This window comes from Paenarthrobacter ureafaciens (assembly GCF_004028095.1).
GTDB classification, from domain to species: domain Bacteria; phylum Actinomycetota; class Actinomycetes; order Actinomycetales; family Micrococcaceae; genus Arthrobacter; species Arthrobacter ureafaciens.
The window spans coordinates 57,672-113,362 of the sequence record NZ_SBHM01000007.1 but is presented as its reverse complement, the minus strand read 5'-3'; the positions used below and the strand labels follow the sequence as shown (position 1 = coordinate 113,362).

Below are 55,691 nucleotides of genomic sequence, written 5' to 3'. Positions count from 1 at the left end.
CTTCCCGTGACTGGGAATGCTACTGCGGCAAGTACAAGCGCGTCCGCTTCAAGGGCATCATCTGTGAGCGTTGTGGCGTTGAAGTCACCCGCGCCAAGGTGCGCCGTGAGCGCATGGGCCACATCGAGCTCGCCGCTCCCGTCACCCACATCTGGTACTTCAAGGGCGTTCCGTCGCGCCTTGGCTACCTTCTGGACCTGGCTCCGAAGGACCTCGAGAAGGTCATCTACTTCGCTGCCTACATGATCACCAGCGTTGACGAGGAAAACCGCCACGCTGAACTGCCGAACCTCCAGGTCGAGCACGACCTCGAGAAGAAGCAGCTGATCGACAACCGCGACAGCGACATCGCCCAGATCGCCCGCGACCTTGAAGACGAGCTTGCCCGTCTTGAGGGCGAGGGTGCCAAGGGTGCGGACAAGAAGAAGGCCCGCGACTCCGCGGACCGCCAGATGGCGAACGTCCGCAAGCGCGCCGACGCCGACATCGAGCGCCTTGAGCAGGTCTGGGACCGCTTCAAGAACCTCAAGGTCGCCGACCTCGAAGGTGACGAGGGCCTGTACCGCGAACTGCGTGACCGTTACGGCATGTACTTCGAGGGCTCCATGGGTGCCGAAGCCATCAAGAAGCGTCTTGAGACCTTCGACATGCAGGCTGAGGCTGAGTCCTTGCGCGATATCATCCAGAACGGCAAGGGCCAGCGCAAGACCCGCGCCCTGAAGCGCCTCAAGGTTGTCAACGCGTTCCTCACCACGAACAACAGCCCGCTCGGCATGGTTCTCGACGCCGTCCCGGTGATCCCACCGGAACTGCGCCCGATGGTCCAGCTGGACGGTGGCCGCTTCGCGACCTCCGACCTCAACGACCTCTACCGCCGTGTGATCAACCGAAACAACCGCCTCAAGCGCCTGCTTGACCTCGGTGCTCCGGAGATCATCGTCAACAACGAGAAGCGCATGCTTCAGGAAGCTGTTGACAGCCTCTTCGACAACGGCCGTCGTGGCCGTCCCGTCACTGGCCCGGGCAACCGTCCGCTGAAGTCCCTGAGCGACATGCTCAAGGGCAAGCAGGGCCGTTTCCGCCAGAACCTGCTCGGTAAGCGTGTTGACTACTCCGGCCGTTCGGTCATCGTCGTCGGCCCGCAGCTGAAGCTGCACCAGTGCGGCCTGCCGAAGCAGATGGCCCTGGAGCTCTTCAAGCCGTTCGTGATGAAGCGCCTGGTTGACCTCAACCACGCACAGAACATCAAGTCGGCAAAGCGCATGGTTGAGCGTTACCGTCCGCAGGTCTGGGACGTGCTGGAAGAGATCATCACCGAACACCCGGTGCTGCTCAACCGTGCACCTACCCTGCACCGCCTTGGTATCCAGGCCTTCGAACCGCAGCTTGTTGAAGGTAAGGCAATCCAGCTTCACCCGCTGGTTTGTGGCGCCTTCAACGCTGACTTCGACGGCGACCAGATGGCAGTCCACCTGCCGCTGAGCCCGGAAGCCCAGGCCGAAGCCCGCATCCTGATGCTGTCCTCGAACAACATCCTGAAGCCGTCCGATGGCCGCCCGGTCACCCTGCCTTCGCAGGATATGATTATCGGCCTGTACCACCTGACCACCAAGCGCGTCGGCTCTGCCGGCGAGGGCCGCGTGTTCTCCTCGGTGTCGGAAGCCATCATGGCCTACGATGCCCGTGAACTGCACCTGAACTCCCAGGTGAAGATCCGTCTGGAGAACTTCGTTCCCTACGCAGGTTGGGAAGCTCCGGAAGGTTGGGAGCCCGGTCAGCCGGCTCTCGTTGAAACCTCCCTCGGCCAGGTCATCTTCAACCAGACCCTGCCTGAGGACTACCCCTGGGTTGAGGCTGTTGCGGACAAGGGCGAACTGTCCCGGATCGTCAACGACCTCGCAGAGCGCTACCCGAAGGTTGTTACTGCGGCAACGCTGGACAACCTGAAGGACGCCGGTTTCTACTGGGCTACCCGCTCGGGCGTCACCGTGGCCATCTCCGACATCGAAGTTCCGGACACCAAGCCGGGCATCCTTGCCGGTTACGAGAACATGGCTGCCAAGATCCAGGGCCAGTACGACAAGGGCCTGATCGACGACGACGAGCGTCGCCAGGAACTGATCGAGATCTGGAACAAGGCAACCAACGAGATCGCCCAGGCGATGCGTGACAGCCTGTCCCCGATGAACACCATCAACCGCATGGTGTCCTCCGGTGCACGTGGTAACTGGATGCAGGTCCGCCAGATCGCGGGTATCCGTGGTCTTGTGGCCAACCCGAAGGGTGAAATCATCCCGCGTCCGATCAAGTCCTCCTACCGTGAGGGCCTGTCGGTGCTGGAATACTTCATCGCCACGCACGGTGCCCGTAAGGGTCTGGCCGATACCGCTCTCCGTACCGCCAACTCGGGTTACCTGACCCGTCGTCTGGTGGACGTCTCGCAGGACGTCATCGTCCGCGAAGAGGACTGTGGAACCGAGCGCGGCCTGGTCACGCCGATCGCAGTTCCGGACTCCAACGGCGAGTTGGTCCTGGACGAGAACGTCGAGAACAGCGCCTACGCACGGACGCTGGCTGTCGACGTCGTCGATGCCCAGGGCAACGTCCTGGCACCGGCCGGCACCGACTGCGGCGACGTCGTGATCGGCCAGCTGCTCGCAGCCGGCATCACCGAGGTCAAGGTCCGTTCCGTTCTCACCTGTGAGTCCAAGGTCGGCACTTGTGCCCTGTGCTACGGCCGTTCGCTGGCAACCGGCAAGACCGTGGACATCGGAGAGGCCGTCGGCATCATCGCCGCACAGTCGATTGGTGAGCCCGGTACCCAGCTGACCATGCGTACGTTCCACACCGGTGGTGCTGTATCCGCAGGTGGTGGCGACGACATCACCCAGGGTCTGCCCCGTATCCAGGAACTGTTCGAAGCCCGTACTCCGAAGGGTGTGGCACCGATTGCGGAAGCAGCCGGACGCATCACCATCGAAGAGTCCGAGCGCCAGATGCGCCTGGTGATCACTCCGGACGACGGTTCCGAAGAGATCGCCTACCCGGTACTGCGCCGGTCCCGCCTCCTCATCGAAGACGGCGACCACGTGAGTGTCGGCCAGAAGCTGATCAACGGTCCGGTGGACCCGAAGCAGGTTCTGCGCATCATGGGTCCGCGTGCAGCACAGAAGTTCCTTGTGGACGAAGTGCAGGGCGTGTACCGCAGCCAGGGTATTGGTATCCACGACAAGCACGTCGAGGTTATCGTCCGCCAGATGCTGCGCCGCGTTACGGTCATCGAGTCCGGCGACTCCGACCTCCTGCCGGGTGAACTGGCAGAGCGCACGCGCTTCGAGGAAGAGAACCGCCGCGTCGTGTCCGAGGGCAAGGCACCGGCTTCCGGCCGTCCGGAGCTCATGGGTATCACCAAGGCTTCCTTGGCCACCGAGTCCTGGCTGTCCGCAGCTTCCTTCCAGGAGACCACCCGCGTCCTGACGCAGGCGGCCATGGAAGGCAAGAGCGATCCGCTGCTCGGCCTCAAGGAAAACGTCATCATCGGTAAGCTCATCCCGGCTGGTACGGGTCTGCCGCGCTACACGCAGGTCACTGTGGAGCCGACGGAAGAAGCAAAGGCAAGCCTGTTCACGGGCCCCAGCGCTTTCACCGACTTCTCCTATGACGCCCTGGGTGGGGACGGTGCCCCCGAGTTCCACGCCATCCCGCTGGATGACTACGACCTCGGCAACGACTTCCGCTGATTGCAGCGTTAGTCATTGACTGAACGCCGGGCCCCGCATTCTTCGGAGTGCGGGGCCCGGCGCGTTAACGGCCACTCCGCCGCAGCCCGGGGGAGCGGAGGACGACGGCGGCACCCGGCTGCCGCCGTCGTCCTCCATACACCCGATTAAGGCGGGAGATCAAGCCGTGCTAGACTTTATGTAATTGTTCTGTGTGGCAGTGGATGAAGGCCGCCGCAGCATCATTTTGGTTTTGTTCTCATGGTGTTGGGTGTGGAGTCTGTTTCCGGGTTGCGGGCAACTTGCGCAACGAATGCCGCACTTTTGCACGCCTACCGGAAGTTCCGGCCGGCCGCATGAGCAACGCCAAAGTTCCCACATGTGCACCGGCTGGCGCCTGTGCGTGGGGGCAGAGATCAAACAACGGAGAACACGAAAGTGCCTACGATTAACCAGCTGGTCCGCAAGGGCCGCACGCCGAAGGTCTCCAAGACCAAGGCTCCCGCGCTGAAGGGCAGCCCGATGCGCCGCGGCGTTTGCACCCGCGTCTACACCACCACTCCGAAGAAGCCGAACTCGGCCCTTCGTAAGGTCGCACGTGTGCGCCTCAACGGTGGCGTGGAAGTTACCGCCTACATCCCCGGTGTTGGCCACAACCTGCAGGAGCACTCCATCGTGCTCGTCCGTGGTGGTCGTGTGAAGGACCTCCCGGGTGTCCGCTACAAGATCGTCCGCGGCGCCCTCGACACCCAGGGTGTCAAGAACCGCAAGCAGGCCCGCAGCCGCTACGGCGCAAAGATGGAGAAGAAGTAATATGCCTCGCAAGGGTCCGGCCCCGAAGCGGCCGCTCGTTTCAGATCCCGTCTACGGCTCCCCGTTGGTCACCCAGCTGATCAACAAGGTCCTGATTGACGGCAAGAAGTCCACCGCCGAGCGCATCGTTTACGGTGCACTCGAAGGTGCCCGCGCCAAGACGGGCGGCGACCCCGTCGCAGCCCTGAAGAAGGCCATGGACAACGTCAAGCCTTCCCTGGAAGTGCGTTCCCGCCGTGTTGGTGGCGCCACCTACCAGGTTCCGGTTGAGGTCAAGCCGGGTCGCTCCACCGCCCTCGCACTGCGTTGGCTCGTGGGCTACTCCAAGGCCCGCCGCGAAAAGACGATGACCGAGCGCCTCCAGAACGAAATCCTGGATGCCTCGAACGGTCTCGGTGCCGCTGTCAAGCGTCGCGAAGACACCCACAAGATGGCCGAGTCCAACAAGGCCTTCGCACACTACCGCTGGTAAAACTTCCCGGACGCCGCCGGCTCCACCGAGCCGGCGGCGGACGTGCAGTCCATCCGAAAGGGAGACCCCGTGGCACAGGACGTGCTTACCGACCTTAACAAGGTCCGCAATATCGGCATCATGGCCCACATCGATGCCGGCAAGACCACCACTACCGAGCGCATCCTGTTCTACACGGGTGTGAACCACAAGATCGGCGAAACGCACGACGGCGCTTCGACGACCGACTGGATGGAACAGGAAAAGGAACGCGGCATCACCATCACGTCCGCGGCCGTGACCTGTTTCTGGAACAAGAACCAGATCAACATCATCGACACCCCGGGCCACGTGGACTTCACGGTTGAGGTTGAGCGCTCCCTGCGCGTCCTCGACGGTGCAGTTGCAGTGTTCGACGGCAAGGAAGGCGTGGAGCCGCAGTCCGAGACTGTTTGGCGCCAGGCTGACAAGTACAACGTTCCGCGTATCTGCTTCGTCAACAAGATGGACAAGCTGGGCGCTGACTTCTACTTCACCGTAGACACCATCATCTCCCGCCTCGGTGCCAAGCCGCTGGTCATGCAGCTGCCGATCGGCTCCGAGAACGACTTCGTTGGCGTCGTCGACCTCCTTGAAATGCGCGCACTGGTTTGGCCGGGCGACGCCAAGGGCGACGTGACCATGGGTGCTTCCTACGAGGTTCAGGAAATTCCTGCCGACCTCAAGGAAAAGGCCGAGGAATACCGCGCACAGCTCGTTGAGACTGTTGCCGAGGCTTCCGAGGAACTCATGGAGAAGTACCTCGAAGGCGAAGAACTCACCCTCGAAGAGCTCAAGGCCGGCATCCGCAAGATGACCATCAACTCCGAGCTCTACCCGGTCTTCTGTGGTTCTGCCTTCAAGAACCGCGGTGTCCAGCCGATGCTCGACGCCGTCGTGGACTTCCTGCCGAACCCGCTCGACGTTCCGGCGATGATCGGTCACGATCCCCGCGACGAAGAGAAGGAACTGACCCGTAAGCCTTCCGCTGACGAGCCGTTCTCCGCTCTTGCGTTCAAGATTGCTGCCCACCCGTTCTTCGGTCAGCTCACCTTCATCCGCGTGTACTCCGGTCACGTTGATTCCGGTGCGCAGGTGGTCAACTCCACCAAGGGCAAGAAGGAACGTATCGGCAAGCTCTTCCAGATGCACGCCAACAAGGAAATGCCTGTTGAGGGCGCTACCGCCGGCCACATCTACGCTGCGATCGGCCTGAAGGACACCACCACCGGTGACACCCTCTGCGATCCCGCAAACCAGATCGTCCTCGAGTCCATGAGCTTCCCGGAGCCCGTGATCTCTGTTGCGATCGAGCCGAACACCAAGGGTGACCAGGAGAAGCTCTCCACGGCTATCCAGAAGCTCTCCGCTGAGGACCCGACCTTCCAGGTCTCCCTCAACGAAGAAACCGGCCAGACTGTTATCGCGGGTATGGGTGAACTCCACCTCGACATCCTCGTTGACCGTATGCGCCGCGAATTTAAGGTTGAGGCCAACGTCGGCAAGCCGCAGGTTGCTTACCGCGAAACCATCAAGCGCGCTGTGGAGAAGGTTGACTTCACCCACAAGAAGCAGACTGGTGGTTCGGGTCAGTTCGCAAAGGTCCAGGTCTCCTTCGAGCCCCTGGAAACCACGGACGGTACCTTCTACGAGTTCGAAAACAAGGTCACCGGTGGCCGTATTCCGCGTGAATACATCCCCTCCGTTGACGCTGGTATCCAGGACGCCATGCAGTTCGGTATCCTGGCCGGCTACCCGATGGTGGGCGTCAAGGCGATCCTGCTCGACGGTGCTTACCACGATGTCGACTCCTCTGAAATGGCGTTCAAGATCGCCGGCTCCCAGGTGTTCAAGGAGGGTGCCCGCAAGGCCAACCCTGTCTTGCTCGAACCCCTGATGGCCGTCGAGGTCCGTACCCCTGAGGAATACATGGGTGACGTGATCGGCGACCTCAACTCCCGCCGTGGCATGATCCAGTCCATGGAAGATGCTGCAGGCGTGAAGGTTGTTCGTGCGAACGTTCCGCTGTCCGAAATGTTCGGCTACATCGGCGACCTGCGGTCCAAGACCCAGGGCCGTGCTGTGTACTCGATGACGTTCGACAGCTACGCGGAGGTCCCGAAGGCAGTAGCCGACGAGATCATCCAGAAGACCCGCGGCGAGTAATCACCCGGTAGCGGATGCAATTCCGGTAACCGGGAAGGCATCTCAGCGCGAGTGGCGGGGCCACGGCGAAGGTCGTGGCCCGGCCCCCTGCGCGAACAGACTCCAGGAACTAGTATTGGTTCCTGAATCTGAAATTTCACCAAAACCAAGCCCCCAAGTAGACTTGCTAGAGTTTCTGCCGCGAAAAGCGCGGCCGAGGAGCACGTCACTTGAAATCGTTCTAGGAGGAACCTGTGGCAAAGGCAAAGTTCGAGCGGACTAAGCCGCACGTCAACATCGGCACCATTGGTCACGTTGACCACGGTAAGACGACGCTGACTGCCGCCATTTCCAAGGTGCTGTACGACCAGTACCCGGATCTCAACGAGCAGCGCGACTTCGCGTCCATCGACTCTGCTCCGGAAGAGCGCCAGCGCGGTATTACCATCAACATCTCCCACGTGGAGTACCAGACCGAGAAGCGTCACTACGCACACGTTGACGCCCCGGGTCACGCTGACTACATCAAGAACATGATCACCGGTGCTGCCCAGATGGACGGCGCAATCCTCGTGGTTGCTGCAACCGATGGTCCGATGGCTCAGACCCGTGAGCACGTTCTGCTCGCCCGCCAGGTTGGTGTTCCCTACCTGCTGGTCGCACTGAACAAGTCCGACATGGTCGAGGACGAGGAACTCCTCGACCTCGTTGAAATGGAAGTTCGTGAGCTCCTGAGCTCGCAGGGCTTCGACGGTGACGACGCTCCTGTCGTTCGCGTTTCCGGTCTGAAGGCTCTGGAAGGCGACCCGGTTTGGGTCAAGTCCGTCCAGGACCTGATGGCAGCTGTCGACGAGTCCGTTCCGGACCCCGTACGTGACCGCGACAAGCCGTTCCTGATGCCGATTGAGGACGTCTTCACCATCACCGGCCGTGGCACCGTTGTTACGGGCCGCGCCGAGCGTGGCACCCTCGCCATCAACTCCGAGGTCGAGATCGTTGGCATCCGCCCGATCCAGAAGACCACGGTTACCGGTATCGAGATGTTCCACAAGCAGCTCGACGAAGCATGGGCCGGCGAGAACTGTGGCCTGCTGCTCCGTGGCCTCAAGCGCGACGATGTCGAGCGTGGCCAGGTTGTCGTCAAGCCGGGTTCCATCACCCCGCACACCGACTTCGAGGCAAACGTCTACATCCTTTCCAAGGACGAAGGCGGACGTCACAACCCGTTCTACTCGAACTACCGCCCGCAGTTCTACTTCCGTACGACGGACGTTACCGGCGTTATCACCCTGCCTGAGGGCACGGAAATGGTTATGCCCGGCGACAACACTGAGATGACCGTTGAGCTCATCCAGCCGATCGCTATGGAAGAGGGCCTCGGCTTCGCTATCCGTGAAGGCGGCCGCACCGTTGGTTCGGGACGTGTTACCAAGATCATCAAGTAGTTTCTGCTTGTCGATCGGGCGAGTCTCCGGCTGACGGAGGTTACCCACAGAAGAACCCCATCGCTTCGGCGGTGGGGTTCTTCTTTGTTATGATTTCTCTATCGAATGGATAAACCGGGCGGTCTGCCCGGACTCACCTGTGGAGTTGCCGTGCTGGGGTTCCTGACCGTCGTCGTCTTGCTGTTCCTTGCCGGCCTTAGCGCCGGGGCCTACGCCCTCGGTGTGGCCCGGGGCCGCCGTGTTGCAGGCTCACGGAGCGGTGCGGCGAGGGACGACGATGATGCTTACCGTGCGGCATACCTCGCGGGGCATCTGGCTGGCTGGCAAGACGCCGTAGCCAAGACGGCGCAAGCGAAGCAGGGCGAGGCAGCCCTTCCGCAGACTGTCCAGCAGACAACGGCTGCTGCGCCATCGGTCGTGACGCAAGCTGCCCCTGTGCGTCCGGCCCCCGAGCGTCCTGCCCCTGAGCGTCCTGCGGCACCGCGCCCGGTTCACGGATCCCCGGTGCAGGGCTACTCGGTCTACGAGCCGCTGCGTCCGGCTGCAGGGTTCGCTCCGCCCCAGGGTGCCGCGCCGCAACGCGTAGTTCTTCCAGCCCCCATACCCAAAGCTCCCGGAGGTCCCGGGCAGATGCAGCCGCCACCGCAAGCTGCGCCGCCCTGGCAGGGTGAGACTCCCCAAGAGGCTGCTCAGCGCAAAGAGAAGCGCGACCGGCAAAACATCAACATCACCCTCTATGTGGCGAGCCTCCTCTTGGTGGCGGCCGGGGCACTTTTTGTGGGTACGAGCCTGCCTGAGTCCCTTCGTTTTGTTGCCATTTGGCTTATCACGGTGCTCTTCTATGCCGCAGGACTCGTGCTTCACCCACGCGTTCCGCGTCTCCGCCCCGCGGCAATGGCCTTCACCGGAACAGGCTTGGCACTGGTCCCTGTTACCGGCCTGGCCATGTACAGCTTCGCTTTGCACAACGGGCCCCTCGCGTGGCTGGTGACGTCTGTCCTCGGTACGATTGCCTACGTCTATGCGGCGATCCGCTTGGATAACAAGGTCCTGGCAGCCCTCTCGCTCAGCTTTGTGGTTTCCACGGCGTGGTCAGGTGTTTCGGTGCTGGGTGGGGCCCTCGTGTGGTACTTCACGGCCCTGATTGGCGTCGCCGTTTTGTTGACCCTGGCAGCCATCTTGCGCCCGCGGTGGATTCCGCCGCTCTACATACGTCCACTGATGGCGCTGCATCCGTTTGTGGTTCCTGCGGTGGGTGTAGCCGCCACGTTGACTCCCAACCTCATGGCCAAGGGGGAGTACTCCCTTGTGATGGCGATGTGCGGCGCCTATTTCGCTGTCATGCTGTGGGTTCCTGACCTGAAGTTCCGAACGTTGTACTTCTACGCCGCCAGGGCAGCGTTCTCCCTCGCCATCATCGCCGTGGTGTGGGATGTCACGGGAGAGGTCAGCCAGGCTTTGCTGGCAGCGGTCCTATGCCTCGGGATTCAGGCTCTTATTCTGGCTTTCGCCGGGCAGCGGATATCTCCAAAGACGTGGTGGACGGACGCTGTCTCATGCCTGGGCCTGCAGCTCGTGGTGGCCCTTGTCCTCGCGATCGTGCTCGCATTCAGTACCTCGGAACTACCCGCGTACACGGCCTTCTACGTCGTCTTGGCAACCTCAATGCCCCTGGGGTGGAAGCTACGCGGGGGAGTGGCTTTTGCCCCGGCAGCCGTCGTTGCCGCCGCCTCGGCCCTGGCCCCCATGCTGGGCGCGTGGCCACTCTTCGCGATGTTCGCTTCCTCGGGCCTGTTTTGGTTCGGCCTGGCGCTGCGAGCCCAGGGTGTGTACCGCAAGACGCTTGTGCTTTCCGGGCGGATTGCCCTTAGCCTCGCAGTTCCCTTCCTCATCACCGCGCTTTACCCGGAACGTCCGGACGCTGCCGCCCTAACAGCTCTTGCATTGGTTGTAGTGTGCGCGGCCCAGCAAGTACTTGGCGCTGCGTTCGAGCGCTGGGGGGTTGGTCTACTGGCCCCGCAAATCAGCGCCTTGGCGTTTGGCGGTGTGGGCATCACCGCTCTGGCGGTCCTTACCGTCCTGGACAAAGCGCCCGGTCATCCGGTCGTGGCGGCAGGAGTGTTCGCGGTCCTGGCGGGCGGTCTTGTGGCCGGCATGCTCGCGTTTCCCCCTGTATCTCCGGCGGGCAGGGCGAGCCGGGCGTGCAGCGGGGCGCCGGAGTCATGGCGCCCGAACGGGATGGAGTTCCTGGCACCTGCCGCTGGCATGGTCTCCGCGGTAGTCGGTGCTGCGGTGGTTTCCCGGGGGATCGGGAACTTTGCGCTGCTGGCCCTTGCTATGTACTTCGTTGTCACTGCCTTGCGCCTTCCCGGATCCATGCATCGCCAGTGCTACTGGTGGCTCGCGCGGGCTACCGCCACAGTGCTGGCTGCTTCGGCCTACGTGGATCTCTCCAGTGCGGGCTACGCACTTTCCGTGGGCGGCGAGGAGGCAACGCCCGCAACGGTCATCGTCTGGGTGCTCGGCGCGCAATTGGTGGCGGTATTGGCGGTAGGCCGCAAGGCGATGTCCTTGAGCCTGCTGATGGTTGATGCTGGCGTGTTGTTGGCCTTGATGTCGATCGCCACCGCCGCCCTGAGTTTCCCCGTGGTGCTGCATTCTTCACCGCACGACGGGTGGCAGCCCGGAGCCGCAGCCATCATCACCGCAGCGGGGGCTCTCGTCGCCGCCGTCATGCTGCGCAAGCACCGTGTGGCATGGCTATTGGCTCCTGCCGCCATGCACCTTTTGGTTGTTCGCGGGCACAATGTCCGCGATGTTGAAATCCTGCTGGGGCTCTTTACCGCCTACGCAGGCTTCATGGTTGGGCTGACGCGCGAAGCACGATTGCGCGGAGCCTATCTCCTGGCAGGCCGGGTGCTTTTCACGGCCTTTGCGACGATTGTGGTCGCTGACGCCGCCGAATCCGCAGCAGCTGCTTCATTGGCACTGGCCGGTCTCGTCTTCATCCAGATCGCACTGCATCCCATCGTCCGGCGGCGTTTCGACGGCTCGCCGCTGCTGAAGGAAGCCTTGTGGGCGGGGCTCGTTGTCCAGCTGCTGCTTCCGTGCTGGTACCTTTGGGCCCGGGATTTCGACGGCGGTGGACGCTGGGTGGTTCTGTGCGAACTGACCCTGGCCATCGTTGCAGCAGCACTCGTGTGGCGGGACCAGCGCCATGCAGCGGCGTTGTATGCCGGAGTGGTTGCCGTGGCCGGGGTGGTTGTAGGCGCCGGTCCCGCGTTGACCTTTCCCTCGGGTACTTGGCTGCACCAGGCCGTCCTCAGTGAACTCCACGTGCCGGCCGTACTCTTGGGCCTGGCTGCTGGCCTCACTGCGCTAAGGGTCTTCCTCGGCCGCTTGAGTACATGCCCCGCCCGCCCGCAGCTGAAGTGGTCCTGGTTCGCCAGCGCGTTGTTCTTCGCATCGGTGGCCGGCATCTTCTCGGTCGATGCCAGCCGCATCCTTACGGGTCTGGCCGTCCTGACCGGGGCCCTCGTCTTCTATGCAGGTTCGCATCTGGAGGACCGTCCCCGTTTCTACGCCGCGGCCGCGTCCACAACACTGGTGGGGGCGGTAACGGGCGTCGAGGGTTGGCTGAACGAATCCGGAGCTACTACGGCATTTACCGGCGCGTGGCCTGACCTCTTGCCTTGGCTCGTCGGAGGAGTTGGGACGGGCTTGATCCTCTACGTATGGCGGCTGCTGGGAGGGCCGGCCATCACGGCCGAGCCGTGGAGGCGCTACTCGCTCTCAGCGACAACCGGGGCCGGGCTTCTGGCCACGGCCATCCTTGGGCTGGTGCATGACGAAACCGCCTTCACCGGTGCATTCCTGACGGCGGCGGCCGCTGTCCTCCTGGTGGTGGAAATTCCCGTTGGGAAGCACCTGGCCGCCGAGGTGGGAACCGTGGTGGTTGTTGTGGCCTTCCAGCGGGCGGTGATCTTTGTGGACAGCACCAGGCCGGATTGGTTCTGGGCTGCCCAGTGGTTCGTTGTGGCCGGCGCAGTTTTAGCAGGCCTGCGCTACAACCAGAAGCAGCGCGCGGCCGGGCGGTCGAGGTTGGGGATGGCTTCCGGTGTCCTGTCCCTCAGTTCTTTCGCAACCATCTTCGCTGGGACACCGTCGCAACAGATCTACGTTCTGGCGGCGCACGCGGTCCTCCTCGGGGCCGGGCTGTTGCTGTCCGAGCGGCTATTCGTCGGCTGGGGTGCCGTGGGCGTGGCAGCGAGCGTGATGTGGGCCCTGCGTTCGTATGCTTTTGCGATGCTGGCACTTGTTGCCATAGTGCTGATCGTCCTGGCTGTCTGGCGTCTGAACCGTCGGCCCCAAGAGCCGGGCGTGGTTGGCCCGAAGGGCGGGGAGCACACGCACGACCGAGTCGGATAGTGTTGCTCCCAAAGAGAGGATCACCATGGAATTCCTGATTTTTCTGGTCGTTATCGCAGCCATCGCCGGCTCTGTTGTGTGGGGCCGGAAGTACTTCCGGCACGAAATCGACCGGGCGAAGCGGATCAACCGGGCCAACAAGAACAAATAGCACTCCGAGGGGCAAGCGTTTTACGCTCCCGGGCACATGTTTTAACCCGCTTGGACTACAGCTGTTGTTCGCGGCGGCGCGCCCGTTCCAAGGACCGCAGCCAGTAGAACGACTCTTTGGGCGTTCGTTCCAAGGTGTCGAAGTCCACGTGAACCAAGCCGAAACGCTGCGAATAACCCGCGGCCCACTCAAAGTTGTCCATCAACGTCCACACGTAGTAGCCGCGGAGGTCGATTCCCTCCGCGTCCCCGCCCGGGCCGGTTGCCGTTAGCGCGTGGCCCAGATGCTCTGCCAGGTACGTAATCCTGTTGGTGTCCTGGAGCGGGCTGGTCACGTGGTCGGGCTCGGGGAAGCTTGCACCGCCTTCCGTGATGTAAACGGGTGGAAGTGCCTCCCCGTACCTTTGCTGCATTTCCTGCAGAAGGGTGGTCAACTGATCCGGCGCCTCGGGCCATCCAAATCCGGTGGTCTCATATTCGTCGTATACCGCAAGATGGAACGGCACGTTCACCATCTCTTGTGCTGCACCAGTCGGGATTTCAGCAGGACCGGAGCCGGACGCAACCTTGAGCGGGTAGTAGTAGTTGAGGCCGTAGAAGTCCAACGGCTGGCTAATGGTCTTCAAGTCGTCATCCTGCACCGGGCCCAAGGAACGGAACAGTGGCGAAAGGGCCAGCGGCGGCTTCGGGTATTCGCCCAGGAGGATGGCGTCGGCATAGATGCGGTTGAGGATCATGTCGAGGGCATCGGACATGAGTCGGTCGGAAAGCTTGTTGCTGGCCGGCCGAACGGGCGAATGCATGTTGGAAATGCCGATCTGGCCGGAAACGCCAGCAGCCCGCAGTGCCTGGACCGCCAGCCCGTGGCCAAGCAACTGGTGATGGGCTGCCGGGAGGCAATCAAACAGAAGCTGGTTGCCGGGGGAGTGGGCGCCCAGAGCGTAGCCCTGCAAGGTCACCGAGACAGGCTCATTCACGGTTACCCAAGAATCCACCCGATCGCCGTACCGCTCGGCAACGATCGCGCTGTACTCGGCAAAACGATGGGCGGTCTCACGGTTCAGCCAGCCGCCGGCATGTTCCAAGGGAAGCGGCGTGTCCCAGTGGTAGACGGTCACCATGGGAGAGATCCCGGCGGCCAGCAGCTTGTCGATCAGCCGGTCGTAGAACTCAAGGCCACGGGGATTGACGGCGCCCTTCCCCTCCGGCTGGATCCGCGGCCACGACAAGGAGAACCGGTAGGAATCGACGCCGAGCTCCTGCATCAGGGCGATGTCTTCGTCCGCACGGTTGTAATGGTCGCAGGCGATCGCGGGAGAGCCGCCGTCGACGATTGTTCCCGGCTTCTCTGCGAAGGCGTCCCATCCTGCTGGGCCCCGGCCATCCGCAGTCAAGCTGCCTTCGATCTGGAAGGCTGCGGTCGCGACGCCCAAGGTGAAACCGGGACGGAGGCGTGCCGCCAAATCCTCTACGGAACCCGTATCCTGGACAGTCATGCATTTATCATCCATAGCTGCTGCCGCCACTGGCAATGGGCCGCGAGCCCTCGATTAGCCTTTGGTCCATATTTCCGGCATACTGGATGAGTTGTTCAAGCGCTTCTTCGTGTCCCGATTCGGATAATGCCGGATGTCAGGGTCCAAGCTGAAGCCCAAACATAACCCTGAACCCCATGGAATGCGGTCGAGTTTGCGTGAAAATCGCGACACGCCCGACCGCGGGGGTCGGTGCGCCGGCAGGTTGAGGAACCCGGAGTTTCCGGATTCAGCTTGTGCGGCGTGTGGTGGTACAACCTCAAACGCTTCGGCGGCCACATCAACAGGTAAGTAAACAGAGCAGCCCTAACTAGAGCAGCACTAGCTGAAAGAGAGTCAGGCGACATGGCGGGACAAAAAATCCGCATCCGGCTGAAGTCATATGACCACGAGGTCATTGATGTTTCAGCGCGGAAGATCGTTGAGACGGTCACGCGCGCAGGCGCAACGGTAGTCGGCCCGGTGCCGCTGCCGACGGAGAAGAACGTTTACTGCGTTATTCGCTCTCCGCACAAGTACAAGGACAGCCGTGAGCACTTCGAAATGCGTACTCACAAGCGTCTGATCGACATCATCGACCCCACGCCGAAGGCCGTTGACTCGCTTATGCGTCTCGACCTGCCTGCAGACGTGAACATCGAAATCAAGCTCTAGGGAGGTGCTGAGAGACTATGACCGCAACCCGTAACGTGAAGGGCCTGCTGGGCACGAAGCTCGGCATGACCCAGGTCTGGGACGAGAACAACAAGCTCATCCCGGTAACTGTTGTCCAGGCTGACTCCAACGTCATCACCCAGCTGCGCAACGCAGAGGCCGATGGCTACGTCGCCGTACAGATCGGCTACGGCCAGATCGACCCCCGCAAGGTCACCAAGCCGCTGGCTGGTCACTTTGAGAAGGCCGGCGTAACTCCTCGCCGCCACGTCGTCGAACTGCGTACCGCAGACGCCGCATCCTACGAGCTGGGCCAGGAGCTCTCTGTTGAGATCTTCGAAGCCGGCCAGAAGATCGACGTCGTCGGCACCTCCAAGGGTAAGGGCTTTGCCGGTGTTATGAAGCGTCACGGCTTCTCCGGTGTCGGCGCTTCCCACGGTGCCCACAAGAACCACCGTAAGCCTGGCTCCATCGGTGGCGCATCCACCCCGAGCCGCGTCTTCAAGGGTCTGAAAATGGCCGGCCGCATGGGCGCCGTACGTCACACCACCCTGAACCTCACCGTTCACGCTGTTGACGTCGAGAAGTCGCTGCTCCTTATCAAGGGTGCCGTCCCCGGTGCCCGCGGCCAGGTCGTACTCGTACGTTCCGCCGTGAAGGGAGCCTAGTTAAATGACTAGCACTGTCAAGGTAGACCTGCCTGCAGAGATCTTCGACGTCCAGACCAACGTGCCCCTGCTGCACCAGGTCGTCGTCGCACAGCTCGCTGCTGCGCGCCAGGGTACCCACAAGACCAAGACCCGCGCCGAGGTTTCCGGTGCAGGTCGCAAGCCGTTCAAGCAGAAGGGCACCGGTCGCGCCCGTCAGGGTTCCATCCGTGCTCCCCACATGACCGGCGGTGGCATCGTCCACGGTCCGACCCCGCGCGACTACAGCCAGCGCACCCCCAAGAAGATGAAGGCTGCTGCTCTCCGTGGCGCCCTCTCTGACCGCGCCCGCAACGGCCGCATCCACGTTATTGAAGCCCTGGTTGCCGGCACCAAGCCGTCCGCCAAGGAAGCACTGGCGTCGCTGCGTGCAGTCTCCGAGCGCAAGAACCTGCTCGTCGTAATCGAGCGCGCCGAAGACGTTGCTGCACTGTCCGTGCGCAACCTCGCAGATGTTCACGTTCTGTACGCAGACCAGCTGAACACCTACGACGTGCTCATCTCCGACGACGTGGTCTTCACCAAGGCTGCTTTCGACGCGTTCGTCGCTGACAAGGCAAAGAACGAGGAGGCCTCCAAGTGAGCGTAACCACCATCAAGGACCCGCGCGACGTCGTGCTTGCACCCGTCGTTTCGGAAAAGAGCTACGGTCTGATCGACGAAGGCAAGTACACCTTCCTGGTGGACCCCCGCTCGAACAAGACCGAGATCAAGCTGGCCGTGGAGAAGATCTTCTCCGTCAAGGTCGAATCGATCAACACCATCAACCGTGCCGGTAAGCGCAAGCGCACCAAATTCGGCTGGGGACAGCGCAAGAGCACCAAGCGTGCCATTGTCACCCTCAAAGAAGGCACAATCGACATCTTCGGCGGTCCGCTCGCGTAGCGGAGACCACTTTAACGAGGAATTAAATTATGGGAATCCGTAAATACAAGCCGACTACCCCGGGCCGTCGTGGCTCGAGCGTAGCCGACTTTGCTGAAATCACGCGGTCGACTCCGGAAAAGTCGTTGCTGCGTCCGCTGCACAAGACCGGCGGCCGTAACAACACCGGTAAGATCACCACCCGTCACAAGGGTGGCGGACACAAGCGCCAGTACCGTCTGATCGACTTCCGTCGTCACGACAAGGACGGCATCAACGCCCGCGTTGCCGAAATCGAGTACGATCCGAACCGCACGGCTCGCATCGCCCTCCTGCACTATGTTGATGGCACCAAGCGTTACATCATCGCTCCGAACAAGCTGTCCCAGGGTGACTTCGTCGAGGCTGGCCCCGACGCTGACATCAAGCCGGGCAACAACCTGCCGCTGCGCAACATCCCCGTCGGTACCGTGATCCACGCAGTTGAACTGCGTCCGGGTGGCGGCGCCAAGATGGCCCGCTCCGCAGGTGCTTCGGTCCAGCTCGTCGCCAAGGAAGGCCGTTTCGCCCAGCTGCGTCTGCCCTCCGGTGAAATCCGCAACGTTGACGTGCGCTGCCGCGCAACCGTCGGCGAGGTCGGCAACGCCGAGCAGTCGAACATCAACTGGGGCAAGGCCGGTCGTATGCGCTGGAAGGGCGTTCGCCCGACCGTCCGTGGTGTAGCCATGAACCCGGTTGACCACCCGCACGGTGGTGGTGAAGGTAAGACTTCCGGTGGTCGCCACCCGGTCAACCCGAACGGCAAGCCCGAGGGCCGTACCCGCCGCCCGAACAAAGAGAGCGACAAGCTTATTGTTCGTCGCCGCCGTACTGGCAAGAACAAGCGATAGGAGCCTGGACACATGCCACGCAGCCTGAAAAAAGGTCCTTTCGTTGACCAGCACCTCTTTGTGAAGGTCGCACGGGAAAACGAAAAGGGCACCAAGAACGTCATCAAGACCTGGTCCCGTCGTTCGATGATCATCCCCGACATGCTCGGGCACACGATCGCCGTACACGACGGCCGCAAGCACATCCCGGTGTTTGTCACTGAGTCGATGGTCGGGCACAAGCTCGGCGAATTCGCTCCTACGCGGACTTTCCGCGGCCATGTTAAGGACGACCGTAAGGGCAAGCGCCGCTAGGCGCCTGACCTTACGTCTTAGACGAGAGAAGGAAAGCAATGGAAGCCAAGGCAATTGCGCGTCACATCCGCGTAACGCCTATGAAGGCCCGGCGCGTCGTCAACCTTGTTCGTGGCAAGCAAGCGAATGAGGCTCTGGCAATTCTGAAGTTTGCCCCCCAGGCAGCTTCGGAGCCGGTATTCAAGGTACTTCAGTCGGCAATGGCCAACGCCCGCGTTCTCGCGGACCGCGATGGCGTTGCATTCGACGACAGCGACCTCTTCATCATCGAAGCATTCGTTGATGAGGGCCCGACCATGAAGCGGTTCCAGCCGCGTGCCCAGGGCCGCGCCTACCGCATCAAGAAGCGGACCAGCCACATCACCGTGGTCGTCGCAACCCCGGAGAAAGAGGAGGCTCGCTAAGTGGGACAGAAAGTAAACCCGCACGGGTTCCGACTCGGCATCACCACCGACCACGTTTCGCACTGGTTTGCTGACAGCAACAAGCCGGGACAGCGCTACAAGGACTTCGTCCGCGAGGACATCAAGATCCGTCAGCTCATGTCCACCGGCATGGAGCGCGCCGGCATCGCCAAGGTCGAGATCGAGCGCACTCGTGACCGCGTCCGCGTGGACATCCACACGGCACGTCCGGGCATCGTCATCGGCCGCCGCGGCGCTGAAGCAGACCGCATCCGCGGCGAGCTCGAGAAGCTCACCGGCAAGCAGGTCCAGCTGAACATCCTCGAGGTCAAGAACCCCGAGATCGAAGCACAGCTTGTTGCCCAGGGCATCGCTGAGCAGCTGACTTCCCGCGTGGCATTCCGCCGTGCAATGAAGAAGGCCATGCAGTCCGCACAGCGCGCAGGTGCCAAGGGCATCCGTGTTGCTTGCTCGGGCCGTCTGGGCGGCGCAGAAATGTCCCGCTCGGAGTTCTACCGCGAAGGCCGTGTGCCCCTGCACACCCTCCGCGCGAACATCGACTACGGCTTCTACGAAGCCAAGACCACCTTCGGCCGCATTGGCGTGAAGGTTTGGATCTACAAGGGTGACGTCACCGCCAAGGAACTGGCTCAGCAGGCAGCTGCTGCTCCGTCCCGCGGCCGTGGAGGAGACCGTCCGGGCCGCCCGGGTGGCGACCGCCGTCGTCGTAACGACCGTCCGGCAGCCGAGGCAGCACCTGCTGCCGTTGAAGCACCGGCCGCTGAAGCTGCTGCTCCTGCAGCAGAAGGAGGACAGGCTTAAATGCTTATCCCACGTCGAGTCAAGCACCGTAAGCAGCACCACCCGGGTCGTTCCGGCGCTGCTACGGGCGGCACCAAGGTCACTTTCGGTGAGTACGGCATCCAGGCCCTGAGCCCGGCATACGTCACCAACCGTCAGATCGAGTCCGCTCGTATCGCGATGACCCGCCACATCAAGCGTGGCGGCAAGGTCTGGATCAACATCTACCCGGACCGTCCGCTGACGAAGAAGCCTGCTGAAACCCGTATGGGTTCCGGTAAGGGTTCTCCGGAATGGTGGGTCGCAAACGTCAAGCCGGGCCGGGTTCTGTTCGAACTCTCCGGTGTCAATGAAGAGGTAGCTCGCGAGGCCCTGCGCCTGGCAATCCACAAGCTGCCGTTGAAGGCACGCATTGTGCGTCGCGAAGGTGGTGAATAGAAATGGCAGTAGGGTCGAAGGATCTCGCACCCGCACAGCTGGACGGTTTCGACAACGAGCGTCTCGTTGAAGAACTCCGCAAGTCCAAGGAAGAGCTGTTCAACCTGCGTTTCCAGTCCGCCACCGGCCAGCTGGAGAACCACGGTCGTCTGCGCGCGGTAAAGAAGGACATCGCACGCATCTACACCGTTCTTCGTGAGCGCGAGCTGGGCATTCGTGCCGAGGTTGCCGCACCGGTTGTGGAAGCCAAGGAAGAAAAGAAGTCCAAGAAGGCTGCCAAGGCTGAAACGGCCGAGGTTGAAGCTGGAGAGGATGCCAAGTGAGCGAGAAGGAAAACGTGACGGAAGCAGCAGCCAGCGCTGAGCAGCAGCGCGGTTACCGTAAGACGCGTCGCGGCTACGTAGTCTCCGACAAGATGGAAAAGACCATCGTTGTTGAGGTTGAAGACCGCGTGAAGCACGCTCTTTACGGCAAGGTTATTCGCCGCACCTCGAAGATCAAGGCTCACGACGAGCAGAACACCGCCGGCATCGGCGACCTCGTTCTGATCGCCGAGACCCGCCCGCTGTCCGCTACCAAGCGGTTCCGCCTGGTGGAGATCCTCGAGAAGGCCAAGTAAATCCGACGCCGGACGACGTCCGGTTGGGCTTACTGGAAGGGCCCGCGTTCCGTTTGGAGCGCGGGCCCTTCCGCTGTTCCGGCCAGTTATGGTATGGCCGCTGAACGTGCTAAGATATTGAGTTTGTATGGCGCCATTTGCGCGTCATCAACCACCTCGTAAACAATCGTGCCGCTGCATACTGCCCCGCGCAGAGTTTTCTGCAAGGGAAGCTGATGCTCGTGGCACGGGCGTTTAGGCCTGTTCTGGCAAAATCCAGGCAGGTCCAGAGACACCCCGATCAACCGTTCCGCAAGGCTCATTCCGTATGCATGTTTTCGGTCTGAGAACCGGCGCGACGCAAGGAGTAAAAATTGATTCAGCAGGAGTCGCGACTGAAGGTCGCCGACAACACGGGTGCTAAGGAAATCCTTACCATTCGCGTTCTCGGTGGATCCGGCCGTCGCTACGCAGGCATCGGCGACGTCATCGTCGCAACCGTCAAGGACGCTATCCCTGGCGGCAACGTAAAGAAGGGTGACGTCGTCAAGGCTGTCATCGTTCGTACCAAGAAGGAACGCCGCCGTGCGGATGGTTCCTACATCAAGTTTGATGAGAACGCAGCTGTGATCCTGAAGAACGACGGTGACCCCCGCGGCACCCGTATCTTCGGCCCGGTTGGTCGTGAACTTCGCGACAAGAAGTTCATGAAGATCGTTTCGCTGGCCCCGGAGGTGCTCTAGTCCATGGCTAAGATCAAGAAGGGTGACCTCGTTCAGGTCATCACCGGCGCCAAGCAGGAACGCGGCGGCGACCGCGGCAAGCAGGGCAAGGTCCTGCGCGTATTCCCTGACACCAACCGCGTGCTGGTAGAAGGAATCAACCGCGTCACCAAGCACACCAAGGTCGGACAGTCGCAGCGCGGCACCAAGACCGGTGGCATCGAGGTTGTTGAAGCCCCGATCCACATTTCAAACGTCGCTCTGGTAGACCCGACCACCAAGAAGCCGACCCGCGTTGGTTTCCGTCTCGACACCGTTGAGAAGGACGGCCGTACCAAGACCGTTCGTATCCGCGTGTCCAAGGCCACCGGGAAGGACATCTAATGAGCGAGACCACTGTCGCAACCAAGATCGTTCCTCGTCTGAAGACGAAGTACGCAGAGACCATCAAGAAGTCCCTGCAGGACGAGTTCAACTACGCGAACGTCAACCAGGTTCCCCGTCTGGTGAAGGTCGTTGTGAACATGGGTGTTGGAGATGCCGCCAAGGACTCCAAGCTGATCGACGGCGCTGTCCGCGACCTCACCCTCATCACCGGCCAGAAGCCGCAGGTAACCAAGGCCCGCAAGTCGATCGCACAGTTCAAGCTGCGCGAAGGCATGCCGATCGGTGCACACGCAACCCTGCGTGGCGACCGCATGTGGGAATTCGTGGACCGTCTGGTATCGCTGGCCCTGCCGCGTATCCGTGACTTCCGCGGCCTCAACGGCAAGCAGTTCGATGGCAACGGCAACTACACCTTCGGTCTGACCGAGCAGGTTATGTTCCACGAAATCGACCAGGACTCCATTGACCGCGTTCGCGGTATGGACATCACGGTCGTCACCACCGCCAAGACCGACGACGAAGGCCGCGCGCTGCTCAAGGCGCTTGGTTTCCCGTTCAAGACTGAAAACTAACTACGTATCAGGTCCGGCCGCGCCGACCCGCAAGGGCAGCGCAGCGGAAACCGTTACGAGGAAGGGCTATAGCCCACAATGACTATGACAGATCCTGTCGCAGACATGCTTACGCGTCTGCGCAATGCAAACTCGGCATACCACGACACCGTGTCCATGCCGTACAGCAAGCTGAAGGCACGCGTTGCCGACATCCTGAAGGCAGAAGGCTTCATCGCTGACTGGAAGGAAGAGGACGCAGAGGTTGGCAAGAAGCTGACCATCAGCCTGAAGTTCGGACCGAACCGCGAGCGTTCGATCGCCGGTGTCCGCCGCATCTCCAAGCCGGGTCTCCGCGTTTACGCGAAGTCCACCAACCTGCCTCACGTGCTGGGTGGCCTGGGTATCGCAATCCTGTCCACCTCTTCCGGCCTCCTGACTGACAAGCAGGCCGGCAAGAAGGGCGTGGGCGGCGAAGTCCTCGCGTACGTCTGGTAACGGGAAAGGAAGAGAATAATGTCACGTATTGGACGTCTCCCCATCACCGTTCCTGCCGGCGTTGAGGTCAAGCTCGATGGCTCCGTCATCAGCGTCAAGGGTGCCAAGGGCGAGCTGAGCCACACTGTTGCCAGCCCGATCGAGGTTTCCCTCGAAGAGAACACTCTCACGGTCACCCGCCCGAACGACGAGCGCAACTCGCGTTCGCTGCACGGCCTGACCCGCACCCTGATCGCCAACATGATCCAGGGCGTTACCGAGGGCTACGAGAAGAAGCTTGAAATCGTTGGTACCGGTTACCGCGTTCAGGCCAAGGGTTCTGACCTGGAGTTCGCTCTCGGCTACAGCCACCCTGTAAACGTCTCGGCACCTGAGGGCATCACCTTCGCTGTGGAGGGCCCCACCAAGCTCTCTGTTTCGGGTATCAACAAGCAGCAGGTGGGCGAGGTTGCTGCCAACATTCGCAAGCTGCGCAAGCCTGACCCCTACAAGGGCAAGGGTGTCCGTTACGCCGGCGAAGTCATCCGCCGCAAGGTCGGAAAGGCTGGTAAGTAAACCATGGCCATCGCAATTAACAAGAAGCGTTCGAACAAGAGCAAGTCTGCTGCACGCAGCCGTCGCCAGCTTCGTATCCGCAAGCGCATCGCCGGTACGGCCGTACGTCCGCGTCTGGTCGTCAACCGTTCGGCACGTCACGTATTCGTTCAGGTTGTCGATGACAGCAAGGGCGTAACCGTGGCTTCGGCTTCCACCCTGGAAGCTGACCTGCGTGCACTCGAAGGCGACAAGACTGCCAAGGCCAAGCGCGTTGGCGAGCTCGTTGCAGAGCGCGCAAAGGCTGCAGGCATCGAAGCTGTTGTCTTCGACCGTGGCGGTAACAAGTACCACGGCCGCATCGCCGCCGTCGCTGACGGTGCTCGCGAAGGTGGGCTGGCACTGTGACCGCTGAAAACAACGAAAAGGACATTCAGGTGACTGAAGCTGTAGCTGCTGAAGCAACTGAGACCGCACCCGCTACCGACGACCGCCGCGGCGGACGTCGTGGTGAGCGCGGCGAGCGTGGCCAGGGCCGCGGCGACCGTGGTGGCCGTGGTGGCCGCGACGGCGGTCGCGACGCTGAGAAGAGCCAGTTCGTAGAGCGTGTTGTAACCATCAACCGCGTTGCCAAGGTCGTCAAGGGTGGTCGTCGCTTCAGCTTCACCGCTCTCGTCGTCGTCGGTGACGGTAACGGCATGGTTGGCGTCGGCTACGGCAAGGCCAAGGAAGTTCCCGCTGCTATCGCCAAGGGCGTTGAAGAGGCCAAGAAGTCCTTCTTCCGCGTTCCCCGCGTTGGCAACACCATCCCGCACCGCGTGCAGGGTGAGGCTGCTGCAGGCGTTGTCCTGCTGCGTCCGGCTTCCGCCGGTACCGGTGTTATCGCCGGTGGTCCGGTCCGTGCGGTACTGGAGTGCGTGGGTATCCACGACATCCTCTCCAAGTCGCTCGGTTCCTCCAACGCGATCAACATCGTTCACGCGACCGTTGACGCCCTGAAGCAGCTCGAAGAGCCCGCTTCCGTGGCTGCCCGCCGTGGCCTGCCGCTGGACGAGGTTGCTCCGGTTGCCCTGGTGCGTGCGCTCCAGAACCAGAAGGCAGGTGTCTAGTCATGGCTAAGAACCTGACTCCTTCCGACGCCAAGTTGGAAATAACCCAGATCAAGGGCGTCATTGGCGCCAAGCAGAACCAGCGCGACACCCTTCGGTCCCTCGGCCTCAAGCGCATCGGACACACCGTTGTCCGTACCGCTGACGCCGTGACCGTTGGCATGCTCAACACGGTTCCGCACCTCGTGAATGTAGAGGAGGCGAAGTAATGGCCGAGAACGAGACCGCTGAAAAGCAGAACGCTCTGAAGGTCCACCACCTGCGTCCTGCCCCCGGCGCCAAGACTTCCAAGACCCGTGTTGGTCGTGGTGAAGGCTCCAAGGGTAAGACTGCCGGTCGCGGTACCAAGGGTACGAAGGCCCGCTACCAGGTCAAGGCTGGCTTTGCCGGCGGCCAGTTGCCGCTGCACATGCGCCTGCCGAAGCTGCGCGGCTTCAAGAACCCGTTCCGGGTTGAGTTCCAGGTTGTCAACCTGGAGAAGCTCAACGAGCTGTTCCCGGAAGGTGGCGCTGTCACCGTTGAGTCCCTGGTTGAGAAGGGTGCCGTTCGTAAGAACCAGCCCGTGAAGGTGCTGGGCACCGGCGACATCACCGTCAAGGTTGACGTCACCGCCCACGCTTTCTCTTCCAGCGCTGCTGACAAGATCGCTGCAGCAGGCGGAAGCACCACGGTTCTCTAAGACCCCGTGGGGCTCTTGCCCGCAGTAAGAAAAAATCCCGGTACGCGGGGCCTGAGGCCCTGTGTACCGGGATTTTTTTGTTGGTTGTGGACTCTCGATTATTCTGACGGCGTCCGTAGCAGCTAGACTCGATTGTTGGGTTTCCTTAACCCCATCTACATCCTTGTACCTTTACCTCAGGAGGACGCTTGCTAAGCGCATTCGGCCGGGCGTTTCGGACGCCCGATTTGCGACGCAAGTTGTTGTTCACGCTGGGAATCATCACAATCTTCCGCTTGGGAGCTTTCATCCCCTCGCCTGGTGTGAACTACCAGAATGTCCAGCAATGCTTAGACACCGGTGACACCTCGCAGGGCATCTACCAGCTGGTGAATCTGTTCAGCGGCGGTGCCTTGCTGCAGGTTTCCATCTTTGCGCTCGGTATCATGCCGTACATTACGGCGAGCATCATCGTTCAGCTGCTTCGGGTGGTCATTCCCCGGTTCCAACAGTTGTACGAGGAAGGTTCCTCCGGCCAATCGAAACTGACGCAGTACACCCGGTACCTCACCATCGCGCTGGGTTTGCTCAATGCCACCACCCTGGTATCCCTGGCCCGTTCCGGCCAGTTGCTGCCCGGCTGCAACCTGCCGATCATTCCTGATGAGAGCATCATCACCACGATCCTCATCATCATCACGTTGACCGCAGGGACCGGACTCATCATGTGGATGGGCGAGCTCGTGACCGAGAAGGGCGTGGGCAACGGCATGTCGCTGCTCATCTTCACGTCGATCGCTGCAGGCTTCCCGCAGTCGCTGGGTGCCATCTGGACCGCACAGGGCCCGGGAACCTTCTTCATCGTCCTTGCCATCGGCCTGGTCACGGTGGCGCTGGTGGTGTTCGTCGAACAGTCCCAGAGGCGCGTCCCGGTGCAATACGCCAAGCGCATGATTGGCCGCCGCACTGTTGGCGGAACCAGCACCTACATTCCCATCAAGGTGAACATGGCCGGCGTCGTGCCCGTCATCTTCGCGTCCTCCATGCTGTACCTGCCTGGCCTGATTGCACAGTTCAACCAGCCGCAGGCGGGAGAGCAGATGGCCCCCTGGGTTGAGTGGATCAACAACAACCTCACCAAGGGCGACCACCCCATCTACATGGCTCTCTACTTCGCCATGATCGTGTTTTTCACCTACTTCTACGTGGCCATCACCTTCAACCCTGAAGAAGTGTCGGACAACATGAAGAAGTACGGGGGATTCATTCCGGGCATCCGGGCGGGTAAACCGACCGCGGATTACCTGCAGTACGTGCTTTCCAGGATTACTTTGCCGGGAGCTCTTTACCTGGGCTTCGTGGCACTCATTCCGCTGGTTGCACTCGTCCTGATCAACGCCAACCAGAACTTCCCGTTCGGTGGCACCTCAATCCTGATCATGGTGGGTGTGGGCTTGGAAACCGTGAAGCAGATTGATGCGCAGCTACAACAACGTCACTATGAAGGGCTTTTGCGATGACGAGAATGCTGATCATTGGACCTCCGGGTTCGGGCAAGGGTACGCAGGCTGAACGGATTTCCGCGCGGCTGGGCGTAGTCGCCATCTCCACTGGCGACATTTTCCGTGCCAACGTCAAGGGCGAGACCCCCCTTGGCCTGGAGGCCAAGAAGTACATGGACGCCGGTGACTTCGTACCGGACAGCGTCACCAACAAGATGGTTCGGGACCGTCTGAGCGAGAGCGACGTCGAGAACGGCTTCCTCCTGGACGGCTACCCCCGCACCACGGCACAGGTGGACTACCTGGACAACATCCTCGCCGAGACCCAGCAGGAGCTCGACGTCGTGCTCCAGCTGACTGCCGACGACGAGGAACTGGTCAGCCGCCTCCTCGGCCGTGCCAAGGAGACCGGCCGGTCTGACGACAATGAAGCCGTCATCCGCCACCGCCTCGACCTCTACCACGAGCAGACTGAGGCCGTCGTGGCCAAGTACGCCGAGCGCGGCATCCTGACCCAGGTTGACGGCATTGGTGGAATCGACGAGGTCACTGACCGCGTCCTGACCGCCATTGAAGCTGCCAAGGCTGTCTAGCACTTTCTCCACATAGCCGGTGTTCCGGCTCATGTGCCAAAGGGTGTGTCCCGTACGATGAGTGCGGGACACACCCTTTTTCCTTTTCATGGCCGTCTTTGGGGGAAGCGCATGCACACAGTCATGTCCGGCAGGAGCCGGATTGCAGGTCTGGAAGTCTATGTGCCTCCTGCACGTCTGGACACGGATGCCGTCGAGCAGCGCATCGTCGAATCGAGCCCGGGCTTCCGGATTCCCAAGGGTTTGATTTCCCGCGTCACAGGCATCCGGTCCCGTAGCGTGATGGCCGAGTCGGAGCAGGCGTCAGATCTTGCCGTCAACGCAGCAGCCAAGGTCCTGGCCAGTTGCGGGCTCCAGGCCCCGGATGTCGACCTTCTGGTTTTTGCCTCCGCGAGCCAGGACATGGTGGAGCCCGCAACAGCCCATATTGCCGCCGCAAAGCTGGGACTCAGTTGCCCGGTGATGGACGTCAAGAACGCCTGCAACAGTTTCCTGAACGGACTGGAAGTGGCCGATTCCCTGATTGCCTCCCGCCGTTACGGTCGGGTTCTGGTGGTGACGGGGGAGTCGCCCTCGCGGGCGGTCCGGTGGTCTGTTCCTGATTTCGCGACTTTCGCGTCCAGCTTCCCCGGTTACACCATGAGCGACGGCGGCGCGGCCGTCCTGCTCGAAGCTTCCGAAGGCGCTACTGCTGACAGTGAGCCTTCAAGCCCGGCGGCCGAGGGCATTCTTGGCATGGCATTCATTGCAAAGAGCATCCACTGGCCGGTAGGGACCTTGGCCGCCGGTGGATCTGCGTTTCCCCGGGACCCCGAAGCCAGCTATTTCACCATGGACGGGGAGAAGCTGAAGGACGCCTTCCTGGACTTGGGCTCCGATGTCCTGGGAGAGACCTTGGAGGCCCTCAAGCTGAACTGGCAAGACTTCGCGGTGGTCTGTGTCCACCAAGTCAGCGCGCCCTACCGGGAGATCTTTGCAGAGCGTGCGGGAGTGCCGCGCGACCTGTTGGTCCCGGCAGTGGAAGAGTTCGGCAACTTGGCCTCCGTTAGTCTTCCGTTGCAGTTGAAGCTCGCCCTGGATGGTGGACGATGTGGTCCGGGAGACCTGGTTGCCCTGGTAGGCCTGGCCGGCGGCGTCAGCCTGGGCATCGCGGTGGTGCGGCTATGAACCGCTCGTCAGCAGGAGCCGGAACAGGGTTGCACAGCGATTCCGCTACCAGGCCGCTGTGCATCGCAGTGCCGATGCTCAACGAAGAGAAGCTTGTCCGCCAGTCCTTGGATTCGCTCGCTGCGCAGGACTATCAGGACTTCACGGTGGTTGTGGTTGATAACGGATCCACCGACGCCAGCTGCGCCATCGTGGAAGCCTTCGCCGGTGAGCACCGTGTCATGGACATCAGGCTGATCCATGAAACGGAGAAGGGCACAGGCGCAGCTGCCGATACGGGTATGCGGTTCGGAGTCGAACACGGTGCCACATGGTTGGCCCGCACGGACGCGGATTGCCTTGCTGCCAAGGATTGGACGGCCCGGATCATGGCGGCCTTCCACGATGGCTTGGAACTGATTGCCGGGCAGCTGATTCCCCGGCAGGACGAAGGCATCACTGCGCGGGATCGTCGTTTGATGCTGGTGGCCGTGGAGGTGGCCTCGTTCTTCGGAAAGATCAGGCCCGGCAACAAGGGAGAGGGCTATTTGGGCCCCTACCAAATGCTTCCGGGCTGCAACATGGCGATCACCGCGGATATGTATCACCGCTCCGGGGGATTCCCGCGGACCAGGATCGAGGACCTCCACGAGGACAGGGCACTGTCCAACCGCGTCCGGAAGTTGACACGCAATTACGGGCTGCGGAGGGACGTCGTGGTCTACGGGTCCTCCCGGCGGGTCAAAGCGTGGGGCTTGAAGAACACGCTGGCTTGGTACGCGGACCACCGTTACCGTCCCGAGCACGTGGACATTCGGTAGCCATGTCAGTTGCAACCGCTGAACGCTGGGAACGGCGCGTCCACCTCGGAGCGCATCCCTTGCTGTACCCGACCATCCGATCGCTGGGCGCCGTGAAACCGGTGATGAGGATCCCGGGGCTGGGTGTCCTGGTCAGCGAAGCACGGTTGGTGCGTGATGTGCTGTTGGACGGTGAACGCTTCGTAAAGAACGGGCCCTCTGCCTCCGGAGGGCTTTGGACACCGGTCGTCGGCCCGAAGGCACTGGTCAACATGGACGGTGCAGAGCATCGCGAGCTAAGGCGGAAGCTCGCTGACTTGTTCACTCCGGCCTCGGTGGCGGAAATCGTCCAACCGGCATCCGTTGCGTTGAAGGCCCGCGTTGAGCATGACCTGGACGGGCCGGGACGGGTGGACCTGGTGGACTGCGTCAAGGAACTTGCGGGCGGCGTCATCTCACGGTTGCTGGGCGTTCCGGAACATGCCCCGGGCAGACTGCCGAACAAGGACCTCTTCGATTTAGGGTCATCCATCTCATCCTTGGTTCGTTTAGGTCGCCCAACCTTGACGCCGGAGCAGGCTGCCAAGGGAAGGGCCGCCGTCGAGGTTCTCGCAGGACCCGCCCGAAGCGCCTACCGCGACGGAGACCCTGCAACCTTCCCGGGCCGGCTCCGCGGGCTGGGCATGAGCGAAGACGAAGCGATGGGCATCATCAGTGCCTTCGTGATGGTGGGAACGGAAACGCTCGTGTCATTCGTGCCCCGGCTGGTGGCGTTGCTTGCCGATACCGGACGCATTGAGGAACTGGTTGCGGACAGGTCGGGGATGGGGGCAGCAGTGAACGAGTCGTTGAGGTTCACGGTGCCGTCGCCCATGATGCTGCGAAACGCCGTTGCCCCCGGGAACATCGGAGGAACGGTTGTGCGCACCGGGGACCGGATCCTGTTGTCCACCATCCATGCTGCCAAGAGCCTGGGTGGTTTCAACCCGGGGGAACCCATCCCGGCGCAAGCGCGCCAGTTGTGGTTCGGGGCAGGACCACATTTCTGCATCGGCATGCCGCTGGCCATGGCGGAGATCACTGCAACCTTGGAGGTTCTCCTGGACAGATTTGCGCAGAGGCCGTGGGTCATCGCTTCCCGGGCCGTCAGCACGCGTGTGCTGATTCCGGGCTACCGGAAGCTGGAGCTCGCCAATGCCCTCTGAAATCACCGGCGGGCAGGACAGCCCTGACCTCATTGCCGCCGTCTACGCGGCGGCTGAACGTGTCCCGGACAATCCCGCCATCACAGCTCCGGGCAGGACCAGGCGTCGGCCCGGCGGCAAGGTGTCAGTGAGGCCCGGTCCAACCATCACCTACAGGCAGCTGATGGAAGGCATCGAAGCAACGTCGGTGCGCCTGCAGGCCGACGGCTTTGGCAAGGGTGAAAGGATGCTCTTCTCGGTCAGGCCGAGTCCGGCCGCGTTCATCCTCGCGTTGGGTGCCGTCCGGGCCGGTGGGTCGGTGGTGTTCATTGACCCCGGCATCGGTCCTTCGTTGTTCCGGGACAGGGCGGAGCTGGCCGCGCCGGGTTGGGCGGCTGCCGAATCGCTTCTCTACGCAGTGAGTACCAGGAGCCCCGTCCGCCCCCTGGCGCGTCGGCGTGGCCTGCTCCTGCCCGATTACGGCGCGATGGACGTCCGCCACTACTATTCGGGACCTTGGATGCCGGGGGTGCCCCGGGGAGCTACCCCGGTGAAGACGCTGAGACGACCCCTGACTACCGGCACCACCACTACTGGCACCACCAAGGGACAGCCCGGGCACCATCCCGCCCAGGAAGCGGTGATCATCTTCACCTCCGGAACCACGGGAGCACCGAAGGGTGTTGTCCATACGCGCGGTTCCTTGGCTGCCGGTTTTCAGCAGTTGAGCACCAAGTGCACCTTCAGCGACGGGGACCGTATCCATTCGGAGCAGCTCATGATGGGCCTGCCGGCCCTGATCGCCGGGGCGCACTGGACCATGCCCTCGTACGGCTTTTCGGCGCACATCGACCCCCTTCGCTTGGCCGGCGAACTTGGGCCGGTCGCCGGGAAAAGGTCAACGTACGACGGCGCCACTCACCTTTTCCTGGTGCCGTCGCAGCTGGCGCCCATCCTCGACGGGATTGAGCGTGGGGAGGTCACGCTTCCGAAGACCTTGGGAACTGTGATGTTGGGAGCGGCCCCCGTTCTGGCACCTTTCCTGGAGCGGGCCATGCGGGTCTTGCCCGATGTGGACTTCAAGCTCATTTACGGAATGACTGAGCTTCTGCCCATAGCAATAGCGGACGGCAGGGAGAAGCTTGCCTTCGCCTCGGGAGCTGACGCCGGGCACCTCACCCAGGATGGCCGTGGTGAGGGCGACTTCCTCGGGGAACCGCTGCCCGCCGTCGAAATCCGCCTCGGTGAGGACCACGAACTGTTCGCCCGCGGGCCCAACATGTGCCACGGCTATTTGGGCCAGGACCCAATGATCGAACACGCGACGGGAGACTTGGTGAGGCTCGACTACGGGGCGGGGGCACGGGGCGCGCCCATCAGCTCGGGGGCACGGGGCGCGGCCACCAGCTCCGGCGCGCGGCCACGGCTGGTGATGATCGGACGCAAGAAGGACATGATTATCCGGGGCAAGGCCAACATCTACCCCGCTCTGTATGAACCCGTCATCGCCGGCGTGGCGGGTGTCGCTGAAGCGGCGATGGTAGGAGTTCCGGACGGCATCGGTGACGAGTCGGTGTGGCTGGCGGTTGTGCCCCGGGCCGGTCAGTCGGCCGCGGCCCTGAAGGCCCGGCTCGGGCAGGAGCTACCGCGACTCATCGACGAATCGGCACTCCCGGACCGCATCGAAGTCCTGGACAATATGCCGGTCAGCGGGCGGCACCGGAAGCCGGATCGTGAAGCGCTCAGGCAGCAGTTCGGAGCGGTTACAGACGCAGCGGCCCTGGTGGGCCCGGCATGAAGATCGCCGTCACGGGTGCCACGGGTTTCGTCGGAAGAGCGATCGCCCGGGCCGCTGAAGACAAGGGATGGGACGTTGTAAGGTTCGCGCGTCGCCGGGACCCGGGCTACGCATACTGGGACCTCGCGGACCGTCCGCCAGCGCGCCTGCCGGAGGTTGACGCCGTCGTGCATGCCGGTGCCCACGTCGCGGACTGGGGCGACCCCCGGATCTTTCACCGGGTCAATGTCCTAGGGACGCGGGCCCTCAGCGAGGTCTATGCGCGGACGCGCCTGGTCCATATCTCAAGTTCCAGCGTCTACCCCTGGTGGGAGTCCTGCGTGAACCGCGTTGAGGAAGAAGTCGCGTCCAAGCACCTGAACGCCTATGGGCGCAGCAAGGCGCTGGCCGACATCGAAGCACGCAAGCACGGCAACGCCTTGTCGCTCCGGCCACACGGAGTCTATGGCCAAGGCGACCGGACGCTGTTGCCACGGCTCATCGGCAACATCCGGCGCGGACGGCTCCTCAGCGTCGGGCGTCCCACCGTGAGGCATCAGCTGACGCATATCGACAATTTGACCACTGCCGCGCTCGCAGCCTGCGGGTCCGAACTCCGTGGTGCCGTAAATGTGGCCGATGCGGAGCCTGTGGAGCTCGGTTCAGTACTGCGTGAGGTCCTTGACGTGACGGGCCACCCGCACACGGGCATTCGGTATATTCCGGAGGCCGTGGCGATGGCCGTGGCCGGCTTTTCCGAAGCTGCTGCCATGGCAACGGGGACTCCGCCGCGGCTGACCCGCTATGCCGTGAGCCAACTCGGGCGGGAGCGGACCTATTGCTTGGACAGGCTTCGCGAGGGGCTCGGGGTCGAACCAATTTCGACCACGCTCTCGGATGCGCGAAAATGGTTGGAGCACGGGGCCTGATCGGCGCTCGTGGGAACATCCAGAGGAGAACATGGCGTTCGGTCAGCCCCGCATTGAATACAAGTCCAACCAGCAGATGCGCAAGATGCACGAGGCAGGACTGGTCCTTAGCCGTGCCCTTGACGCAGCGGTTGCAGCAGCCAAGGCAGGTGTCACCACCAAGGACCTCGATGACGTCTTTGCTGCCGTCCTCAACGATGCCGGCGCCAAGTCCAACTTCGTCGGATACCACGGCTTCCCGGCAACCATCTGCACCTCGGTCAACGAGGAAGTCGTCCACGGAATCCCCGGCAACAGGGTCCTGGAAGACGGGGACATCATCTCGATCGACGGCGGCTGCATCGTGGACGGATGGCACTCGGACTCGGCCCGCACCGTGATCGTTGGAACCGCTGACCCCGAGGACCAGCGGCTTTCCGATGTCACCGAGGCCGCCATGTGGCACGGCATCGCCGGTCTGGCCAAGGGCAAGTTCGTGGGAGACATCGGCAATGCGATCGATGACTACGTGTCCTCAGTGCCGGGCAAGCCCCTCGGAATCCTTGAGGATTACGTCGGCCACGGGATTGGTTCCGAGATGCACATGGCCCCGGATGTCCTGAACTACCGCACCAGCCACCGTGGCCCTAAGATCCGGCCCGGTCTGTGCCTGGCCATCGAACCGATGCTGGTGCGCGGAGGCATCGAAACGGCGACCCTGGATGACGACTGGACCGTGGTCACCACCGACGGCAAGCGCTCGTGCCAGTGGGAGCACTCCGTTGCCGTCCATGAAGAGGGCATTTGGGTCCTGTCCTCGCCGGACGGCGGGGCAGCCAACCTTGCGCCGCTCGGCGTCGTGCCGGTACCCATCCCCTGACCTTCCCTGCCGGTGTCAACCGGCCTGGCGTTGCCATAACAAAGAGTCAAAAGGAAGTGCGGGGCTGACCATGCAGCCCCGCACTTCCTTATCCCAAGGGTTTCAGCCCTTCAACTTGGGCTTGACGTCCTTTGTGTAGATGCCCTCGAGCGTCTTCTTCAACTCGGTCATCGTTGCTTTGACGTCACCCTGCTGGGTGAGGATCTTGGCTGCCGCCTTGGCCATTTCCTGGTCGGCGCCGGGAAGGAACACCCGGGCGTTGTCCTGGACACGGGTGACAGCGAGCTGGTCCATGGCCGTCTTGATCTGGGGCGTGGCGGCCAGTACAGCTGACATGTCGGCGGACAGGCGCGTGGGCATGTAACCCGTTGCGGCCGAGAAGGCGGCCGTGTTTTCCGGCTCCGTCATGAACTTGAGGAACGTCGCGGCGGCGAGCTGCTCCTCTTTGCTGATACCGTTCGGGATGCCCAGCCCGGCGCCACCGGTAGGGCAGACTCCGGTGGTTGCCTCGGGACCGCCCGGCAGGAAGCCGACTCCCACGTTGAACTTGGCTGCTTTCAGGACGCCCAGCAGGGAGCCCGTGGAGGAAATGGTTGCCGAGGTGATGCCGGCGGCGAAGTCGTCCGCGGCCTCCTTGGAGGAAACGCCTGCCCAACCGTCCTTGTAGATCGAGTCCTGGGCCCACTGCAGAGCGGCAACCGACTTGTCTGAATCGCACGTGATCTCCCAGTCCTTGGACCAGTTGCCGCCCCAGCCCCAGAGGTTGTTCTGCAAGGTCCAGCCCGCGTAGCCGGCCAGCGCGGGATAAATGTAGGCGTACTGCGCGCCGGAGGAGGCTTTCAGTTTGGGAGCCCACTCGGCGAATTCCTGCCACGTCGCCGGAGCCCGGTCGGGAAGGCCTGCGGCCTTGAAGTGGTCTTTGTTGTAGTAGAAAAGCGGGGTGGAGCGGCCGTATGGCAGGGCCCACTGCTGGTTGTCGTACTTGTAGTCGTCAACCAGGGACTTCTGGAAGTCGTCGAGCTGGATGTCCAGGTGCTTCACCAGATTGTCGATCGGGATGATGCTGCCGTTGGAGAAGTAGCGGAACCACCACACATCGGAGAGGACAACCAAGCCGGGAAGTCCGGTCTTGGCGGCTTGGGAAGTCTGGAACTTCTGCGCAATTTCCTCATAGTTGGCGCCTGCGGTCACCAGGTTCACCTTGATGTCGGGGAACTTTGCCTGGAACTTGCTGATGATGGCCTTTTCTACGTCCTGGGACTTGCCCGGGTGGTTGGTCCAGAAATCGAACGAGGCGGCCGGCTTGACGTTGGTGAAGTCGACGGCAGCAGATTCGACGGCGGTCCCCGGACCCGCGGTGGATGGCCCGCCGCAGGCAGTTAATGCCGCGGCCCCGGCACCCAGGCCTGCGAGGCCAAGGAAATGCCGACGGTCAAGGTTGGTGCGCATGGTGCTTCCTCTCACTTACTTCCTACGATGCGAATTGGTGTGGCTGGAGAATGTCAGCCTGTGACGCTGCCTTGGGTGAGGCCAGCGACGATGTAGCGCTGCAGTGCGGCGAAAACCAGCAGGATGGGGACGATCACCAGAACGGCGCCCGCCATGAGGATTCCCCAGCCGGCGCCGTTTCCTTCGGAGTTTTGGAGCAGGGTGAGGCCTACCGGCAGCGTCATGGTTTCCGGTCGATCGGTGATGATGAGTGGCCAGATGTAGTCATTCCATTCACTGACCACGGTCACCAGGGCAACGGTGGCCACAGAGGGCAGGGAAACCGGAACGATGATTTGCCACAACCGCCGCCAATGCCCGGCGCCGTCGATTTCTGCGGCTTCAAGGATGGAAGGCGGAAGGGTCAGGAAGTGCTGGCGGAGAAGGAACGTGCCGAACGCTGTTCCCAGGCCCGGAAGGATGATGCCCCACAGGGTGTTCTTCCCGCCCATGCCTGCGACCAGGATGTAGTTGGGCAGGATGGACACTTGGGCCGGCACCATGAGGGCCACCAGGATCAGCACGAAGATCACGTTCTTGAACGGAAACCGGACGAACACCAGGGCGTAGGCAGTCAGGATGGCAAGGACCACCTTGATGGTGGAGCCAACGGTGGTAACGACCAGGCTGTTGGCGAAGAACTGCGCGAACGGGACCGTGGTTATTGCCGTGGCGTAGTTCTCCAGATTCAAGGAGTCCGGAAGGATCTTCAGGTCGGTTGTGACGATCTCGCCGGGTTGCTTGAAGGAGCTGAGCACCATCCACAACAGGGGCAGGAACACCACCAACGTGGTGAGGACCAGCGGGACGTAGCCGGCGGCGAGCGTTTGGATTAGGTTCGTCCTGGACAACGGCCGGGGCACGGGCTGCGGCTCGTGGGGTCGCGGCTGGTCGGGCTGCGGATCGTGGCACTGCGGTTCGTTGGAAGGCACGACGACGGCGGGAGACTGGGCGCTCATGAGTAGTGGACCTTTCGCTCAACGAAGCGCAGTTGGAGGACCGTAATGACCAGGAGGACGGCGAAGAGCACCACGGAGATTGCTGCCGAGTAGCCGGCCCGGTTGTAGGCAGCGAACGCCTGGAGGTAGGCCTCGTAAATCAAAGTGCTGGTCCCGTTTCCGAGTGGCGTCATGATGCGGATCAGGTCGAAGGCCTGCAGGGAACTGAGCACGGTGGTGATCAGCAGGAAGAACGTGGTGGGGGACAGCAGGGGAACTGAGATGTTGAAGAACCGGCGCACGTTGTTGGCGCCGTCCAGTGCAGCGGCTTCCATGACGTCCCGTGGCAGGGACTGCAGCCCGGCGAGGTAGACCACGGCGCAGTAGCCCAGGTTCTTCCACACGTAGACGATCATGACCATCACCAATGACAACTGCGGATCGTTCATCCACTGCGGGCTCTGTTGCCCCAGGCCGCGGAGGATCCACGCCAGGACGCCATAGCCGGGGTCGAAGATGAAAAGCCATACCAATCCGACGCCGACGCCGGAGAGCACGTACGGTGCGAAGACCACCGACCGGGCAAACGTGGTGCCCCTGACTTTGGAATTCAGCGCCAGAGCGACAAGCAGCCCCAGGACCATGGAGCCACCCACTGTGACGACCGTGAAGACCGCCGTGGTGCCCAGGACCTTCGGCGCGTCCTCGCCGGTGAAAAACGTGACGTAGTTCTGCAGGCCCACCACTGTGGCCGAGGCCGAACCGAGCGTCCAGTCCAGCGTGGAGTAGTAGATGTTGTTGATGAGCGGCCAGTAGGTGAAGGTGGCGATCAGGGCCAGGTTCGGCAATGCCATGGCAAGGAATACGACGAAATCCTTGCGGCTGCGGCCGGACCAGTTGGTTACGAGTCGGGTAGTCATGGATCACTTACGTTGTGAGGCGAATTTTTAGTGCCGGGCCCGGACCGGGGCGGCGGAGACAGCCCTAGCTCACCACAGCGAATAGCCCGCAGTGAGCCAAACGGGGACATTCAAGCGATAGTTGGCTAACTTTTACGGGCCTGTTTACGGATAGTTCCCTCAGTGTTCTTACGTGAGGTCGGGCTACCAGTTGGAGCGCGGCGGTGCGGGTGGAGAATGGAGCCATGGGTCAGATAACCGACGTTCCCGGCATCCGCGTAGGGCAGGTACAAAAGATCGCCGACGGGTGGCTGACCGGCGTGACTGTGGTTCTTCCGCCTCCGGGAACCGTGGGTTCGGTGGACGTGCGTGGTGGTGGACCCGGCACGCACGAGACTGACGCCTTGGATCCCACCACACTCGTGCCCACAGTGGATGCCGTAGTCCTCACCGGTGGGAGCGCGTTCGGGCTGGTGTCGGCGCATGGGGCGCAGCGTTGGTGCGAGGAACAAGGGAGGGGATTCTCCGTCCCGGGCACCGTGGTGCCAATCGTTCCCGCCGCGGCGATCTTCGACCTCGGGCGCGGCGGTGACGTCCATGCCCGGCCCGACGCGGACATGGGCTACCAGGCAGCTGCCGCAGCTTTCGCCTCGGGCGACCATGCCGGCGTCGGGCGTGGAAATGTTGGCGCCGGCACCGGAGCCGTAGTTGCCCGCGGACAGTACAAAGGCGGCGTGGGGACGGCGTCGATCACGCTGGATGGGGGAGTCGTGGTTGGTGCCTTGGCGGTGGTCAATGCTTTGGGCGCGCCGGTGGGGGCAGGCCCGGTTGTGCAGGGCCACCAGGGCGGGCTGAACACCACGCTCGTCGTCATTGCGACGAATGCGGTCCTGGACGTCGCCGAGTGCAAGCGGACAGCCAACAGCGGACATGCCGGGCTCGCGCGCGCCGTGGACCCCTCCCACACCCTCGCCGACGGCGACACTGTGTTCGCGCTGGCGACCGGCGCCGTCGGGCTTGACCGCAGTACCGAACAGGCGCGGCAGGTTTCGCTGATCACGCTGCAAAGCGCAGCGGCGGAAGCTGTCCGGCTGGCAGTCCTTGATGGCATCCTTGCGGCCGAAGGCATCACGACGGCGGCCGGCACCTTCCCCGCGTACCGCGCCGCCGGGGAGTGACGCGCCGGAGTTGTTGCGCTACCATGGCGGATTTAACTTTCCCGCCTTTGTGGCGTAAAGTTGTCTGTTGGTTGTCTGTACAGCCACGCCCTTTTTGGTGTGGTGGTTCGAAGAAGACCAAAGCAAACAAAAAACGTCCGCTGGATCGCCGGTGCCTAACCGGAGGACTGCGGCAAACAACAGTTAGCGGAGGATATGGCCAAGAAGGACGGGGTCATTGAGATCGAGGGCGTTGTGACTGAGGCGCTGCCCAACGCGATGTTTCGTGTTGAGCTCACCAACAAGCACGTCGTTCTCGCACACATCTCTGGGAAGATGCGTCAGCACTACATTCGAATCCTCCCCGAGGACCGCGTAGTGGTGGAGCTGAGCCCATACGACCTCACACGTGGTCGTATCGTCTACCGCTACAAGTAAATTGCTGGGCGACTGAGGCTATGCCTGGGCCGCTCCAGCAGATCAACTGCAAAACACGCAAAGGAACGCCATGAAGGTCAAGCCGAGCGTCAAGCAGATCTGCGACAAGTGCAAAGTGATCCGCCGTAACGGCCGGGTCATGGTGATCTGCGAGAACCCGCGCCACAAGCAGCGCCAGGGCTAATTCCCCCAAGGGAATCAGCGCCCGCGAGGGCAAACCTGGGTTGCTACCCACGCAAGTAAATAAAGGCAGCACAAGCTGAGCCGGGACGCTTTACAGAGCCCGGACAGCGTACCCCCGGTCGGAGGCTGGGGCCGCACTGACAGTGCGGGTGTACTGCCTACGACCTCCGGTTTATTCAAGGAGTACCGCCACTATGGCTCGTCTCGCTGGCGTAGACATTCCCCGCGAAAAGCGGTTGGAAATTGCGCTTACTTACATCTACGGCGTGGGCAAGACCCGTGCACACGAAACCCTGGCTGCCACCGGCATCAGCCCTGACGTCCGCGTCAAGGACCTGACCGACGCCGAGCTGGTCCAGCTGCGTGACTACATTGAAGGCAACTACAAGGTTGAGGGTGACCTTCGCCGCGAGGTAGCCGCTGACATCCGCCGCAAGGTTGAGATCGGCAGCTACGAAGGCCTGCGCCACCGCAAGGGCCTGCCCGTACGCGGTCAGCGTACGAAGACCAACGCTCGTACCCGCAAGGGACCGAAGCGCACCGTCGCCGGCAAGAAGAAGGCCGGACGTTAATCCCTCGGGATTGACCTGGTTTTCCCCCGATAACTTTCTGTAGGAGAAATAATGCCCCCGAAGACTCGTGGAGCGGTTCGTAAGCCGCGTCGCAAGGATAAGAAGAATATTGCGCTTGGACAGGCGCACATCAAGAGCACCTTCAACAACACCATCGTGTCCATCACGGACCCGACCGGTGCTGTGATCTCCTGGGCTTCCGCCGGTGAGGTTGGATTCAAGGGCTCCCGTAAGTCCACCCCGTTCGCCGCCCAGATGGCTGCTGAAGCTGCTGCAAAGCGCGCTCAGGAGCACGGTCTGCGCAAGGTTGACGTTTTCGTCAAGGGCCCGGGTTCGGGACGCGAAACCGCAATCCGTTCGCTTCAGGCTGCTGGCCTCGAGGTTGGCTCCATCCAGGACGTCACCCCCAGCGCCCACAACGGTTGCCGCCCGCCGAAGCGCCGCCGCGTCTAATTAGGTTGCACCTGCCTGACGGCCGGGCCTGCTTGTGAATCCACAAGCATGGTCCGGCTGGTCAGGCTGGAAACCGAAGCCGATTTCCACCACCTGTGTTGCGTCATATAGCGGATGCTCGCCGAAAGGAAACCTAAGTGCTCATTGCACAGCGCCCCACCCTGTCCGAAGAAGTTGTAGCCGAGAACCGCTCCCGTTTCATTATTGAACCGCTGGAGCCGGGCTTCGGTTACACCCTCGGAAACTCCCTCCGCCGTACCCTGCTCTCCTCCATCCCCGGTGCTGCTGTAACCAGCATCCGGATCGATGGCGTGCTGCACGAGTTCACCACGGTTCCGGGTGTCAAGGAAGATGTCACCGAGATCATCCTGAACATCAAGAACCTTTCGGTTTCCTCCGAGCACGATGAGCCGGTTGTTGCGTACCTGCGCAAGCAGGGCCCCGGAGTCGTCACCGCCGCGGACATCGCTCCGCCGGCCGGCGTCGAATTCCACAACCCGGATCTGCACATTGCCACTCTGAACTCGAAGGGCAAGTTCGAACTCGAACTGACCATCGAGCGCGGCCGTGGCTACGTTTCGGCAGCTCAGAACAAGTCCGGCGATTCCGAGATCGGCCGTATCCCGGTCGATTCGATCTACTCGCCTGTCTTGAAGGTAACTTTCCGCGTGGAAGCTACCCGTGTTGAGCAGCGCACCGACTTCGACAAGCTCATTGTCGACGTCGAGACCAAGCAGGCTATCGCTCCGCGTGACGCTGTTGCTTCTGCAGGCACCACCCTGGTGGAACTGTTCGGTCTGGCCCGTGAGCTGAACACCGCAGCTGAAGGTATCGAGATTGGCCCGTCGCCGACTGACGCTGCCCTGGCAGCTGACATGGCTCTGCCGATCGAGGATCTGGACCTCACGGTCCGTTCCTACAACTGCCTCAAGCGTGAGGGCATCCACACCGTGGGTGAACTCGTTGCCCGCTCCGAGGCTGACCTGATGGACATCCGTAACTTCGGTGCGAAGTCCATTGACGAGGTCAAGGCAAAGCTCGTCGAACTGGGTCTGTCCCTCAAGGATTCCCCTCCCGGTTTCGATCTCGCAGCCCGCGCCGCAGCCATCGAAGAGGACGACGCCGCGTTCAGCGACGACGAGCTCTAAAAAGCAGATCTTGGTCGACGGGTCCAGTGATGGACCCGGCCGGCTTACACAACAGGAGAAATAACTATGCCTACCCCCACTAAGGGTCCGCGCCTCGGAGGCGGCCCGGCTCACGAGCGCCTGATGCTCGCGAACCTGGCAGCAGCGCTCTTCGAGCACAAGCGCATCACCACCACGGTTACCAAGGCCAAGCGCCTCAAGCCGTACGCAGAGCGTCTGGTCACCTTCGCCAAGCGTGGCGACCTCGCTTCCCGCCGCCGTGTCCTCGGCCTGATCAGCGACAAGGGCATCGTCCACGAGCTGTTCACCGACATCGCCGGCGCTGTTGCCAACCGTGACGGTGGCTACACCCGTATCACCAAGATCGGCAACCGCAAGGGCGACAACGCTCCCATGGCTGTCATCGAACTGGTTCTCGAGCCCGTTTCCCCCAAGCAGGCTGTAGTTGCTGAAGCAACCGCTGCCGCTGCCAAGGCCGCTCCGGCTGCCGAAGCTCCTGCTGAGGAAGAGGTTGTTGAGACCGAAGCTGCTGAGGCCCCCGAGGCTGAAGAGGCTCCGGCTGCCGAAGCCGAAGCTGCCGAGACTGAAGAAGCTCAGACCGAAGAGGCTCCGGCCGAAGAGGACAAGAAGTAATTCAGTAGACTTGGGTCTATGAACGAACAAGAACCCGCTGCCCCCGTTTCGGAGGGCGGCGGGTTTTTGCGTATCCGGATGGATCTTTCTTACGACGGTGGACCGTTTAGCGGATGGGCGGTCCAGCCCGGGCTGCTGACAGTCCAGGGCGCGCTGGAGGAGGCACTGGCCCTCCTGGTGCGCAGGCCCGTGCGGGTCACGGTGGCCGGGCGCACGGACGCAGGTGTCCACGCCCGCGGACAAGTAGTTCACATCGACTTCACATCCGCCGAATGGCTGGGTTTGACCCGCGGTCACGACGTCGATCCCGCGGTTTCGCTGCGGCGCCGCCTTCGCGGTGCATTGAGCCGCGTCCTCGGGGACCTGACCGGTGCGATTGAAGTGCACGACGCCGGTCTGGCGCCTTCCGGCTTCGATGCCCGTTTTTCTGCCTTGTGGCGCCGTTATAGTTACCGGGTTGCTGACGGAACCCAACGTTGGGATCCGGTGCTGAGAGGGATCACGTTGTGGCACAAGGCTCCGCTGGATGTTGACCTCATGAATTCCGGTGCGTCGCTGTTGCTGGGGTTGCAGGACTTTCGCTCCTACTGCAAGCCGCGCGAGGGAGCTACTACCATCCGCGAGCTGCAACAGTTCTCCTTCTCACGGGGTGCGGACGGCGTCATCGTTGCCACGGTGCAGGCCGATGCTTTCTGCCACAACATGGTGCGGTCCCTTGTGGGATCCACGTTGCGCGTGGGGGAGGGACTTGAGCCTCCGGCATGGCTGCACGAACGCCTTTTGGAGCGGGCGCGTGATCCGAAGTCCTTGCTCGCTGCGCCGCACCCGTTGGTTCTCGAAGAAGTCGCCTACCCCTCGGATGACGAGCTGCTTGCGCGGGCTGAGCTGACACGGGCCAGGCGGGAGTAGTTCCTTCGTTGCCGTTTCCTGGGCCTGGGCGTTGGAGGACCCCCTCCCGGCTCTGGGTACCGGAAGGGGGCCATGGTGACCGCCCGTGGTCTGGGATCCGCGGACGGCCGGTCTATTTCCCGCTGGAGCATCAGCTGAATGCTTGGATGATCCTGATCGCGGCGGGACCCAGAAGGACTATGAAAAGCACGGGGAATATGCAAAGAAGAAGCGGGAAAAGAACCTTGACCGGGAGCTTCATGGCTCTTTCTTCGGCGGACTGACGTCGCCTGACCCTTGCCTGTTTGGCCTGGGCCCTCAGAACGTTCGCGATGCCTATGCCGTACTTGTCGGCCTGAACAACGGCGAGGACGAAACTACGAACTTCCGGAACAGTAGATCGGGCTGCCAGAGCTTCATAGGCTTCCTGCCGGGGACGTCCAACTTGGATGTCCTGCAGCGTACGCAACAGTTCCAGTGCCAAAGGCCCGGTTGCCTGCGCCGATGCCCGTTCGACGGCAGCTTCGAAACCTAATCCGGCCTCTACGGAGATGAGCATTTGATCCAGCGTGTTTGGAAATTCCAGCTTGATGGTTTCCTGGCGCTTGACACCCATGTTGTAGATGAGTAGATCAGGAAGAAAATACAACAGGGCCGTTAAGGACAGTCCCAATATCACCGATAAAGGGGAGAGCGAGGCGGTGATCAGTAGGGCCGCGAATGCAACGCCGACGCCAGCCAACACCGGTTTGAGCGTAATCAGCTTCGGAAGCGGCATGGACATCGGCCGGCCCGCCAGGGAAAGCCAGTGATCAAGCTTTGCTTCATAGCTCCCGGGAGTCAGCTTTCTCGCTACGTCCAGAAATAGAGGACGGCGATTGGTCAGTGTCCCTGTCCCTTGGGCGTAGCCGGATCCCAAGTTGGTTTGGATGGCCGCAACAGCCTTGCGATCGACCGTAATGAGTGCCCAGGCAAAGTAGGAAACGGGAATGATGATGGCTGCAATGATGAGCCAAGCAATGGGTGTCATGGGAACCTTCTAGAACTTTACTTTTACCGTGCGGTTCATCCAGAAACCGCCGATGACGAAAAGGACACAACTTAGAACACTCATTGCAATACCTAAGGGATGGGTGAAGAACATCCTGATGTATTGGGGATTCATCAGCCCCATCACCAGGCCCACCACCACCGGTAGCGCCATGAGGACGACGGCAGACATCCTGCCTTCTGCGCTCAGCGACCTGACGTGTCCTTTGAGTTCGCTTCGCTCACGGATCGTTCCTGCGACCTGATTCAGGACCTCGGCCAAATCACCACCGACTTCACGGTTGATCTGAATCGCCTGCCCGATCCACCGGAAGTCGTCGCTGTCCATACGGTTCGCGCAGTCCTCAATGGCAATGCGTGGATCTTTGCCCACGCGCACTTCATTCACAATGCGGGTGAGTTCCTCCGACGTAGGCGCTTGAGACTCTTGGGCAGCGGCCTCTATTGATCGCATGATGCTGTGACCTACCTTGAGCCCACCAATCAGCATCTGGATGGTGTCCGTCAATTGCGATTCGAACTTTGAGCAGCGCTTCTCGGTCCGGTAGACGAGTACCACTTTTGCCGCGAAGGGCATGGCGACGGCAATAAGGATCCCTATGAAGAGGTTCACAACGAATGTGGCCAAAGCACCAGCAACGATAGAGCCAAAAACCACCAGGACCGTAAAGTCGGCCGGCGACTGGCGTACTCCGGCTCGATACAGGACCTCTCGATTAAAGGGCCCTCCCGAGCGGCCAATTGCCGAGTCGACGATCTGCACAGCCGTCTGTGAGACTCTTCCAACAGCAGAAGCCTCCGTGGAAGCTCCCATACGACGCCGCTCCAATGGGATCATGCTTTGGCGGGGCTTTAGGACAACGAAGATGAAGATGACCAGAGCACCGACACAGGAGGCGATGGCGATCATGAAGATAGCTGTGGAGTCCATCTCATCGCCTGCCTGCCGGAAGTGGTGTGACTCCGAAAATGCTGGGGGAGACGTTGATGCCCAGCTCGGAGAACCGGTCGAGAAAGCGCGGTCGGATACCGGTTGGTAATGCCTTGCCAAGGAAACGCCCCTGCTGATCGACACCGGCCGAATAATCGAACAGGAATGCGTCTTGGAGTGTCACGACTTCGCCTTCCATGCCTTGGACTTCGGTGACGTGGGTTACCCGGCGGGAACCGTCACGTAAACGCGTCACCTGGACGATGACGTCAACGGCCGAGGAAACCTGTTCCCTAATCGCCCGGAGTGGCAGGTCCATGCCGGCCATCAGCACCAGGGTTTCCAAACGCGAGATGGCGTCCCGTGGTGAATTGGCATGCACGGTGGACAAGGAACCGTCGTGACCTGTGTTCATCGCTTGGAGCATGTCGAGGGATTCGCCTCCTCGAACCTCGCCAACAATGATTCTGTCGGGCCGCATTCGAAGCGAATTTCGCACGAGGTCCCTGATGGTGACAGCTCCCTTGCCCTCAATATTGGGTGGCCGGCTCTCGAGCCTGACAACATGCCGCTGCTGCAACTGGAGCTCCACAGCATCCTCGATGGTGACGATCCGGTCTGCCTCCGGGATAAAGGACGACAAGACATTGAGAAGCGTCGTCTTTCCTGTGCCCGTACCACCCGAAACAATGATGTTCAGCCGCGCTTGAACACAAGCGCTCAACAACTCGGCCATCTCGTGGCTCATTGAGCCCCAGTCGATGAGGTTCCGAACGGTCAACGGAACGTGGCTGAATTTCCGGATGGTCAGCGAGGGACCGTTCACCGCAAGCGGAGGAATGATGGCGTTGACGCGGGAGCCGTCCTCCAACCTGGCATCAACCAAAGGCGATGATTCGTCTATTCGTCGCCCGACCTTGGAGACGATTCTTTCGATGACTTTCCGTAGCTGGGCGTCGGAACTGAATTGCAGGTCAGTCAGGGCGAGTTGCCCGTGGCGTTCCACGTAGATTTGATCGAACCTGTTGACCATTACCTCAGTTACCGAGGGGTCCTCCAGCAGACGTTGGAGTGGGCCGAAGCCCATTACTTCATCGGAAATTTCCCGTATCAGCCGCCGGCGCTCTTCGGGGGAGAGCGGCACTTGCTCGTCATCGATGAAGGTAGAGAGCTCGTCGATGGCGAAGGTTCGGAGGTCCTCTTCCGAAGCAGACGTGTCGCTGCTCCGCGTTCCCATTTTCTCGAAGAGTGCCGATGCCGCCCGTTGTTTGAGACCGGCCAGCGCGTCAACCACCGGAGTAGTCGGCGCTCCTCCCAAGAGTGGACTTGCGTGAGAAGCTGTGTCGGAAACTAAAGGTAGGTCCGATTCAAAGGTGGCGCCTTTACCGTTGCTGTCGCCCGGATCTTCGGCAGCACTGAACGGGTGGTTCTTCGAAAGTCGTTCGGACAGCTTCATGACACCACTACCCTTCTGTGAACTTTGGTCGGCTGGACGGTTGCCAACCGCGGGTCGAATCGGTCGACCAACTTCCTGAGGCCCTTGGCGGCTGAGTCGCGGGAGCTGCCTTGGAGTACAGGCACCCCTCTGTTGGTTGAAAAGGGCAGGTTTCGGGACCTGGGAATGACCGTGTCAATTGGAACACCGATGGTTGCTTCCACGTCCTGAACGGAGATGCCACTCTTTCTGTCGGCGAAATTGAGAACGGTGTGCCTGCCTTGTGGAAGAAGTTGCAGCTCTTTCAACACGCTGAAGCTTTTCCTCAGACCACGGACGCTGGGTACATCCATGCCGCATACCCACACACCGTCCGTGGCAAGTTCCAAGGTAGCCAGGCAGTGTTCGCCTAGTCCGGGCGCCGTATCGACCACGACGTACTTGAATTCGGTGGCAAGCTGATTTATCAGCTTGGAAACATGCTCGGCGGTGATGTAGTCGGACTCGGACGGATGCTTGGGAGCACAGAGGGCGTAGATCCCGGAAGGATGCACGGAAAGAAAGGCTTTCAGTACCATCGAATCCTGGGCGGCCGGACCGTGAACGGCATCCGTGATGGTGTGTTCGGGTTCGAGCAGCAGGCCCGATGCCACGTCTCCGAATTGGAGATCCAGGTCGACGATCACCACACTCATGGGTGCCACTGCACCCAAGCCAACTGCAAGATTCGTAGCAACCGTCGTTTTGCCAACACCACCCTTCGGCGACATGACTGCGATAACGCGGCCGCGGTCGTGTCCGGATTCGGCTGGCGGCTGCATTCCTCTCCGCCGGCTGGCCGATGCCAAGCACGCGCGCTCCAATAGAACGCGAAGTTCGCTCACCTCGATATCAGGTGAGATAACGTCCCTGACACCGGCGTGCATTGCACGCAAAACGAGGTCCGGTTCAGGCGCCGACACCAGTAGCAGGCTTATTTCCGGATACTGCAGGTCGAAGACCGTAGCCAGCTTCAGAGCGTCGTCCGACGCTACGCCTGGTCCCAGGATCATGACTTCCGGGGGCGCTCCGGTCAACTGCTTAAAGACGTCGTCCGTTCCACCCTGCAGGACATCAGGAGACAGGGTCTGCAGGTCACCATGCAGAGCTCCGGAGATTGCCTGGCGCACCCGTGCCTCGAAATCGCGAACTGCCGTTATGGCTACAAAGCGAGTCATTGGACCAGCCCTCCAAAAGTCGTTGTAGGAGGTTCGCTCTTCGTCGTCTTGTCCGTCTGCTTGGAAAGCCAGAGAGTGCCGAACTCGGCTCCGAAGACCATCTTGCTGGCGTTTGCATCACTCAAGGCGACAGTTACATACGCCGAACCATTTGGAAGGGCGACGCCTTTGTCACTTCCTGCCGATTTTTCAGCATCGGGAGCGGCTTGCTGGACAGCAGTAACCAAGACGTCGTGGTAAAGCAGTTCCGTGAAGTTCTTCCAGCCGGTCATGGAAGCTGGAAGGTTGGCTCCAGCTGAGACAGCGTCATCTAGCTTGAACGACGCGAAAACCGTAACGGTGTCGCCGGCTTCGATACGCCCGCCCAGAATACGTTCCGGGGCGAGTACGAAGGTAGTTTCCTGAAGGCCTTCAGGGACAGGAACTGTTCCCGGAACCAATTCGTTCGGATTGACCAGCTTCACACCAAGGAGCTGTTCGCCCGGCTGCAGATCGACGCTGGTGACTTTGCCTTTCTGGTCGCCCAAGGCATTGATGGTGCCCGGGGCAACTGCGGATTGCGGCAGGCTTTCGGTTTTGACCTTGGTTCCCAGTTCCTCAGCCTTTGTGCCGGCCGGGATTTTTTCTTTGACTACAAGTACATTGACGGGATCGAGCCCTTGCTGCGCCCGCTTGTCTGCCCCCTGAACGTAGGTGACCAGCAAAACGGTGCCGATGACTGCTAACAGCAGTGCTGCAATGCCTCCCAGTAGGCGTGCTTTCACTTCTACTCCTTTGAATTGTGCTGCGAGATTGAGTAGCTGCGCTACTCGGTGAGATAGACGACAGAGGCGCCGTAATTCGGACCACCGCCTGTCGGCTGCATGCCCTCCTCGAGACTTACGAATCGGGTGAAGTACCCCTGAAGCCCGCGGCAATTTCCGTTGCAACTAGGAGCAAGAGGGTCCACGACGGCCCCAGAGCCGCTGAACTTATAGCCGGTTACTTGAAACGCGGCGAAACCGATAAGGGTGTATTTCGCATTGCTTCCGTTTCCGGTAGCTGAGTTGAATAGGGGTATCAGAGCAGGCTCATTCATGATGTTTGCCAGTGCTGCGTTGCAACCTGCTGCATTAGGAAAGTGGTTTCCTGGCTGTCCGTTGACAGTCGCGTTGAGAGAGATTTCCGTGGAGCAGCCTGCATCGGTGACCAGCCATCCGAACCCTCCTGGCTGATAACCGTTCTGGGCTGCGCATCCGGGCACTGTCGGCGTGTTTTCGTCATAGCGCAGAAGAAGGTGTGTGGGGACTGGATCGCCTGCAAAAGTTCCTGTCGAGTTCAATGACGCGAGCTGGGTTGGCGAAAGGTATTTCTTGAATACGCACTCACTCACCGTCCAAGGGAGGGTTGTGGCAGCGGACGGCGCCCCCCAGGAGGCTTCTGCGGATGCGGTCACGGTTGCGGATTCAAACCCAAGAACGCGTGCAAAATACAGGGAGAAACTGTTCTGACCAGCGCTGTCCCTGGCATTGGTCTCCACCCGAACGGTGGTGGCAGCGGGAAAGGAGACAGCCGCGCCGCTTGAACTGTCGTTGGCGTTGATGTTGGCGAATTGGTTACCGGTTGCGGTGCTGTCTCCGCAACTGCCTTCGGCGCAATCGGTGGCGATCGCCAAGGCAGCCGCATCAGCTCCGTTTTGTAATTGGGCCTTTTCGGCGTACAGCGCTCCTACGTCTACTGCCAAGGCTGCAAAGCCCAGCAACACAACCATCATCCCGGCAACCACGATGGTGGCTGCGCCGCGTTCAGTGGAATCTCGACGCGAACCTGGATGACGATTCGCCTTCTTCTGCTGACGGCTTAACCACCGCATCTCATCACCCCGACCCCAGACATGTTCATGGGAAAGATGCCCGGTGCGCCGAAGAAACCGGCGTCGAGAAAACCGGACATGGAGGGTAACGCAACGCTGGTGGTGACTGTCACATTCGATCCAGGAGAGCAGCTGGCAGCATTGTCACTGACCGTTACACCCAACCCGTTCAGGGATGGAGCCGCCGCCAACGCCGTCCCCGAGACATCCAAAGCTCCATCCTGGTAGTGAACAGCGGCGTACCGGGCGCCTTCACGGGCCGCCTGCGTCAGAGACACTTGTACATTCAGGACGCGTCCGAATTCGATAATGCCGATCAAAATCAGGAGCAGCAGCGGGAGCAGAATAGCCATCTCAATAGCTACTGCACCGCGTTCCTTCCGTTCCATAAGTCCATGGCCTTCCCAGATAGGACGATGAAAGCAAGCTGGCTCCGGTGACGGTCGCCACCAGAGCCAGCCTGTAAAGCGATCAGCTAGATGGCGTTGTCGACCTGTGTGAACAGGTTGGCGATCTGCGGGCCGAGGAGGGAAACAGCTCCCAAAACCAAGAGGGCAATAAACGCGATCATGATGCCGTACTCAACCATCGTGGCGCCCTTCTCTTCCTTGGTGAGGCGGGTCTTGATGCCGGCGATGAACGTGGTGACGGAAAGCATAAGTGAAGACATTGGAAAATCCTTCCCAGATAATGATTTGTCAAATAATGGGTTATAGGTCCGCAAATTATGTGAATTTGCTACGTCCTCCGAACTACCCCCGTATTTCCTTTAGCGGTCCGGAATTCGATGTCTCAAGAATTCCCCAGGGGCATGGCAAGGAACAATGCGTAGTCGTACTCGATTTATTGGCGCGCCAATATCCGCTCACACGTAGGGTCCCGGGGGAGTACTCAGTTTTGGCACGGAAACAGCCATGGGACTACTTGGAAAGCTCAGGAGACTTAGGTTTTTCCGGGCGGAACCGGCCGCTGCGGACCCCGAAGAGAAGAGCTAAGGACGTACTACTGGAGCACCAGCACGACGCCCAGGGCAGCTGCAACCATAGCGGGGCCGTGGGCCGTTTCGGCCGGTTTTTCCGCGGATCTCAGCCGTAACATCAGCACCGTGAGCACCCCGCCCACCACGAACCCCAGTAGTCCGCCGAAGAGTACTTGCTTCCAACCCAAGTACCCCAAGTACAGTCCAAGCGGAGCTGCGAGCTTCACATCGCCCATTCCGAGGCTGCGCGGCGAAATAATTCCCAAAATCAGGTAGCCGGCGAACAAAACCAGCCCTCCGAGGAGGGCTCTGAGCAGCTCCGGCCACCCCGGTGAGAGCGCGGAAGAGACCCCCAGGAGTACCAAGCCGCCCCCCAGAAGACTCAGAACAAGGCCGTTCGGCAGTAAATGGAGGGCAAAATCAATTCGGGAAAGCTGCACTCCAAGAAGGGCCAATAAAAGAAAGGCCGGCAGCTCCGGGGAAATACCAAAACGCCACCCCAGCAAGCCGAACAGCAGCGCGGTGACTGCCGCCGTCGTGATCCGTACCCTTAGAGAGGGAAGCCCGCCGAGCCGGGGGAGCGACCGGGCGATGAGCAGCTCACTCAAGGGACTCAACAGCAGGCCGCCCAGGGCGAGCAGGAGCGGCAGGGTAAGTCCGTCGGTCATGAGCCCTCCTTAAAGGCAGCCGGCCCCAAGGCGCGGTCACCCCATTTTGACCCGGACATACCGTTGAAGGTATTGTTTATAGTCGTTGTGCGTGTCCTATCTCGATGACACATGCCCACTTGGGGATCCAGTTGCAGGGTCAGTAACCCGGGTGGCATTTCGAGACTTTGGGATGACTGGTCTATAGAGCCCTCACCTCTGCTCCGGTAACGCATACAGAGTAGGTGCACGTCTTATTGCGTGTCCCAAAACATGAACGCCAGAACAAGAACGAGGCAAAACCGTGCGTACGTACACCCCGAAGCCCGGCGATATCAACCGCCAGTGGCACGTCATTGACGCCACCGATGTTGTCCTTGGTCGTCTTGCCAGCCAGACCGCAACACTGCTGCGCGGAAAGCACAAGCCGACCTTTGCGTCCCACATGGACATGGGCGACTTCGTCATCATCATCAACGCTGAAAAGGTCGCCCTCACCGGCGCCAAGCTGGAGCAGAAGCGCGCATACCGCCACTCCGGTTACCCGGGCGGCCTGACCTCCGTCAACTACGCAGAACTGCTGGAGAAGAACCCGGTTCGCGCTGTTGAGAAGGCCATCAAGGGCATGCTCCCCAAGAACTCCCTTGCAGCCCAGCAGCTGGGCAAGCTCAAGGTCTACGCAGGCCCGGAGCACCCGCACGCTGCACAGCAGCCGAAGACTTTCGAAATCACCCAGGTCGCCCAGTAGTCCTGGCCACCAAACAACTTTTTATTCAAGGAGAACCGTGGCTCAGAACGAAGAACTGACCGCCGAAGCCGTCGAGGCTGAGGAAAACCTCACCAGCTACACCTCTGAAAGCGCACCCGCCGAGGACGCGCCCAAGAAGGAGCGCCCCGCACTGACCGTTGCCGGTGCAGCTGTTGGCCGTCGCAAGGAAGCCGTTGCACGCGTTCGCGTTGTTCCGGGTTCCGGCAAGTGGACCATCAACGGCCGCGAGCTGGCCAACTACTTCCCGAACAAGCTGCACCAGCAGGATGTCAACGAACCGTTCCGCGTTCTTGACCTCGAAGGTGCTTACGACGTCATCGCCCGTATCCACGGCGGTGGCCCCTCCGGCCAGGCTGGCGCACTGCGTCTCGGCATTGCTCGTTCCTTGAACGAGATCGACGTCGAGAACAACCGCCCCACCCTCAAGAAGGCTGGCTTCCTCACTCGTGACGCCCGCGTCATCGAGCGTAAGAAGGCCGGTCTCAAGAAGGCACGTAAGGCTCAGCAGTACTCCAAGCGCTAAATTGCGTTTCGCCCCCTCGCGGGGCACGGAAGCCCGTTTCCACTATTTGGTGGGGCGGGCTTCCGTCGTTTAACGTGCGGAAACCGCGGCGGGCGTGACGCTCCCGTACGCGCCGTGAACGGGTGCCGGGCCGCCGTCGTCTAAACTTGACCCGATGTCTAGATTATTTGGAACAGATGGCGTGCGCGGTCTCGCGAACGGATTGCTTACCGCGGAGCTGGCTATGCAGCTCGCCCAGGCCGCCGCCGTCGTACTCGGCCATGACCGCACAACCGACGGTAAGCGGCCGCGCGCCGTCGTCGCCAGGGACCCCCGGGCCAGCGGTGAATTCCTCGCCGCGGCCGTCGAAGCCGGGCTTTCGAGCTCCGGCGTGGACGTCTACGACGCCGGTGTGCTGCCCACTCCCGCCGCCGCTTACTTGGTGGCAGACCTCGACGCCGACTTCGGCGTGATGCTGTCGGCCTCCCACAACCCGGCGCCGGACAACGGCATTAAGTTCTTTGCCCGGGGCGGACAGAAGCTCCCCGACGAGGTGGAAGATGCCATCGAGGCGCAGCTCGGCAAGGAGCCGCAGCGCCCCGTGGGTGGCGACGTTGGCCGCATCCAGCGTTTCTCCGACGCCGAGGACCGCTACATCGTCCATCTCCTCCGCACGCTGCCCAAGCGCTTGGACGGCCTCAAAGTAGTCCTGGACTGCGCGCACGGTGCTGCCAGCGGTTGCTCGCCTCAGGTATTCAAGGACGCAGGCGCCGATGTGGTTGTCATCGGCGCCGAGCCTGACGGCCTGAACATTAACGACGGCGTCGGCTCCACGCACCTTGGCCCGCTCAAGGAAGCGGTGGTTCAGCACGGTGCGGACCTGGGCATTGCCCACGACGGCGACGCCGACCGTTGCCTTGCCGTTGACCACGCCGGAAACGAGGTGGATGGCGACCAGATCATGGCCATCTTGGCGTTGGCCCTGAACAAGGCCGGCAAGCTCAAGGACAACATCCTGGTTGCCACCGTGATGAGCAACCTTGGACTGAAGATCGCCCTTCGCGACGCCGGCATCACCATCCGTGAAACCGCCGTTGGAGACCGCTACGTCCTCGAGGAGATGCGCGACGGCGGCTACAACCTGGGCGGCGAACAGTCCGGCCACGTGATCTTCTCCGACTACGCCACCACGGGCGACGGTGTCCTGACCGGTCTCCAGCTGGCTGCCCAAGTGGCGCTCACCGGACGCAGCCTGCAGGAACTCGCTACCGCGATGACCAAGCTTCCGCAGCTCATGATCAACGTCAAGGGCGTGGACAAGGCCCGCGCCGGAACCGATGAGGGCGTGGCAGCTGCCGTTGCCGCCGCTACTGAGGAACTCGGCGAGACTGGCCGTGTATTGCTCCGTCCTTCCGGCACGGAAGCGCTGGTGCGCGTCATGGTTGAAGCTGCGGACATGGAAACCGCTGAGCGCATCTGCACCGGCCTGGCTGCCGTGGTCAAGGAACGTTTGGCAGTGTCTACCGAGCTGGCTGTCTGAGGCTCTGACTTTACGAAAGCGGCCCGCCCTCGGAAAGGGGAGCGGGCCGCGTTCGTTAAAGCGGGAGCAGCCCGCCGCTGGATCTCACAGGTAGTCCGGCGCGGCCTCCAGGCCAAAGTACTCCTCCAAGGTGGCAATGCCGCCCGTGGCCATGGCCGTGGCTGCCTCCACGCCGATGTACCTCAGGTGCCATGACTCGTAGAAGTAGCCGGTGATCTCGTGGAACATCCACGGATAGCGGACCACGAAGCCGAACTTGTATGCGTTCGCTTTGGCCCATACTGCGGCAGGCTGTTCCGCGAAACATGGCTGGAAGCTGCATGCTCCACCGCCGTCGGAGATGTCGAAGGACCAGCCGGTTTGGTGTTCGGAGAAGCCCGGCCTGGCCGACGCACGGTCCGCAGCTGCCTGGCCGCTGCCGGCGACGTAGCCGTTGTAGGTGGCCACTTGGGTGGAATAGGACCGGTAGCCGGAGGCCAAGGCCATGATGACGCCCTCCGCTGCCGCCGCGCCGAACATCTTTTCTGCGGCAGCCGCTGTCGTAGTGTTCAGCAGGCTCGCTTCGCCGCTGACGGCGAGCCGCACGGCGGGCTGCACCAGATCGGCGGGCACGTAGTTTTGCGGGTTCAGGGGACGGTGCTTGTTGACCACCACCCAGGGGCTGGCGGGGTCGGTGAGTGAGTACTGCGTAGCGGCAGCGCCCGACGGCGACGGACTGGATGCAGCTGACGTTGGAGTGCTGGTGGCCGCTGCCGCAGGAGTCACTTCCGGAGCGGGGGTAGTGGCGGCTGCTGAGGGAGTGCCGGTTGGCGCGTCAGCCGCAGCGGGGGAGGGCGTGGACGTCTCAGGGGTGCAGGCGGAGAGGGCGATGAGACCGGCGCCGGCGGTCAACAGCCCCGTGAATGCCCGCCTGCTGGGCTGCCCTGTGCTTCCCACGGGCGTCATACCTTCCGCAGAAGCATGCGCCGGATGGAGTGGTCCGCATCCTTGGTGAGCACCAGCTGGGCGCGCCCCCGGGTGGGGAGGACGTTCTCTTCGAGGTTGGGTTCGTTGATCCGCTTCCAGATGCCACGGGCGGTTGACTCGGCGTCCTCGTCAGACAGGGTGGCGTAGCGGTGGAAGTAGGACTCCGGCTGGGCGAAGGCCGTGGTGCGGAGCTTGCGGAACCGGTCTACGTACCATTCCTCGATGTAGGAGGTCTTGGCGTCGACGTAGATGGAGAAATCGAAGAAGTCGCTCAGGGCCAGGCCCTGCTTCCCGTCGATGCGGGGGCGTGCGGGCGCCAACACGTTGAGGCCTTCCACAATCAGGACGTCGGGCCGGCGGACCACCACTTCCTTGCCCGGCACGATGTCGTAGGTGACGTGCGAGTACCAAGGCGCCCGCACTTCCTCGGCGCCGCCCTTGACGGCGGACACGAAGCGTAACAGCGCACGCCGGTCATAGGACTCGGGGAACCCTTTCCGCTCGAGCAGATGGCGCCGCTTCAGCTCGGCCAAGGGATAGAGGAATCCATCGGTGGTGATGAGTTCCACATTCGGGGTCCCGGGCCAGCGGCGGAGCATCTCGCGGAGCACACGGGCGATGGTGGACTTGCCCACCGCGACGGATCCGGCCACGCCGATCACGAAGGGCGTGCGCAGTGTTTGTTCGCCAAGGAAGGTAGTGGTGGCTGCGTGCAGCTGGTGCGAGGCCTCCACGTAGAGGTGCAGGAGGCGGGAAAGCGGGAGATACACCTCCCGTACTTCCTTCATATCAAGGGGGTCGCCGAGGCCGCGGAGGCGGAAGATGTCCTCTTCGTTGAGGGGCTGCTCCATCTGGGCCGCAAGCCGGGACCAGGTCTGCCGGTCCAGCTCAACAAAGGGAGAAGCGCCGTCGCCATTTGCTTCGGTGCGTTGCAAAGTCACGCTCTCGATTCTGCCCTCCGCAGGGCTGATCAGGAAATGCGCGACGGGCAGCGATGGCCGGAGTCGTGATCCGTGTCTCACCAGTCAGGCGAGGAGAGGGGATGTCCCACGTCAGTTGTTTGACTGAGCCGGTAGGCTTGACCTCATGTGTGGAATCGTAGGCTATGTTGGCAATTCGTCTCGTAAGGCAGCTGAGCACAGCGCCCTTGACGTCGTTGTGGAGGGGCTGCGTCGTCTTGAGTACCGCGGCTACGACTCCGCTGGCGTCGCAGTAGTGGCTGACGGGACCATCTCGTCCCGGAAAAAGTCCGGAAAGCTGAGCAACCTGGTCAGCGAACTTGAAGCAAACCCGGTCCCGGAATCCCTGACCGGCATTGGCCACACCCGTTGGGCCACCCACGGCGGACCCACCGACCGTAACGCCCACCCCCATCTCTCCGA

Annotated in this window: 62 protein-coding genes (2 of these 62 cut by a window edge); 47 read left to right on the top strand and 15 right to left on the bottom strand. The window is 61.8% G+C overall.

The annotated features are described in order from the left end of the window. From AUR_RS04755 to AUR_RS20695, 7 genes are all read left to right on the top strand, one after another. Positions 1 to 3,740, top strand: the 3' portion of a protein-coding gene (locus AUR_RS04755; protein ID WP_021472398.1) for a DNA-directed RNA polymerase subunit beta'. 160 nt of this gene lie to the left of the window's left edge; 3,740 of the gene's 3,900 nt are visible here — the last part of the coding sequence; its start codon lies beyond the left edge, outside the window; the stop codon is at positions 3,738 to 3,740. Positions 3,741 to 4,157: 417 nt separating this feature from the next. Next, on the top strand, positions 4,158 to 4,532 hold the full coding sequence (gene rpsL / locus AUR_RS04750; protein WP_009358312.1) for a 30S ribosomal protein S12: 375 nt from the start codon (positions 4,158 to 4,160) through the stop codon (positions 4,530 to 4,532). A 1-nt stretch (position 4,533) separates the two neighbouring features. Further along, the gene (gene rpsG, locus AUR_RS04745; RefSeq protein ID WP_021472399.1) at positions 4,534 to 5,004 is read left to right on the top strand and encodes a 30S ribosomal protein S7; all 471 of its coding nucleotides are present in this window, start codon (positions 4,534 to 4,536) and stop codon (positions 5,002 to 5,004) included. A gap of 69 nt (positions 5,005 to 5,073) precedes the next feature. Next, the gene (fusA, locus tag AUR_RS04740; RefSeq protein ID WP_021472400.1) at positions 5,074 to 7,188 is read left to right on the top strand and encodes an elongation factor G; all 2,115 of its coding nucleotides are present in this window, start codon (positions 5,074 to 5,076) and stop codon (positions 7,186 to 7,188) included. 233 nt (positions 7,189 to 7,421) lie between these two features. Then, entirely contained in the window at positions 7,422 to 8,612 is a 1,191-nt protein-coding gene (gene tuf, locus AUR_RS04735; RefSeq protein ID WP_021472401.1) for an elongation factor Tu, read from the top strand. A gap of 105 nt (positions 8,613 to 8,717) precedes the next feature. Then, positions 8,718 to 13,040, top strand: a complete 4,323-nt coding sequence (locus AUR_RS04730) for a hypothetical protein (protein WP_128397059.1) — start codon at positions 8,718 to 8,720, stop codon at positions 13,038 to 13,040. A 25-nt stretch (positions 13,041 to 13,065) separates the two neighbouring features. Beyond that, positions 13,066 to 13,191: a hypothetical protein gene (locus AUR_RS20695; protein ID WP_021472403.1), complete on the top strand. Its 126-nt coding sequence runs from the start codon at positions 13,066 to 13,068 to the stop codon at positions 13,189 to 13,191. Positions 13,192 to 13,246: 55 nt separating this feature from the next. Here AUR_RS20695 and AUR_RS04725 read toward each other — a convergent pair whose 3' ends face one another. Next, the gene (locus AUR_RS04725; protein ID WP_062097500.1) at positions 13,247 to 14,686 is read right to left on the bottom strand and encodes a GH1 family beta-glucosidase; all 1,440 of its coding nucleotides are present in this window, start codon (positions 14,684 to 14,686) and stop codon (positions 13,247 to 13,249) included. Between the two features lie 384 nt (positions 14,687 to 15,070). On the opposite strand from AUR_RS04725, the gene rpsJ reads away from it, so the two are divergent. From rpsJ to map, 28 genes are all read left to right on the top strand, one after another. Continuing rightward, positions 15,071 to 15,379 (top strand): 30S ribosomal protein S10, encoded by a 309-nt coding sequence (rpsJ, locus tag AUR_RS04720; protein WP_003803825.1) that lies wholly within the window; start codon positions 15,071 to 15,073, stop codon positions 15,377 to 15,379. A gap of 17 nt (positions 15,380 to 15,396) precedes the next feature. Further along, positions 15,397 to 16,047 carry a 50S ribosomal protein L3 gene (gene rplC, locus AUR_RS04715; protein WP_021472406.1) on the top strand — a complete coding sequence of 217 codons (651 nt, stop codon included), beginning with the start codon at positions 15,397 to 15,399 and terminating at the stop codon, positions 16,045 to 16,047. Between the two features lie 4 nt (positions 16,048 to 16,051). After that, complete coding sequence (gene rplD / locus AUR_RS04710) at positions 16,052 to 16,669, top strand: 50S ribosomal protein L4 (protein ID WP_021472407.1); 618 nt, start codon at positions 16,052 to 16,054, stop codon at positions 16,667 to 16,669. After that, a complete protein-coding gene (rplW, locus tag AUR_RS04705; protein WP_021472408.1) occupies positions 16,666 to 16,971 on the top strand; it encodes a 50S ribosomal protein L23 in 306 nt (101 codons plus the stop codon). The genes rplD and rplW overlap by 4 nt, the downstream gene beginning before the upstream one ends. 29 nt (positions 16,972 to 17,000) lie before the next feature. Next, positions 17,001 to 17,840 (top strand): 50S ribosomal protein L2, encoded by an 840-nt coding sequence (rplB, locus tag AUR_RS04700; protein ID WP_021472409.1) that lies wholly within the window; start codon positions 17,001 to 17,003, stop codon positions 17,838 to 17,840. A 12-nt stretch (positions 17,841 to 17,852) separates the two neighbouring features. Continuing rightward, the gene (gene rpsS / locus AUR_RS04695) at positions 17,853 to 18,134 is read left to right on the top strand and encodes a 30S ribosomal protein S19 (protein WP_003803803.1); all 282 of its coding nucleotides are present in this window, start codon (positions 17,853 to 17,855) and stop codon (positions 18,132 to 18,134) included. A 38-nt stretch (positions 18,135 to 18,172) separates the two neighbouring features. Next, complete coding sequence (gene rplV / locus AUR_RS04690; protein ID WP_062097498.1) at positions 18,173 to 18,538, top strand: 50S ribosomal protein L22; 366 nt, start codon at positions 18,173 to 18,175, stop codon at positions 18,536 to 18,538. Further along, positions 18,539 to 19,360 (top strand): 30S ribosomal protein S3, encoded by an 822-nt coding sequence (gene rpsC, locus AUR_RS04685; protein ID WP_021472411.1) that lies wholly within the window; start codon positions 18,539 to 18,541, stop codon positions 19,358 to 19,360. Next, entirely contained in the window at positions 19,361 to 19,777 is a 417-nt protein-coding gene (gene rplP, locus AUR_RS04680; protein WP_021472412.1) for a 50S ribosomal protein L16, read from the top strand. A 2-nt stretch (positions 19,778 to 19,779) separates the two neighbouring features. Beyond that, on the top strand, positions 19,780 to 20,100 hold the full coding sequence (rpmC, locus tag AUR_RS20690; protein WP_021472413.1) for a 50S ribosomal protein L29: 321 nt from the start codon (positions 19,780 to 19,782) through the stop codon (positions 20,098 to 20,100). After that, on the top strand, positions 20,097 to 20,396 hold the full coding sequence (rpsQ, locus tag AUR_RS04670) for a 30S ribosomal protein S17 (protein ID WP_021472414.1): 300 nt from the start codon (positions 20,097 to 20,099) through the stop codon (positions 20,394 to 20,396). The genes rpmC and rpsQ overlap by 4 nt, the downstream gene beginning before the upstream one ends. Positions 20,397 to 20,749: 353 nt before the next feature. After that, entirely contained in the window at positions 20,750 to 21,118 is a 369-nt protein-coding gene (gene rplN / locus AUR_RS04665; protein ID WP_003803789.1) for a 50S ribosomal protein L14, read from the top strand. 3 nt (positions 21,119 to 21,121) lie between these two features. After that, on the top strand, positions 21,122 to 21,481 hold the full coding sequence (rplX, locus tag AUR_RS04660) for a 50S ribosomal protein L24 (protein ID WP_021472415.1): 360 nt from the start codon (positions 21,122 to 21,124) through the stop codon (positions 21,479 to 21,481). Beyond that, positions 21,481 to 22,056: a 50S ribosomal protein L5 gene (gene rplE, locus AUR_RS04655; protein WP_021472416.1), complete on the top strand. Its 576-nt coding sequence runs from the start codon at positions 21,481 to 21,483 to the stop codon at positions 22,054 to 22,056. The genes rplX and rplE overlap by 1 nt, the downstream gene beginning before the upstream one ends. Before the next feature lie 78 nt (positions 22,057 to 22,134). Next, on the top strand, positions 22,135 to 22,533 hold the full coding sequence (gene rpsH, locus AUR_RS04650) for a 30S ribosomal protein S8 (RefSeq protein WP_062097496.1): 399 nt from the start codon (positions 22,135 to 22,137) through the stop codon (positions 22,531 to 22,533). Between the two features lie 18 nt (positions 22,534 to 22,551). Continuing rightward, a complete protein-coding gene (rplF, locus tag AUR_RS04645) occupies positions 22,552 to 23,088 on the top strand; it encodes a 50S ribosomal protein L6 (protein WP_021472418.1) in 537 nt (178 codons plus the stop codon). Between the two features lie 3 nt (positions 23,089 to 23,091). Beyond that, a complete protein-coding gene (gene rplR, locus AUR_RS04640; protein ID WP_021472419.1) occupies positions 23,092 to 23,475 on the top strand; it encodes a 50S ribosomal protein L18 in 384 nt (127 codons plus the stop codon). Positions 23,476 to 23,504: 29 nt separating this feature from the next. After that, a complete protein-coding gene (gene rpsE / locus AUR_RS04635) occupies positions 23,505 to 24,176 on the top strand; it encodes a 30S ribosomal protein S5 (RefSeq protein ID WP_170828566.1) in 672 nt (223 codons plus the stop codon). Between the two features lie 2 nt (positions 24,177 to 24,178). Further along, positions 24,179 to 24,385: a 50S ribosomal protein L30 gene (rpmD, locus tag AUR_RS04630; RefSeq protein WP_003803757.1), complete on the top strand. Its 207-nt coding sequence runs from the start codon at positions 24,179 to 24,181 to the stop codon at positions 24,383 to 24,385. Then, on the top strand, positions 24,385 to 24,855 hold the full coding sequence (rplO, locus tag AUR_RS04625; RefSeq protein WP_021472421.1) for a 50S ribosomal protein L15: 471 nt from the start codon (positions 24,385 to 24,387) through the stop codon (positions 24,853 to 24,855). The genes rpmD and rplO overlap by 1 nt, the downstream gene beginning before the upstream one ends. A 188-nt stretch (positions 24,856 to 25,043) precedes the next feature. Then, entirely contained in the window at positions 25,044 to 26,354 is a 1,311-nt protein-coding gene (gene secY, locus AUR_RS04620) for a preprotein translocase subunit SecY (protein ID WP_031216558.1), read from the top strand. A 5-nt stretch (positions 26,355 to 26,359) separates the two neighbouring features. Next, entirely contained in the window at positions 26,360 to 26,929 is a 570-nt protein-coding gene (locus AUR_RS04615; RefSeq protein WP_021472423.1) for an adenylate kinase, read from the top strand. A 111-nt stretch (positions 26,930 to 27,040) separates the two neighbouring features. Continuing rightward, the gene (locus AUR_RS04610; RefSeq protein ID WP_062097494.1) at positions 27,041 to 28,096 is read left to right on the top strand and encodes a 3-oxoacyl-ACP synthase III family protein; all 1,056 of its coding nucleotides are present in this window, start codon (positions 27,041 to 27,043) and stop codon (positions 28,094 to 28,096) included. Then, complete coding sequence (locus tag AUR_RS04605; RefSeq protein ID WP_062097492.1) at positions 28,093 to 28,896, top strand: glycosyltransferase family 2 protein; 804 nt, start codon at positions 28,093 to 28,095, stop codon at positions 28,894 to 28,896. Before AUR_RS04610 ends, AUR_RS04605 begins: the two co-directional genes overlap by 4 nt. 2 nt (positions 28,897 to 28,898) lie before the next feature. Further along, positions 28,899 to 30,080, top strand: a complete 1,182-nt coding sequence (locus tag AUR_RS04600) for a cytochrome P450 (protein WP_062097490.1) — start codon at positions 28,899 to 28,901, stop codon at positions 30,078 to 30,080. Next, the gene (locus AUR_RS04595) at positions 30,070 to 31,857 is read left to right on the top strand and encodes a class I adenylate-forming enzyme family protein (RefSeq protein WP_062097488.1); all 1,788 of its coding nucleotides are present in this window, start codon (positions 30,070 to 30,072) and stop codon (positions 31,855 to 31,857) included. Before AUR_RS04600 ends, AUR_RS04595 begins: the two co-directional genes overlap by 11 nt. Then, positions 31,854 to 32,765: an NAD-dependent epimerase/dehydratase family protein gene (locus AUR_RS04590; protein WP_062097486.1), complete on the top strand. Its 912-nt coding sequence runs from the start codon at positions 31,854 to 31,856 to the stop codon at positions 32,763 to 32,765. The genes AUR_RS04595 and AUR_RS04590 overlap by 4 nt, the downstream gene beginning before the upstream one ends. 31 nt (positions 32,766 to 32,796) lie before the next feature. Further along, positions 32,797 to 33,624 (top strand): type I methionyl aminopeptidase, encoded by an 828-nt coding sequence (gene map, locus AUR_RS04585; protein ID WP_062097484.1) that lies wholly within the window; start codon positions 32,797 to 32,799, stop codon positions 33,622 to 33,624. Between the two features lie 102 nt (positions 33,625 to 33,726). Here map and AUR_RS04580 read toward each other — a convergent pair whose 3' ends face one another. From AUR_RS04580 to AUR_RS04570, 3 genes are read right to left on the bottom strand one after another with little or no spacing between them, the layout of a single operon-like run. Then, positions 33,727 to 35,073: an ABC transporter substrate-binding protein gene (locus AUR_RS04580; protein ID WP_062097482.1), complete on the bottom strand. Its 1,347-nt coding sequence runs from the start codon at positions 35,071 to 35,073 to the stop codon at positions 33,727 to 33,729. A 53-nt stretch (positions 35,074 to 35,126) separates the two neighbouring features. Further along, positions 35,127 to 36,071, bottom strand: coding sequence for a carbohydrate ABC transporter permease (locus AUR_RS04575; RefSeq protein ID WP_062097480.1), 945 nt, complete (start codon positions 36,069 to 36,071; stop codon positions 35,127 to 35,129). Continuing rightward, positions 36,068 to 36,970: a carbohydrate ABC transporter permease gene (locus tag AUR_RS04570; protein WP_206616221.1), complete on the bottom strand. Its 903-nt coding sequence runs from the start codon at positions 36,968 to 36,970 to the stop codon at positions 36,068 to 36,070. The genes AUR_RS04575 and AUR_RS04570 overlap by 4 nt, the downstream gene beginning before the upstream one ends. 224 nt (positions 36,971 to 37,194) lie before the next feature. Between AUR_RS04570 and AUR_RS04565 the strand changes: the two genes are divergently transcribed. The 8 genes from AUR_RS04565 to AUR_RS04530 all read left to right on the top strand — a co-directional run bounded on the left by AUR_RS04565 (position 37,195) and on the right by AUR_RS04530 (position 42,442). Then, positions 37,195 to 38,127: a P1 family peptidase gene (locus AUR_RS04565; protein WP_206616220.1), complete on the top strand. Its 933-nt coding sequence runs from the start codon at positions 37,195 to 37,197 to the stop codon at positions 38,125 to 38,127. A 195-nt stretch (positions 38,128 to 38,322) separates the two neighbouring features. Next, positions 38,323 to 38,544, top strand: coding sequence for a translation initiation factor IF-1 (gene infA, locus AUR_RS04560; protein ID WP_011775571.1), 222 nt, complete (start codon positions 38,323 to 38,325; stop codon positions 38,542 to 38,544). 70 nt (positions 38,545 to 38,614) lie between these two features. Continuing rightward, positions 38,615 to 38,728, top strand: a complete 114-nt coding sequence (rpmJ, locus tag AUR_RS04555; RefSeq protein WP_011775570.1) for a 50S ribosomal protein L36 — start codon at positions 38,615 to 38,617, stop codon at positions 38,726 to 38,728. Between the two features lie 193 nt (positions 38,729 to 38,921). Then, positions 38,922 to 39,299: a 30S ribosomal protein S13 gene (gene rpsM, locus AUR_RS04550; protein ID WP_021472434.1), complete on the top strand. Its 378-nt coding sequence runs from the start codon at positions 38,922 to 38,924 to the stop codon at positions 39,297 to 39,299. Between the two features lie 51 nt (positions 39,300 to 39,350). Further along, the gene (gene rpsK, locus AUR_RS04545) at positions 39,351 to 39,752 is read left to right on the top strand and encodes a 30S ribosomal protein S11 (protein WP_021472435.1); all 402 of its coding nucleotides are present in this window, start codon (positions 39,351 to 39,353) and stop codon (positions 39,750 to 39,752) included. Between the two features lie 137 nt (positions 39,753 to 39,889). Beyond that, a complete protein-coding gene (locus AUR_RS04540; protein ID WP_021472436.1) occupies positions 39,890 to 40,900 on the top strand; it encodes a DNA-directed RNA polymerase subunit alpha in 1,011 nt (336 codons plus the stop codon). A 66-nt stretch (positions 40,901 to 40,966) separates the two neighbouring features. After that, positions 40,967 to 41,533, top strand: coding sequence for a 50S ribosomal protein L17 (gene rplQ, locus AUR_RS04535; RefSeq protein WP_062097478.1), 567 nt, complete (start codon positions 40,967 to 40,969; stop codon positions 41,531 to 41,533). 18 nt (positions 41,534 to 41,551) lie between these two features. Next, a complete protein-coding gene (locus AUR_RS04530; protein WP_128397058.1) occupies positions 41,552 to 42,442 on the top strand; it encodes a tRNA pseudouridine synthase A in 891 nt (296 codons plus the stop codon). A gap of 130 nt (positions 42,443 to 42,572) precedes the next feature. On the opposite strand, the gene AUR_RS04525 is transcribed toward AUR_RS04530, so the two are convergent. From AUR_RS04525 to AUR_RS04485, 9 genes are all read right to left on the bottom strand, one after another. After that, positions 42,573 to 43,451 carry a type II secretion system F family protein gene (locus AUR_RS04525; protein ID WP_062097474.1) on the bottom strand — a complete coding sequence of 293 codons (879 nt, stop codon included), beginning with the start codon at positions 43,449 to 43,451 and terminating at the stop codon, positions 42,573 to 42,575. A 9-nt stretch (positions 43,452 to 43,460) separates the two neighbouring features. Beyond that, a complete protein-coding gene (locus AUR_RS04520; protein ID WP_062097472.1) occupies positions 43,461 to 44,402 on the bottom strand; it encodes a type II secretion system F family protein in 942 nt (313 codons plus the stop codon). 1 nt (position 44,403) lies between these two features. After that, the gene (locus AUR_RS04515) at positions 44,404 to 45,858 is read right to left on the bottom strand and encodes a TadA family conjugal transfer-associated ATPase (protein ID WP_062097470.1); all 1,455 of its coding nucleotides are present in this window, start codon (positions 45,856 to 45,858) and stop codon (positions 44,404 to 44,406) included. Further along, entirely contained in the window at positions 45,855 to 47,054 is a 1,200-nt protein-coding gene (locus tag AUR_RS04510) for a CpaE/TadZ family protein (RefSeq protein WP_062097468.1), read from the bottom strand. Before AUR_RS04510 ends, AUR_RS04515 begins: the two co-directional genes overlap by 4 nt. After that, on the bottom strand, positions 47,051 to 47,758 hold the full coding sequence (gene cpaB, locus AUR_RS04505) for a Flp pilus assembly protein CpaB (RefSeq protein ID WP_241650864.1): 708 nt from the start codon (positions 47,756 to 47,758) through the stop codon (positions 47,051 to 47,053). Before cpaB ends, AUR_RS04510 begins: the two co-directional genes overlap by 4 nt. 101 nt (positions 47,759 to 47,859) lie before the next feature. Further along, positions 47,860 to 48,906 carry a pilus assembly protein TadG-related protein gene (locus AUR_RS04500; protein ID WP_062097464.1) on the bottom strand — a complete coding sequence of 349 codons (1,047 nt, stop codon included), beginning with the start codon at positions 48,904 to 48,906 and terminating at the stop codon, positions 47,860 to 47,862. Next, positions 48,894 to 49,295 (bottom strand): TadE/TadG family type IV pilus assembly protein, encoded by a 402-nt coding sequence (locus AUR_RS04495; RefSeq protein ID WP_062097462.1) that lies wholly within the window; start codon positions 49,293 to 49,295, stop codon positions 48,894 to 48,896. Before AUR_RS04495 ends, AUR_RS04500 begins: the two co-directional genes overlap by 13 nt. Positions 49,296 to 49,381: 86 nt before the next feature. Then, a complete protein-coding gene (locus tag AUR_RS04490; protein WP_241650863.1) occupies positions 49,382 to 49,576 on the bottom strand; it encodes a Flp family type IVb pilin in 195 nt (64 codons plus the stop codon). Positions 49,577 to 49,908: 332 nt separating this feature from the next. Further along, the gene (locus AUR_RS04485; RefSeq protein ID WP_062097458.1) at positions 49,909 to 50,553 is read right to left on the bottom strand and encodes a prepilin peptidase; all 645 of its coding nucleotides are present in this window, start codon (positions 50,551 to 50,553) and stop codon (positions 49,909 to 49,911) included. Positions 50,554 to 50,836: 283 nt separating this feature from the next. Between AUR_RS04485 and rplM the strand changes: the two genes are divergently transcribed. The 3 genes from rplM (at position 50,837) to glmM (ending at position 53,343) form a co-directional block, all read left to right on the top strand. After that, positions 50,837 to 51,280 (top strand): 50S ribosomal protein L13, encoded by a 444-nt coding sequence (rplM, locus tag AUR_RS04480; protein WP_021472448.1) that lies wholly within the window; start codon positions 50,837 to 50,839, stop codon positions 51,278 to 51,280. A gap of 37 nt (positions 51,281 to 51,317) precedes the next feature. Further along, positions 51,318 to 51,824 carry a 30S ribosomal protein S9 gene (rpsI, locus tag AUR_RS04475; protein ID WP_021472449.1) on the top strand — a complete coding sequence of 169 codons (507 nt, stop codon included), beginning with the start codon at positions 51,318 to 51,320 and terminating at the stop codon, positions 51,822 to 51,824. Positions 51,825 to 51,978: 154 nt separating this feature from the next. After that, a complete protein-coding gene (gene glmM / locus AUR_RS04470) occupies positions 51,979 to 53,343 on the top strand; it encodes a phosphoglucosamine mutase (RefSeq protein WP_062097457.1) in 1,365 nt (454 codons plus the stop codon). A gap of 84 nt (positions 53,344 to 53,427) precedes the next feature. Here glmM and AUR_RS04465 read toward each other — a convergent pair whose 3' ends face one another. After that, complete coding sequence (locus AUR_RS04465) at positions 53,428 to 54,288, bottom strand: M15 family metallopeptidase (RefSeq protein WP_062097455.1); 861 nt, start codon at positions 54,286 to 54,288, stop codon at positions 53,428 to 53,430. Continuing rightward, complete coding sequence (coaA, locus tag AUR_RS04460) at positions 54,285 to 55,250, bottom strand: type I pantothenate kinase (RefSeq protein WP_021472452.1); 966 nt, start codon at positions 55,248 to 55,250, stop codon at positions 54,285 to 54,287. The genes AUR_RS04465 and coaA overlap by 4 nt, the downstream gene beginning before the upstream one ends. Before the next feature lie 145 nt (positions 55,251 to 55,395). On the opposite strand from coaA, the gene glmS reads away from it, so the two are divergent. After that, positions 55,396 to 55,691: the beginning of a glutamine--fructose-6-phosphate transaminase (isomerizing) gene (glmS, locus tag AUR_RS04455; protein ID WP_062097453.1), read on the top strand. It continues 1,585 nt past the right edge of the window; 296 of the gene's 1,881 nt are visible here — the first part of the coding sequence; the start codon lies at positions 55,396 to 55,398; its stop codon lies beyond the right edge, outside the window.

Bases quoted from the DNA above. Each gene is read 5' to 3' on its own strand.
- rpsG (WP_021472399.1), top strand. From the start codon at position 4,534: ATGCCTCGCAAGGGTCCGGCCCCGAAGCGGCCGCTCGTTTCAGATCCC.
- AUR_RS04730 (WP_128397059.1), top strand. From the start codon at position 8,718: ATGGATAAACCGGGCGGTCTGCCCGGACTCACCTGTGGAGTTGCCGTG.
- AUR_RS20695 (WP_021472403.1), top strand. From the start codon at position 13,066: ATGGAATTCCTGATTTTTCTGGTCGTTATCGCAGCCATCGCCGGCTCT.
- AUR_RS04725 (WP_062097500.1), bottom strand. From the start codon at position 14,686: ATGACTGTCCAGGATACGGGTTCCGTAGAGGATTTGGCGGCACGCCTC.
- rpsJ (WP_003803825.1), top strand. From the start codon at position 15,071: ATGGCGGGACAAAAAATCCGCATCCGGCTGAAGTCATATGACCACGAG.
- rplC (WP_021472406.1), top strand. From the start codon at position 15,397: ATGACCGCAACCCGTAACGTGAAGGGCCTGCTGGGCACGAAGCTCGGC.
- rplD (WP_021472407.1), top strand. From the start codon at position 16,052: ATGACTAGCACTGTCAAGGTAGACCTGCCTGCAGAGATCTTCGACGTC.
- rplB (WP_021472409.1), top strand. From the start codon at position 17,001: ATGGGAATCCGTAAATACAAGCCGACTACCCCGGGCCGTCGTGGCTCG.
- rpsS (WP_003803803.1), top strand. From the start codon at position 17,853: ATGCCACGCAGCCTGAAAAAAGGTCCTTTCGTTGACCAGCACCTCTTT.
- rplV (WP_062097498.1), top strand. From the start codon at position 18,173: ATGGAAGCCAAGGCAATTGCGCGTCACATCCGCGTAACGCCTATGAAG.
- rplP (WP_021472412.1), top strand. From the start codon at position 19,361: ATGCTTATCCCACGTCGAGTCAAGCACCGTAAGCAGCACCACCCGGGT.
- rpmC (WP_021472413.1), top strand. From the start codon at position 19,780: ATGGCAGTAGGGTCGAAGGATCTCGCACCCGCACAGCTGGACGGTTTC.
- rplX (WP_021472415.1), top strand. From the start codon at position 21,122: ATGGCTAAGATCAAGAAGGGTGACCTCGTTCAGGTCATCACCGGCGCC.
- rplE (WP_021472416.1), top strand. From the start codon at position 21,481: ATGAGCGAGACCACTGTCGCAACCAAGATCGTTCCTCGTCTGAAGACG.
- rpsH (WP_062097496.1), top strand. From the start codon at position 22,135: ATGACTATGACAGATCCTGTCGCAGACATGCTTACGCGTCTGCGCAAT.
- rplF (WP_021472418.1), top strand. From the start codon at position 22,552: ATGTCACGTATTGGACGTCTCCCCATCACCGTTCCTGCCGGCGTTGAG.
- rplR (WP_021472419.1), top strand. From the start codon at position 23,092: ATGGCCATCGCAATTAACAAGAAGCGTTCGAACAAGAGCAAGTCTGCT.
- rpmD (WP_003803757.1), top strand. From the start codon at position 24,179: ATGGCTAAGAACCTGACTCCTTCCGACGCCAAGTTGGAAATAACCCAG.
- rplO (WP_021472421.1), top strand. From the start codon at position 24,385: ATGGCCGAGAACGAGACCGCTGAAAAGCAGAACGCTCTGAAGGTCCAC.
- AUR_RS04615 (WP_021472423.1), top strand. From the start codon at position 26,360: ATGCTGATCATTGGACCTCCGGGTTCGGGCAAGGGTACGCAGGCTGAA.
- AUR_RS04610 (WP_062097494.1), top strand. From the start codon at position 27,041: ATGCACACAGTCATGTCCGGCAGGAGCCGGATTGCAGGTCTGGAAGTC.
- AUR_RS04605 (WP_062097492.1), top strand. From the start codon at position 28,093: ATGAACCGCTCGTCAGCAGGAGCCGGAACAGGGTTGCACAGCGATTCC.
- AUR_RS04600 (WP_062097490.1), top strand. From the start codon at position 28,899: ATGTCAGTTGCAACCGCTGAACGCTGGGAACGGCGCGTCCACCTCGGA.
- AUR_RS04595 (WP_062097488.1), top strand. From the start codon at position 30,070: ATGCCCTCTGAAATCACCGGCGGGCAGGACAGCCCTGACCTCATTGCC.
- AUR_RS04590 (WP_062097486.1), top strand. From the start codon at position 31,854: ATGAAGATCGCCGTCACGGGTGCCACGGGTTTCGTCGGAAGAGCGATC.
- map (WP_062097484.1), top strand. From the start codon at position 32,797: ATGGCGTTCGGTCAGCCCCGCATTGAATACAAGTCCAACCAGCAGATG.
- AUR_RS04580 (WP_062097482.1), bottom strand. From the start codon at position 35,073: ATGCGCACCAACCTTGACCGTCGGCATTTCCTTGGCCTCGCAGGCCTG.
- AUR_RS04575 (WP_062097480.1), bottom strand. From the start codon at position 36,071: ATGAGCGCCCAGTCTCCCGCCGTCGTCGTGCCTTCCAACGAACCGCAG.
- AUR_RS04570 (WP_206616221.1), bottom strand. From the start codon at position 36,970: ATGACTACCCGACTCGTAACCAACTGGTCCGGCCGCAGCCGCAAGGAT.
- AUR_RS04565 (WP_206616220.1), top strand. From the start codon at position 37,195: ATGGGTCAGATAACCGACGTTCCCGGCATCCGCGTAGGGCAGGTACAA.
- infA (WP_011775571.1), top strand. From the start codon at position 38,323: ATGGCCAAGAAGGACGGGGTCATTGAGATCGAGGGCGTTGTGACTGAG.
- rpmJ (WP_011775570.1), top strand. From the start codon at position 38,615: ATGAAGGTCAAGCCGAGCGTCAAGCAGATCTGCGACAAGTGCAAAGTG.
- rpsM (WP_021472434.1), top strand. From the start codon at position 38,922: ATGGCTCGTCTCGCTGGCGTAGACATTCCCCGCGAAAAGCGGTTGGAA.
- rpsK (WP_021472435.1), top strand. From the start codon at position 39,351: ATGCCCCCGAAGACTCGTGGAGCGGTTCGTAAGCCGCGTCGCAAGGAT.
- rplQ (WP_062097478.1), top strand. From the start codon at position 40,967: ATGCCTACCCCCACTAAGGGTCCGCGCCTCGGAGGCGGCCCGGCTCAC.
- AUR_RS04530 (WP_128397058.1), top strand. From the start codon at position 41,552: ATGAACGAACAAGAACCCGCTGCCCCCGTTTCGGAGGGCGGCGGGTTT.
- AUR_RS04525 (WP_062097474.1), bottom strand. From the start codon at position 43,451: ATGACACCCATTGCTTGGCTCATCATTGCAGCCATCATCATTCCCGTT.
- AUR_RS04520 (WP_062097472.1), bottom strand. From the start codon at position 44,402: ATGGACTCCACAGCTATCTTCATGATCGCCATCGCCTCCTGTGTCGGT.
- AUR_RS04515 (WP_062097470.1), bottom strand. From the start codon at position 45,858: ATGAAGCTGTCCGAACGACTTTCGAAGAACCACCCGTTCAGTGCTGCC.
- AUR_RS04510 (WP_062097468.1), bottom strand. From the start codon at position 47,054: ATGACTCGCTTTGTAGCCATAACGGCAGTTCGCGATTTCGAGGCACGG.
- AUR_RS04500 (WP_062097464.1), bottom strand. From the start codon at position 48,906: ATGCGGTGGTTAAGCCGTCAGCAGAAGAAGGCGAATCGTCATCCAGGT.
- AUR_RS04495 (WP_062097462.1), bottom strand. From the start codon at position 49,295: ATGGAACGGAAGGAACGCGGTGCAGTAGCTATTGAGATGGCTATTCTG.
- AUR_RS04490 (WP_241650863.1), bottom strand. From the start codon at position 49,576: ATGTCTTCACTTATGCTTTCCGTCACCACGTTCATCGCCGGCATCAAG.
- AUR_RS04485 (WP_062097458.1), bottom strand. From the start codon at position 50,553: ATGACCGACGGACTTACCCTGCCGCTCCTGCTCGCCCTGGGCGGCCTG.
- glmM (WP_062097457.1), top strand. From the start codon at position 51,979: ATGTCTAGATTATTTGGAACAGATGGCGTGCGCGGTCTCGCGAACGGA.
- AUR_RS04465 (WP_062097455.1), bottom strand. From the start codon at position 54,288: ATGACGCCCGTGGGAAGCACAGGGCAGCCCAGCAGGCGGGCATTCACG.